General features: G+C 60.8%; 44 protein-coding genes (2 of these 44 cut by a window edge). 13 read left to right on the top strand and 31 right to left on the bottom strand.

The genetic code is table 11. The features are described 5' to 3' along the window. Positions 1-1,150, bottom strand: partial view of an NADP-dependent malic enzyme gene (locus AC1DON_RS04365; RefSeq protein WP_476933532.1) — the 5' portion only. 1,133 nt of this gene lie to the left of the window's left edge; only the first 1,150 of its 2,283 coding nucleotides appear in the window; it begins with the start codon at positions 1,148-1,150; its stop codon lies off the left edge, out of view. 352 nt (positions 1,151-1,502) lie between these two features. On the opposite strand from AC1DON_RS04365, the gene mutS reads away from it, so the two are divergent. Together mutS and AC1DON_RS04375 are read left to right on the top strand one after the other, a co-directional pair. Further along, positions 1,503-4,145 carry a DNA mismatch repair protein MutS gene (gene mutS, locus AC1DON_RS04370; protein WP_476933921.1) on the top strand — a complete coding sequence of 881 codons (2,643 nt, stop codon included), beginning with the start codon at positions 1,503-1,505 and terminating at the stop codon, positions 4,143-4,145. Between the two features lie 47 nt (positions 4,146-4,192). Next, positions 4,193-7,057, top strand: a complete 2,865-nt coding sequence (locus AC1DON_RS04375) for a [protein-PII] uridylyltransferase (protein WP_476933533.1) — start codon at positions 4,193-4,195, stop codon at positions 7,055-7,057. Here the strand turns inward: AC1DON_RS04375 and AC1DON_RS04380 are convergent, their stop codons facing one another. Genes AC1DON_RS04380 through AC1DON_RS04390 form a run of 3 tightly spaced genes read right to left on the bottom strand, consistent with a single transcriptional unit; the run spans position 7,058 to position 11,399 of the window. Continuing rightward, positions 7,058-8,983 carry a sodium:solute symporter family protein gene (locus AC1DON_RS04380; protein WP_476933534.1) on the bottom strand — a complete coding sequence of 642 codons (1,926 nt, stop codon included), beginning with the start codon at positions 8,981-8,983 and terminating at the stop codon, positions 7,058-7,060. It abuts the gene before it with no gap. Between the two features lie 41 nt (positions 8,984-9,024). Continuing rightward, positions 9,025-10,218, bottom strand: a complete 1,194-nt coding sequence (locus AC1DON_RS04385; RefSeq protein WP_476933535.1) for an AGE family epimerase/isomerase — start codon at positions 10,216-10,218, stop codon at positions 9,025-9,027. Further along, on the bottom strand, positions 10,218-11,399 hold the full coding sequence (locus AC1DON_RS04390) for a glycoside hydrolase family 130 protein (protein ID WP_476933536.1): 1,182 nt from the start codon (positions 11,397-11,399) through the stop codon (positions 10,218-10,220). The genes AC1DON_RS04385 and AC1DON_RS04390 overlap by 1 nt, the downstream gene beginning before the upstream one ends. 401 nt (positions 11,400-11,800) lie before the next feature. Between AC1DON_RS04390 and AC1DON_RS04395 the strand changes: the two genes are divergently transcribed. Further along, positions 11,801-13,483: a methyl-accepting chemotaxis protein gene (locus tag AC1DON_RS04395; RefSeq protein ID WP_476933537.1), complete on the top strand. Its 1,683-nt coding sequence runs from the start codon at positions 11,801-11,803 to the stop codon at positions 13,481-13,483. Positions 13,484-13,652: 169 nt separating this feature from the next. Here the strand turns inward: AC1DON_RS04395 and AC1DON_RS04400 are convergent, their stop codons facing one another. Together AC1DON_RS04400 and AC1DON_RS04405 are read right to left on the bottom strand one after the other, a co-directional pair. Then, a complete protein-coding gene (locus AC1DON_RS04400; RefSeq protein ID WP_476933538.1) occupies positions 13,653-14,558 on the bottom strand; it encodes a glucokinase in 906 nt (301 codons plus the stop codon). Positions 14,559-14,769: 211 nt separating this feature from the next. Continuing rightward, on the bottom strand, positions 14,770-15,717 hold the full coding sequence (locus tag AC1DON_RS04405; protein WP_476933539.1) for a glucokinase: 948 nt from the start codon (positions 15,715-15,717) through the stop codon (positions 14,770-14,772). A 124-nt stretch (positions 15,718-15,841) separates the two neighbouring features. Here AC1DON_RS04405 and AC1DON_RS04410 point away from each other — a divergent pair, with 124 nt between their 5' ends. The 7 genes from AC1DON_RS04410 (at position 15,842) to AC1DON_RS04440 (ending at position 22,374) form a co-directional block, all read left to right on the top strand. Further along, complete coding sequence (locus AC1DON_RS04410) at positions 15,842-16,492, top strand: phosphoribosylanthranilate isomerase (protein ID WP_476933540.1); 651 nt, start codon at positions 15,842-15,844, stop codon at positions 16,490-16,492. A 46-nt stretch (positions 16,493-16,538) separates the two neighbouring features. Further along, on the top strand, positions 16,539-17,771 hold the full coding sequence (gene trpB, locus AC1DON_RS04415; RefSeq protein ID WP_476933541.1) for a tryptophan synthase subunit beta: 1,233 nt from the start codon (positions 16,539-16,541) through the stop codon (positions 17,769-17,771). Then, positions 17,772-18,587 (top strand): tryptophan synthase subunit alpha, encoded by an 816-nt coding sequence (gene trpA, locus AC1DON_RS04420; protein WP_476933542.1) that lies wholly within the window; start codon positions 17,772-17,774, stop codon positions 18,585-18,587. A 36-nt stretch (positions 18,588-18,623) separates the two neighbouring features. Further along, on the top strand, positions 18,624-19,556 hold the full coding sequence (locus AC1DON_RS04425) for an acetyl-CoA carboxylase carboxyltransferase subunit beta (protein WP_476933543.1): 933 nt from the start codon (positions 18,624-18,626) through the stop codon (positions 19,554-19,556). A 63-nt stretch (positions 19,557-19,619) separates the two neighbouring features. Further along, complete coding sequence (locus AC1DON_RS04430; RefSeq protein ID WP_476933544.1) at positions 19,620-20,069, top strand: hypothetical protein; 450 nt, start codon at positions 19,620-19,622, stop codon at positions 20,067-20,069. A 22-nt stretch (positions 20,070-20,091) separates the two neighbouring features. Further along, positions 20,092-21,036, top strand: a complete 945-nt coding sequence (locus tag AC1DON_RS04435) for a TraB/GumN family protein (protein WP_476933545.1) — start codon at positions 20,092-20,094, stop codon at positions 21,034-21,036. A gap of 36 nt (positions 21,037-21,072) precedes the next feature. After that, entirely contained in the window at positions 21,073-22,374 is a 1,302-nt protein-coding gene (locus AC1DON_RS04440) for a bifunctional folylpolyglutamate synthase/dihydrofolate synthase (RefSeq protein WP_476933546.1), read from the top strand. Positions 22,375-22,479: 105 nt separating this feature from the next. On the opposite strand, the gene trxA is transcribed toward AC1DON_RS04440, so the two are convergent. The 7 genes from trxA to AC1DON_RS04475 form a co-directional block, all read right to left on the bottom strand. Beyond that, positions 22,480-22,806, bottom strand: coding sequence for a thioredoxin (gene trxA / locus AC1DON_RS04445; RefSeq protein ID WP_192620519.1), 327 nt, complete (start codon positions 22,804-22,806; stop codon positions 22,480-22,482). Between the two features lie 71 nt (positions 22,807-22,877). Next, entirely contained in the window at positions 22,878-26,375 is a 3,498-nt protein-coding gene (addA, locus tag AC1DON_RS04450) for a double-strand break repair helicase AddA (protein ID WP_476933547.1), read from the bottom strand. Then, positions 26,372-29,392, bottom strand: coding sequence for a double-strand break repair protein AddB (gene addB / locus AC1DON_RS04455; RefSeq protein WP_476933548.1), 3,021 nt, complete (start codon positions 29,390-29,392; stop codon positions 26,372-26,374). Before addB ends, addA begins: the two co-directional genes overlap by 4 nt. After that, the gene (gene murU, locus AC1DON_RS04460) at positions 29,389-30,105 is read right to left on the bottom strand and encodes an N-acetylmuramate alpha-1-phosphate uridylyltransferase MurU (protein WP_476933549.1); all 717 of its coding nucleotides are present in this window, start codon (positions 30,103-30,105) and stop codon (positions 29,389-29,391) included. The genes addB and murU overlap by 4 nt, the downstream gene beginning before the upstream one ends. Then, on the bottom strand, positions 30,102-31,184 hold the full coding sequence (gene amgK / locus AC1DON_RS04465) for an N-acetylmuramate/N-acetylglucosamine kinase AmgK (protein WP_476933550.1): 1,083 nt from the start codon (positions 31,182-31,184) through the stop codon (positions 30,102-30,104). Before amgK ends, murU begins: the two co-directional genes overlap by 4 nt. Before the next feature lie 5 nt (positions 31,185-31,189). Beyond that, positions 31,190-31,696, bottom strand: a complete 507-nt coding sequence (gene tsaE / locus AC1DON_RS04470) for a tRNA (adenosine(37)-N6)-threonylcarbamoyltransferase complex ATPase subunit type 1 TsaE (protein WP_476933551.1) — start codon at positions 31,694-31,696, stop codon at positions 31,190-31,192. A 205-nt stretch (positions 31,697-31,901) separates the two neighbouring features. After that, positions 31,902-32,726, bottom strand: a complete 825-nt coding sequence (locus tag AC1DON_RS04475) for a 1-acyl-sn-glycerol-3-phosphate acyltransferase (protein WP_476933552.1) — start codon at positions 32,724-32,726, stop codon at positions 31,902-31,904. Positions 32,727-33,165: 439 nt separating this feature from the next. Between AC1DON_RS04475 and AC1DON_RS04480 the strand changes: the two genes are divergently transcribed. Beyond that, positions 33,166-34,098: a hypothetical protein gene (locus tag AC1DON_RS04480; protein WP_476933553.1), complete on the top strand. Its 933-nt coding sequence runs from the start codon at positions 33,166-33,168 to the stop codon at positions 34,096-34,098. An 80-nt stretch (positions 34,099-34,178) separates the two neighbouring features. On the opposite strand, the gene rplS is transcribed toward AC1DON_RS04480, so the two are convergent. The 3 genes from rplS to AC1DON_RS04495 are packed head-to-tail and all read right to left on the bottom strand — an operon-like array spanning position 34,179 to position 37,766. Next, positions 34,179-34,622 carry a 50S ribosomal protein L19 gene (rplS, locus tag AC1DON_RS04485; RefSeq protein WP_476933554.1) on the bottom strand — a complete coding sequence of 148 codons (444 nt, stop codon included), beginning with the start codon at positions 34,620-34,622 and terminating at the stop codon, positions 34,179-34,181. 48 nt (positions 34,623-34,670) lie between these two features. Continuing rightward, on the bottom strand, positions 34,671-35,387 hold the full coding sequence (trmD, locus tag AC1DON_RS04490; RefSeq protein ID WP_476933555.1) for a tRNA (guanosine(37)-N1)-methyltransferase TrmD: 717 nt from the start codon (positions 35,385-35,387) through the stop codon (positions 34,671-34,673). 39 nt (positions 35,388-35,426) lie between these two features. Next, positions 35,427-37,766, bottom strand: coding sequence for a TonB-dependent receptor (locus tag AC1DON_RS04495; protein WP_476933556.1), 2,340 nt, complete (start codon positions 37,764-37,766; stop codon positions 35,427-35,429). 297 nt (positions 37,767-38,063) lie between these two features. Between AC1DON_RS04495 and AC1DON_RS04500 the strand changes: the two genes are divergently transcribed. Then, entirely contained in the window at positions 38,064-39,536 is a 1,473-nt protein-coding gene (locus AC1DON_RS04500) for an ankyrin repeat domain-containing protein (protein WP_476933557.1), read from the top strand. A gap of 179 nt (positions 39,537-39,715) precedes the next feature. Here AC1DON_RS04500 and AC1DON_RS04505 read toward each other — a convergent pair whose 3' ends face one another. The 6 genes from AC1DON_RS04505 to rbfA all read right to left on the bottom strand — a co-directional run bounded on the left by AC1DON_RS04505 (position 39,716) and on the right by rbfA (position 45,629). Next, positions 39,716-40,390, bottom strand: coding sequence for a pentapeptide repeat-containing protein (locus AC1DON_RS04505; protein WP_476933922.1), 675 nt, complete (start codon positions 40,388-40,390; stop codon positions 39,716-39,718). 2 nt (positions 40,391-40,392) lie between these two features. Continuing rightward, on the bottom strand, positions 40,393-41,091 hold the full coding sequence (locus tag AC1DON_RS04510; RefSeq protein ID WP_476933558.1) for an immunity protein Imm33 domain-containing protein: 699 nt from the start codon (positions 41,089-41,091) through the stop codon (positions 40,393-40,395). A gap of 147 nt (positions 41,092-41,238) precedes the next feature. Continuing rightward, positions 41,239-43,497 carry a polyribonucleotide nucleotidyltransferase gene (pnp, locus tag AC1DON_RS04515; RefSeq protein WP_476933559.1) on the bottom strand — a complete coding sequence of 753 codons (2,259 nt, stop codon included), beginning with the start codon at positions 43,495-43,497 and terminating at the stop codon, positions 41,239-41,241. 254 nt (positions 43,498-43,751) lie between these two features. Next, the gene (gene rpsO / locus AC1DON_RS04520) at positions 43,752-44,021 is read right to left on the bottom strand and encodes a 30S ribosomal protein S15 (protein ID WP_476933560.1); all 270 of its coding nucleotides are present in this window, start codon (positions 44,019-44,021) and stop codon (positions 43,752-43,754) included. A gap of 23 nt (positions 44,022-44,044) precedes the next feature. After that, positions 44,045-44,995, bottom strand: a complete 951-nt coding sequence (gene truB / locus AC1DON_RS04525) for a tRNA pseudouridine(55) synthase TruB (RefSeq protein ID WP_476933561.1) — start codon at positions 44,993-44,995, stop codon at positions 44,045-44,047. A gap of 145 nt (positions 44,996-45,140) precedes the next feature. After that, positions 45,141-45,629: a 30S ribosome-binding factor RbfA gene (rbfA, locus tag AC1DON_RS04530; RefSeq protein ID WP_476933562.1), complete on the bottom strand. Its 489-nt coding sequence runs from the start codon at positions 45,627-45,629 to the stop codon at positions 45,141-45,143. Positions 45,630-45,761: 132 nt separating this feature from the next. On the opposite strand from rbfA, the gene AC1DON_RS04535 reads away from it, so the two are divergent. Further along, positions 45,762-46,961: a DUF418 domain-containing protein gene (locus AC1DON_RS04535; RefSeq protein WP_476933563.1), complete on the top strand. Its 1,200-nt coding sequence runs from the start codon at positions 45,762-45,764 to the stop codon at positions 46,959-46,961. A 134-nt stretch (positions 46,962-47,095) separates the two neighbouring features. On the opposite strand, the gene purU is transcribed toward AC1DON_RS04535, so the two are convergent. The 9 genes from purU to lnt form a co-directional block, all read right to left on the bottom strand. Continuing rightward, positions 47,096-47,974, bottom strand: a complete 879-nt coding sequence (gene purU, locus AC1DON_RS04540; RefSeq protein WP_476933564.1) for a formyltetrahydrofolate deformylase — start codon at positions 47,972-47,974, stop codon at positions 47,096-47,098. Between the two features lie 128 nt (positions 47,975-48,102). Beyond that, positions 48,103-51,273, bottom strand: a complete 3,171-nt coding sequence (infB, locus tag AC1DON_RS04545) for a translation initiation factor IF-2 (protein WP_476933565.1) — start codon at positions 51,271-51,273, stop codon at positions 48,103-48,105. Between the two features lie 168 nt (positions 51,274-51,441). Further along, positions 51,442-52,098, bottom strand: a complete 657-nt coding sequence (locus tag AC1DON_RS04550; RefSeq protein ID WP_476933923.1) for an RNA-binding protein — start codon at positions 52,096-52,098, stop codon at positions 51,442-51,444. A 61-nt stretch (positions 52,099-52,159) separates the two neighbouring features. Further along, on the bottom strand, positions 52,160-53,812 hold the full coding sequence (gene nusA / locus AC1DON_RS04555) for a transcription termination factor NusA (protein WP_476933566.1): 1,653 nt from the start codon (positions 53,810-53,812) through the stop codon (positions 52,160-52,162). Then, positions 53,809-54,453 (bottom strand): ribosome maturation factor RimP, encoded by a 645-nt coding sequence (gene rimP / locus AC1DON_RS04560; protein ID WP_476933567.1) that lies wholly within the window; start codon positions 54,451-54,453, stop codon positions 53,809-53,811. Before rimP ends, nusA begins: the two co-directional genes overlap by 4 nt. A 131-nt stretch (positions 54,454-54,584) precedes the next feature. Continuing rightward, positions 54,585-55,280, bottom strand: coding sequence for a succinate dehydrogenase/fumarate reductase transmembrane subunit (locus AC1DON_RS04565; RefSeq protein ID WP_476933568.1), 696 nt, complete (start codon positions 55,278-55,280; stop codon positions 54,585-54,587). A 154-nt stretch (positions 55,281-55,434) separates the two neighbouring features. Then, positions 55,435-56,130 (bottom strand): tRNA (guanosine(46)-N7)-methyltransferase TrmB, encoded by a 696-nt coding sequence (gene trmB / locus AC1DON_RS04570; protein ID WP_476933569.1) that lies wholly within the window; start codon positions 56,128-56,130, stop codon positions 55,435-55,437. 122 nt (positions 56,131-56,252) lie between these two features. After that, positions 56,253-56,603 carry a helix-turn-helix domain-containing protein gene (locus AC1DON_RS04575; RefSeq protein ID WP_476933570.1) on the bottom strand — a complete coding sequence of 117 codons (351 nt, stop codon included), beginning with the start codon at positions 56,601-56,603 and terminating at the stop codon, positions 56,253-56,255. Between the two features lie 182 nt (positions 56,604-56,785). Next, positions 56,786-57,671: the 3' portion of an apolipoprotein N-acyltransferase gene (gene lnt, locus AC1DON_RS04580; protein WP_476933571.1), read on the bottom strand. 914 nt of this gene lie beyond the right edge of the window; 886 of the gene's 1,800 nt are visible here — the last part of the coding sequence; the start codon falls outside the window, past its right edge — the gene reads right to left on this strand; its stop codon occupies positions 56,786-56,788.

Below are 57,671 nucleotides of genomic sequence, written 5' to 3' on the forward strand. Positions count from 1 at the left end.
GGATGATATAGTCCTTGCCGAACTTCAGGCGGCGGCCCTGATAGGCGGCAGCGACCTCATCCGGCACGTCTTCACGCGCCAGCATGGCCAGGGCCTGGGCGGCGGCGATCTTCATCTCGTGGTTCACGCGACGGGCACGGACGTCCAAGGCGCCGCGGAAGATGTAGGGGAAGCCGAGGACATTGTTGACCTGGTTCGGATAGTCCGAACGGCCGGTAGCGACGATGGCGTCAGTGCGCACCTTGGCAACGTCTTCGGGAGTGATTTCCGGATCGGGATTGGCCATGGCGAAGATGATCGGATTGGGCGCCATGGTGGCGACCATGTCCGGCGTCAGCACGCCGCGCGCTGAAAGCCCCAGGAACACGTCCGCGCCGACCATGGCTTCGGACAGGGTCCGCTTGGCGGTCCGCGTGGCGTGGACCGACTTCCACTGGTCCATGTCGATCGTGCGGCCTTCGTAGACGACGCCATGGATATCGACGACCGTGGTGTTTTCCTTGCGGACACCCAGCGCTTTCACGAGCGACAGCGACGACAGGCCGGCAGCGCCCGCGCCACAGAGTACGACCTTGACGTCCTCGATCCGCTTGCCGGTGATTTCCAGCGCATTGATCAGGCCGGCCGCCGAGATGATCGCCGTTCCGTGCTGGTCGTCGTGGAAGACCGGGATATCGGCCATGTCCTGGAGCGCCGCTTCGATGATGAAGCACTCAGGAGATTTGATGTCTTCGAGATTGATACCGCCGAAGGCCGCGGTGATGTTCTTGACGACCGTAATGAATTCGTCAGGGTCTTGCGTCGCCACTTCGATATCGAAGCTGTCGATATCGGCAAAGCGCTTGAACAGCACGCTCTTGCCTTCCATGACGGGTTTCGACGCCAGGGCGCCGAGATTACCCAGCCCAAGGATGGCGGTGCCGTTGGAAATGACCGCGACCATATTGCCCTTGGCCGTATAGTCATAGGCAGCATCGGGATTTTCGGCGATGCGCAGGACCGGCACGGCCACGCCTGGCGAATAGGCCAGGGCCAGGTCGCGCTGGGTCGCCATCGGCTTGGTTGGCGCCAAAGCAATCTTGCCGGGAACGGGAAACTGGTGGAGGTGAAGCGCTTCGTCGTCGCTGAAGGTCTGTTTTTCGCTGGCCATTTCTTTTTTCTGCGTCGTTTTTTATTTATGTTAGCGCTCACATTGCCCAAACGCAATGCATTGCGGGCATTATTCACGTATGCTCCTATACACTACCCCGGCGCGCCGCGATAGTATACTATTTGTCAATTGTCTGACAAATAGACATATCAGCCTTCTGTCAAGAAATCCACTGTCGTTGTGCACACTTTTTATGCGCAGGGCTTCTTTGCGGAATCGTTAAGACCCGTTAATTTATTCGCCCTCTCGCGCTGCTTTTTTATAGCGCATAACTGGATAAGCGCTCGTGAACGCAGCCACCGATTTGCCCACTGAAGGGACCGCGCTGGACCTGGAAGGCGCGACGCCCGTGATGGCGCAGTACCTTCAGACCAAGGCGCAGTATCCCGATGCGATCCTCATGTTCCGCATGGGCGATTTCTATGAGCTGTTCTTCGAGGACGCAGTCACCGCCTCCCAGGCCTTGTCGCTGGCGCTCACAAAACGCGGCCGCTACAAGGACGAGGATATTCCGCTGGCCGGCGTGCCGGTCCACGCCATCGACGCCTATATTGCCAAGCTGATCCGGCTGGGCCACCGCGTCGCCATCTGCGAACAGCTGGAAGACCCCGCCGAGGCCAAGAAGCGCGGCTCAAAATCGGTCGTCAAGCGCGGGGTCGTACGCGTCATCACACCGGGCACCATCACCGAAGACTCATTGCTTGAGGCGCGCGGCGCCAACCGGCTGGTCGCGCTGTCGAGCCGTGGCGGGGTCATGGCTTTGGCCAGCGTCGAACTGTCGACGGGTGATGTCGAATGCCTGGAGATCGCGCCTGAATCCCTGAGCGCGCATCTGTCGGCATTGCGTCCGTCCGAAAGCCTGGTCGCTGACCGCATCCTGCAGGACGAAATCCTCTATGCGCTGCTGAAATCGTGCGGGGGCGTCATCCAGCCGCAGCCGGGCTCACTCAGCGATCCGGCGGCCGGCGAGCAGCGCCTGCTCAAGCTCTATGGCGTCTCCACGCTCGACGGTTTCGGCGCCTTCAGCCCGGCCGAGATTTCGGCGCTGGGTATGATCGCCGCCTATATCGACCTGACCCAGGCGGGCAAGCGGCCGGTCCTGAAGCCGCCCGTGCGCGTGCTGCAAACCCACTACCTGTCGATCGATGCCGCGACGCGCAATTCGCTGGAAATCGACAGGACGCAGACCGGCCGGCGCGAAGGCAGCCTGATCCAGGCCATCGACTGCACGGTCACCTCAGGCGGCGGCCGGCTTCTGCTGTCGCGGCTGGCGCGACCGCTTTATCATCCCGACGCCATCAATGCCCGGCTGGATACGGTCGAATGGCTGCTCCCGAAACGCGACGTCCGCGACCAGCTGCGGCACCTGATGCGGAGTCTGAGCGACCAGGCGCGCGCCCTGTCACGTCTCAGCCTGAACCGCGGTGGCCCGCGCGACCTGTGCATCATCCATCAGGCGCTGACGATCGGCGAATCCCTGGCGCATGTGTTGAATGATGCCACGCAGAACCCGGTGATCGATCCAGCCGTCCCCGCCGAAATCGAAGGATTTATCTCGGCGCTGGTCCCGTCGCAGGGCACAAGCGCCATGCGCGACCGGCTGGAACGCGCCCTCGTCGAAGAACCACCCCTGTCGTTGCGCGACGGCGGTTTTATCCGCGAAGGCTTCCATACGGGCCTTGATGAGGCGCGCGGTTTGCGCGACGACAGCCGCCAAATCATCCTGGCGCTCGAAAGCCGGCTGGCCGCCGAGACCGGCATCGCCATCCGCATCAAATACAACAATGTGCTCGGCTATTTCATCGAGCTGAGCACCCGGCTGGCCGAACAGCTTCAGGCGCAGGATACGCAAAAGCAGTTCATCCACCGCCAGAGCCTGGCCAACCAGATCCGCTTCGTCACTTCGGAACTGGTCGATCTCGACGCGCGCATCCAACGGGCTGCTTCACAGGCGCTCGGGCTGGAAATGGAAATCTTCGAAGAGCTTCGCGAGCTGGTCCGCCAGCAAGCCACCGAAGTCCAGGCCGCGCACGACGCCATCTGCGCGCTTGATGTCGCGGTCGCCAATGCCGTCTGGGGCGAGGACTTCGAAGCTGTCCGCCCGCGTGTCGATCAGTCATCGCGGCTGGAGATTTCACGCGGCCGTCATCCGGTCGTTTGCGCCGTGCTGAAAAGCCAGGGCAAGCCGTTTACGCCCAACGATGTCGATCTCGATGCTACGGGTGCAGCAGCCTCACGCTTAAGCCTCGTCACCGGTCCGAACATGGCCGGTAAGTCGACCTATCTGCGCCAGAATGCGCTTTTGATCATCATGGCCCAGGCCGGGCTGTTCGTGCCGGCCAAGGCGATGCATCTGGGCGTCGTCGATCGCCTGTTTTCGCGCGTCGGCGCCGGCGATGACCTGGCGCAGGGCCGCTCGACCTTCATGATGGAAATGGTCGAGACCGCCGCCATCCTGACGCAAGCGACGGCGCAGTCCTTCGTCATTCTCGATGAGATCGGCCGCGGCACAGCGACCTATGACGGCCTGGCCATCGCCTGGTCGTGCACCGAGCACCTGCACGACGCCATCCAGTGCCGGACACTGTTCGCCACACACTATCACGAGCTGTCGACGCTGGATAAGCGCCTGAAGTTCGTCAGCAATATCAGCCTGACGGCCCGCGAGCACAATGGTGAGCTGATCTTCCTGCACGAAGCGCGCCCGGGAGCTGCCGACCGCTCCTATGGCGTGCAGGTCGCACGCCTGGCCGGCATGCCGGGCCACGTCGTCAATCGCGCCCGCGACATCCTGCAACGGCTGGAAGAAGACAACCAGACCAAGCTCAGGCTCGACGATCTGCCGCTGTTTTCGTTCGAACGCACAGCTGCCGAACCGGTCAAATCGGCGCCATCAAAGCTGGAAGCCCTTGTCAAAGGCATCAATCCAGACGATCTAAGCCCCAAGGAAGCCTTGGAAGTCATCTATAATTTACAGAAGATGCTTAAGGGTTAGCAGTTACGTACGACATGCGCGCCATTATTAAAGGCTGAGAGTGATTTATGGATGACGCGTCGGACGTACTGACAGCTACACAAAGCCCTGTACCGGCTTATCGCATCGATGGTGCCCACCTACGTAAGGCACTGACCGAGACCTATGAGGATTCGAGCGGCGACAGCGCCGACCTGCGCCGCCGCGCCGTAAAGATCCTCAAGGAAGCGCTTCAACTGTCGCGCGCCAGCATCCTTAGCCATATCGACCACAAGGGCGGCCATGCCACCGCACGTACCCTGGCGCGTGCGACCGACGAGATCGTCAGCGCCCTGTGGGATTTTACCCTGACCCACGTCTACCGGGCCCGCAATCCGACCGAAGGCGAGCGCCTGTCGCTGCTGGCCGTTGGCGGCTACGGCCGCGGCGAGCTGGCGCCGCATTCCGATCTCGATCTTTTGTTTCTGCGCGCCTGGAAGGAAACCTCGCACTCGGAATCGGTCATCGAGTTCATCCTCTACACCCTGTGGGACTTAGGCCTGAAGGTCGGTCATTCGTCGCGCACCGTCGATGAGACCATCAAGTACGCGCGTGGCGACCACACCATCATGACCGCGCTTTTGGAACACCGCCAGATCGCCGGCGACAAGGAACTGGTCGCCCTGCTGGACCTGAAGCTGGCGACAGAGGGCATGAAGACGAACATGTTCGACTTCGTCGCCGCCAAGCTGGAAGAGCGCGACACCCGCCACCTGAAAGCCGGCACCACGCGCTTCGTCGTCGAGCCGAATGTCAAGGAAGGCAAGGGAGGGCTGCGCGACCTGCACACCCTGTTCTGGATCGCCAAATACCGCGCCTCGGCCGAGCCAAAACCCGGCGCCCAGATTATCGATGAGGCGGCGCCCAAGAAGTCCAAGGACTCGTGGGGCGTACTCGACCGCATCCTGACGGACCGCGAACGCCAGATCTTCATGCGCGCCTTTGACTTCCTGTGGAAGGTCCGCATCCTGATCCACGTGACCGCCGGCCGGGGTGAAGAGCGCCTGAGCTTCGACCTGCAACCCGAAATCGCCCGCCGCATGGGCTTTATCGACCGTCAGGGCGAACCCAATGTCGAGCGCTTCATGCGCCGCTACTTTATTGTCTCCAAGGAAGTCGGTGCGCTGACGCGCACATTCTGCACCCAGCTGGAGGCCCAGGACGCCAAGCCTTTGACGCGGCTGTCCAACATGATCCAGTCGGGCCTGATGAACCTGACCAAGGCCGACCACCCGGGCTTTGTCGTCACCTCAGGCCGCCTGTCGGTCAATTCACCCGACATCTTCCAGAAGTCACCGGTCGCCATGTTCCTGCTGTTCAAGATGGCCGACCGGCTGGAGCTTGACCTGCACCCGGACGCCTTTACGGCAATTGCCCGCAACCTGACCCTGGTGACGCCAGGCCTGCGCCGCGATAAAAAGGCGGCCCGGCTCTTCCTCGACCTGCTGGTGCACGGCCGCAATCCGTATCGCACGCTCAGCATGATGTCCGAGACCGGGCTTCTGGGCCGCTATATCCCGGAATTCGGCCGCATCGTCGCCCAGACCCAGTTCAACATGTATCACGCCTATACGGTCGATGAGCACACCCTGCGCGCCATAGATGTCATTCACGGCGTCGATACCGGCCGTTACAAGGCCGAACACCCGCTGGCCACCGCCATCATGCCGCAACTGGTCGACAAGGAGAGCCTGTACCTCGCCATGCTGATGCACGACACCGGCAAGGGCGGCGAGGACGGACAGGAAATCGGCGGCGAGCGCGCGGCGCGCAAGGCGTGCGAACGGCTTGGGATGGAACCGTGGAAGATCGACCAGATCGCATGGCTGGTGCGCCACCACCTGGTTCTGTCAGACTATGCCCAGAAGCGCGACGTCTCCGATCCCGAAACCGTCGCCAGCTTTGCCCGCATCGTCGAAACGCCCGAGCGCCTGCGCCTGTTGCTGATCCTGACGGTCGCCGATATTCGCGCCGTCGGCCCCGGCGTGTGGAACGCCTGGAAAGGCCAGCTGATGCGCGACCTGTTCGCCGCAACCGAGAGCGCCTTCCGCGGCGGGCGTGGATCGGATGCTGTCGCGAGCGTCCGCGAAGGCCTGAACGAACGCGCCGAAGCGCGCCGCGACGAACTCAGCCAGGACAATGACGACATGGCGGCGTGGCTGGCGACCATGGATGAGAACTACCTGTTCTCCTTCACGCCGGAAGACATCCGCAGCCACGGCGAGCTGGTCCTGTCGTCTTTCAATGCCGAAGCCGCCGTCCGGGCGCGCATCGACGAAAGCCGCAACGCCACCGCCTTTTCGATTGCGGCCACCGACCGGACGGGCCTGTTCGCCGACCTGTCGCGCACCTTTGCCAATCTGGGCGCCAATGTCGTCGGTGCGCAGGTCTTCACCTCCTCCGAAGGCAATGCACTGGACGTCTTCTATGTTCAGGATACGCAAGGCCTGCCGTTCGCCCATGACGACCCGCAACGTCTGAAGCAGGCGGAAAAGCAGCTGGAGCAGGCAGCCCTCGGGCAGCTGCCGCCGGTCGTCCAATACAAGTCCGCCATGGCCGCACGCACGGCCGCCTTTGCCATCGCCCCGACGGTTGCGTTCGACGATACAGCAAATGCCAGCGCGACCATTCTGGAGGTGTCCGGCCGCGACCGTCCGGGTCTCCTGGCCGACCTGGTCGAGGCCCTGGCGCGTCTGCATATGGACATCGCCTCGGCGCACATCGACTGTTACGGCGAACGCGCCGTCGACGCCTTCTATGTCACCGACCACTTCAAGAAGACGCAGCTAACCGCTGGCCAAAAGCAGGCGGTGCGCAAGGCGTTGCTGACCGTGCTGGACCAGCCGGGCGCGAAGGACAACATCACCCGCGCCCGCGCCAGCCTGGCCCGGTAATTAGCCCTTAGCGGGCTGGTCGTCGGGTGTATCGCGCAGGTGATCCCACCAGCTGAACTTGAGCACGAGGGTACAGGCGACGGCGAGGCCTGCGGTCAGCCAGAACTTTTCCATCTCGTGGATGATCAGGAAGATGGCCGAGGCGGTAAGCGCCGTCTGCCAGATGACGCCGATCAGCACATTGACCATGTCGATGGCGAAGTTGCGGTTGGGTTGGGCATCTGGTTCGTCCTCGCGCAGGGCCTTGAGCACCGGACCCCAGAACCCCCACGGCCGCGTCTTTTTGTAGAAGTCCTTCAGCGTCGTCATATCGGTCGGCTTGGTGACCAGCGAGCCGACGACTGCCACGGCGAGACAGGCGGCGAACAACCACGGGAAGGCGGCCAGACCGTCGATGCCCGCACCCGTCACCGGGTCCTTGTAAATCGCCATAGCCATGGCCGCGACGACACCCAGCGCCATCGAGGCAGCGTAGCCCGTGCCGTTGAGGCGCCACCAGTACCACTTGACGACATTGGCGACCGTATAGCCGCCATAGAGGCCCGTCGTGATCCAGGTGATGACTTCGTTGATCGAGTTGAGCTGCCAGCCGATAAAGGCGGCGATGACGGCGAACAGAAACGACGTCAGGTAGCTCAGTCGTACCAGGGTCTTCTGATCGGCGTCGGGCCGGAAATACTTGCGATAGATGTCGTTGACGACGTAGGCGGGCGCCGCGTTGAGCGAGGCCGAATAGGTCGCCATGAAGGCCGAGAGAAGCCCCGCAAGCGTAATGCCGAGCAGGCCCGGCGGCATGAATTTATGCACGACCCACGGCAGGATGGCGTCGAAGTCGCCTGAAAAAGGCTTGCCTGCGGCGACAGCGTCGGCCTGAAGCTGTGTCCAGTAGGGCCCGATAAAGACGAGCGCCAGGACTGCCATGCCGGCGATCATCAGGTAGCGCGGGAACAGCAGAACCAGGTTGACGAAGCCCGACACCTTGGCGGCTTCGGTCGGCGACTTGGCGGATAACAATCTTTGCATGTCGTAGTTGGGCGCAGGGCCCGCCATGGCCTTGAAGAAACCCTGGAAGATCATCAGACCCATGAAGATGGCAAAGTAGGAATGGCCTTCATTCTGAATGGTCTGCATAGCGGAGGTCGCCACCACCTTGTTCTCGGGCTTGGCGGCATCTGCCACCCCCTGCCAGTCGAGGCCCAGCGTCCAGCCAAAGCCGATCTCGTTCCAGCCGGCCGGCACTGCGGCCCGGATCATCTCCGGCGTCACCATGGTCATCGCCATCCAGGCGATGGCGATGCAGACGACCAGCTTGATGAAGAATTGCAGGATTTCGGTCATGACGACCGAATACATGCCGCCCTTGACGGAATAGACGGTCGTCAGGGCCACGACGATCAGGCCGTAGATCTTATCGTTGATATGCGGGTCAGCCGAAAACTGCCACGGGCTGAACTCGGCCGCCAGCTTGCCGATGCCCAAAAAGCCAAAGGCGAGCATGCCGACGACCATGATCAGGGCAAAAATGACGTTGATCAGGTGTGATGCGCGGGCGCCCAGGCCATCACCAAAGCGGAAGGTGATCCATTCGGCGCCGGTCAGCTTGCCGGAACGTCGCAGCCAGATGGCGAGAAACACCATAAGGAAGATCTGGTTGAACACCGGCCACAGCCATGGAATGAAGACCGACTTCAGGCCGTAGACGACAAGCAGGCCCACCATCCACATGGTGCCGCCGACGTCGAACATGCCCGACGCATTGGACAGACCCAGCACCCACCACGGCAGCTTGTTGCCCGCCAGGAAGTAGTTGTTGAGGTTGCCCGAGGACAGCTTGGCCACCCAGAAGCCGAGGGCGATGGTCACCAGGATATAGCCGGCGACTATGGCCAGGTCGATCGGCGCTAATCCTATGGCAGGCTGCGTCATGTGCGTTTCCCCTCGCCTGCTCTTTTGTCAGGCGTTTGTATTTAGCTCGCCCTGCTGAGGCGTTCGTCAAGTTCGATCATCGCCCGGCCATTGTGGTACGGACATTTCCATTGCCCTGCCTTGACCTGGGGTGGACGGCCCGCATCTTTTGCGTACCAGGTCCATTCGTCACGGCCACCGGCGCCGAACTGCGTCTTCAGCACGCGCCACAGCTTTTCGGTCGCATCGAGATAGGCACGATTTCGCGTCAGTTCCCACGCGTTGACAAAGCCGATCATGGCTTCAGCCTGACCCCACCATTCGCCGGCGGGATCGAGGCGCCCGTTGAAATCCTGCTCGTAGGCGATACTGCCGTTCAGCATGACGCCATGCTTTAACGTGGCTTCGGCCAGGCCGATGACCAGCGGCTTGACCCGCGCCGTCAGCGCAGGTTCGCCAAGGACACAGGCAGCTTCCCACATCAGCCAGCTGGCTTCGATATCGTGGCCGTAGCTGACGGCGTGGGTCCTGTCGGTCCAGTCCATCTCGTAGAACAGGCGCAGGTGATGGGTTTCCGCGTCGACAAAGCGGTCGGCGAAGATACCGAGCGCGCGATAAAGCGCTGAATGGCTAAGATCGTCGGGCGCAACGCGATGCAGGTGCGTATAGGCCTCGACGATATGAAGGTGGGTGTTCATCGTCTTGGGCGCATCAACGTCCTTGTCGGACAGGCGCTGGTCGTCAAGCCGCAGCCAGACGGCGCTTAAGGCTTCAATATAACCGCCGTGAACGGGCTCCCAGAAGCGTTCCTCGATTTCACGCTGGAGGCTGCGCGCGATGCCAAGTGCCGCCGGATCATTGGTCACACGATAATATTCGGCGAAGGCATAGACGCCAAAAGCCTGGGCATAGCCCTGCTTCTTGGCATCGATGACCTGGCCCTTATGATCGAGCAGCCAGTAGAGACCTCCATGGTCAGGATCGAGGAAATGCTTGCGAATATAGGCGGCTGTGCGATGCGCCAGTTCCAGCGCTTCAGACGAGTCGAGATAGCTGGCCATGGCGCTGAAGAACCACAGCAGGCGCGTATAGAGAATTACGGCACGCGGCGCGTCCTTGACCAGCTTGCCGTCGGCGTTGACCTCACCCCAGAAGCCCTCCCCGTCGTCGGGCATGTTGGCCTGCCACCAGTTCAGGATGGCGCGCGCCTCCTGACGAGCCTCCTGCTGCAGGGTGACGGCCAGTGTGTCAGCCATCAGCCGGAACCTTTCGCAAACGCTTCATTGCTGGCGATGAGGTCGATGCGCTGCTGGACGCAGGCCGCAGAGGTCAGCGGGTCGGCAGGCGTGTTGCGGCAATAGTCGATCAACTGCGCGACCGTCGATGTCGCGACGTGCAGGCGGGTGTCGGACGAGGCGTAGTAGATGAACATCTTGCCGTTATTCTCGATCCAGCCATTGGTGAAGGTGACGTTGGACACATCGCCGACGCGCTCTTCACCCTCGGGCGCGATGAAATGGCCGCCGGGCGCATAGGTGACCACCCACGGCTTATCCAGATCGGTCATGAACATGTAGAGCACGTAGCGCAGGCCGGCGGCCGTATTGCGCACGCCATGAGCAAGGTGCAGCCAGCCGTCTGCCGTTTTGATCGGCGCCGGACCCTGTCCGTTCTTCAGCTCCTTGATGGTGTGATAGGCCTTGTTGTCGACAATGATCTCGCTGTCGATCACAGGGTTGGTCATGTTATCGCACAGCCCCCAGCCGATGCCGCCACCCGAACCGACGCTGATGAAACCATCCTGCGGGCGGGTATAGAGGGCATACTTGCCATCGACAAATTCGGGGTGCAGCACAACATTGCGCTGCTGGCCCGAATTTGTCTTCAGGTCCGGCAGACGCTTCCAGGTGACGAGATCTTTCGTGCGAACGATGCCGCACTGGGCGACCGCCGCCGACAGGTCGTTGGGCTGGGTCAGATCCTTGCGCTCGGTGCAGAACAGGCCGTAGATCCAGCCATCGACATGCTGCGTGAGGCGCATATCGTAGACATTGGTGTCGGGCTCATCTGTTTGCGGCAGGACGACGGGGCGCGGCCAGAAGCGGAAATTGTCCACGCCATTGGGGCTTTGCGCGATCGCGAAGAAGGACTTGCGGTCATTGCCTTCGACGCGAACGACCACGATGTAGTTACCATTCCAAAGCATGGCACCGGCATTGAAGGTCGCGTTAATGCCCAACCGCTCCATCATGAACGGGTTGGTCGCGGGATTGAGGTCATAGCGCCATTCCAGCGGCACGTGCGCTGCTGTTACCACCGCGTGGGCGTAGCGCCGGTATATGCCGTTGTCATGCGCCAGAGGCGCGTTCGGCCTGGACAGCAAAGCTTCCTGTGCCGCTTTCAGCCCGGCCAATCGGCTTGCTGCATCATAACCCATACACTTGTTTTCCTGAGAAACGGACACTTAAAACAATTTGATTTAATTAATTGATCTTTTGTACGACGAGCCAGAGTTTTGTCAAGAAGATCATTGCCGCTTGCCCTCTGGGAATCGCCCCTTTCCAGAATGCGAAATTGCCCGAAATTCGGCGTCACCTCAAGTCGTAGAAAATAGTTATTTATATCAGCCGTTGAACGCAAAGGCTTACAAGCAAAACATTTTCGAGTTTGCAGTCTCTCCGGCGCGCCCGTCACCTTGGCTGCGGAGCCCGTAAGATTCAGGTTTTCAGTCTATTCGACCTTCGGTCACGGGATACCGGAAAATATCCGGCTATTAAGTCTACCTTAACACCGACATGCAAACGGTTGCGAAGTAATGAAATAATCATGAGAGATGTTATGCGTACCTTCCTCACCGATCTGAAAGTGCTGAAAAAAATCAGCCTCGCCTTTCTCGTCCTGATTGGCTCCAGTCTCGTTGTCAGCGGCGTCTGCTGGAGGTCCCTGTCCGAACTGGAAACCACTTCGAAGTGGACCACCCATACTTTCAAGGTGATCTCGTCCCTCAACCAGATCGTCGAAGCCATGGTCAATCAGGAAACCGGTGTCCGCGGCTACCTGGTGTCCGCGGACCGTGACTTCCTGGCGCCGAAAACGGCTGGCAAGAAGCAGCTTGATGAAGCGATCACCACCGTCCGGACGCTGACGGCCGATAACACCACCCAGCAGGCGCGCATTGCCGAAGTTGAGGAACTGGCCGCGACATGGGACAGCACTGTCGCCGCCAAGGAAATCGAACTGATGTCCGACCCGGCAACGCATGAGGCCGCACGCCAGCTGGAAGCCTCAGGCGCCGGTAAGTCGTCGATGGATGCCATTCGCGCCAAGGTCGGCGTGATGATCAAAGCCGAAAGCACCCTGCTTGAAACCCGCATGAAGGAGGCACAGGCCGCAACTGCCGTTGCCCGCATTACAACCATTGCCGGCGGTCTCATCATTCTCGCCCTCGCCTTTGCCGCGCTGACCGGACTGCACAGGGTTCTGGTCATGCCGCTCAATGCGCTGACGCGCGCCATGCAGGCAGTCGCCGAAGGCAAGGAAGACACGGAAATCCCGTGCCAGGAACGCCGGGACGAACTGGGCGACATGGCCCGCGCCTTCAACGCCAATGCCGTGCGCATCGCCGGCCTGGCACAAGAACAGCGCGACAATGAAAACCGCCTGGCCATCGAACGCCGCAACGCCATGCTGACCATAGCCGACAATTTCGAAAAGTCGGTCGGTGGCGTCGTGTCGCTCGTCTCGTCGGCGGCTACCGAAATGCAGGCGACGGCCAGCCAGCTGACCTCAACGGCGCAGGAAACCTCGGTACAGGCACAGTCCGTATCGGCCGCCGCCGAGGAAGCCGGCACCAATGTCACGTCGGTCGCTGGCTCCGCCGAAGAGCTGGGCGCGTCAATCAGCGAAATCGGCCGTCAGGTCGAACGATCGGCGGAAAAGTCCAAGCTGGCCGTGCGGCAGGCGCAGGCGACCTCGACCGTCGTGAAGGAACTCAGTGAAGCTGCAACCCGTATCAACGACATCGTCGCCATGATCTCTGGCATCGCTTCGCAGACCAACCTGCTGGCGCTCAACGCCACCATTGAGTCGGCACGCGCCGGTGAGGCTGGCAAGGGCTTTGCCGTCGTCGCCTCGGAAGTGAAGACCCTCGCCTCGCAAACCTCACGCGCGACGGACGAAATTTCGGTCCAGATCGCCAATATCCAGACTACGACGGCGCGTGCGGTCGATGCCATCGGCGCCATCACCAGCTCGATCGTCGAAATCGACGAAGTGTCGAATGCCATTGCCGCCGCTGTTGATCAGCAGGCCGCCGCGACGAATGAAATCGTCCAAGCGGTCACCCAGGCATCCAACGGCACCACAGAGGTGACGTCGAACATCACCGGCGTCGCGCGTTCTGCCGAAGAAACCGGCGCCGGCGCGGCGCAGGTCTTGTCGGCCTCGGCCGAACTGGCCGGTCAGGCCGCCATGCTGTCGAACGAAGTGCAGAATTTCCTGTCGACTGTCCGCGCGGCGTAGCGCTAGGGCGAAAGGTGTGAAGCGGTTTTCGCCTTAAATATCGTGACAAAATAAGGCGTTATTGGAATGATGCTTCCGTTTAGAACCATTCCGATCCAGACCCTTGCCAACTCACAAAAAAGCCTCCCGGCCTGCGATAGGTCCGGGAGGCTTTTTTGTATTTGCCGAATTAGTCGAACAGGGTTGCCAGGCCGACGATTTCGAGATCGCGCGCCTGGGTCTGGTAGACCGGAATGTCTGCAACATAGGGACTAAGCCGGCCCTTGTCCGCATAGCGCTTGCAGAAGACGGCCGGGTCGAAAAGATCACCCAGCAGATCCATCAGGTCTCCGGTCAGATAGATGCCGCCGCGCGCCCCCAGCATCAGGGCGACATCCGACGCCATGGCTGCCAGCCAGCCGCTGCACATGGCGATGGCTTCCAGCGCGACCGGATCGCCGATATTCGCCAGGGCGATAACCTCTTCCGGCGTATTGGCCTGGCTTTCCCCGCCATCGACCGTATTCAGCGCCTGGAACAGTTCGACCAGCCCCGTCAGGGAGATGACGAATTCGCGCGCCACATGACCATGCTTCGCCTTGAGCGCGTTATAAACCTGCCATTCGCGCTCGCTGGTGACAGGCAGGTCGGAGTGACCTCCTTCGCAGGGGATGGCCGCCCAGTTGCCGGCGCCATCCGGCGCCAGTGCCGCCAGGCCCAGGCCGTGGTGCGGGCCAAGCACGGCCATAACCTGTTCTTCGAGCGGCTCATCGCCGCACAATTTCAGGCTTTCGTCCTTGCGCAGGCGCGGTATGGCCAGGGCGCGGGCGACAAAATTATTGACCAGATTGACACGCTGGATCGACAGCAGGTGGCGAATGTCGTCACGGCCAAGCGTCAGCAGGCCCTTTTCCGGCAACTGGATTACGCCATGCCGCTCCCACCCACGCGAAGACAGGGCCGCGCCGATCAATTTGGGGCGGTCGTGCGCAGCCAGGAAGTCCAGCACAGCCTCATCGAAATCCTTCTTGCCCGAGCAGGAGTAGAGTGTGGCATCGCTTGGGCGGCGCCCCGGCGTGCCAAGGGCCAGCTTCATGTACGAGCCGAAGGAAAAGTCACAAAGAAGGATATGATCCGTCATCAACGTCCCGGAAAGTTCGGATGATTAGACAAACAATTTGGTAAATTAAGGATAGGGGAAAGAAAAGCGCTAGTATGCTTTGTCGCGCTTTTTATGTAGAAATCGCAAGGCACTTTTGACCGCGCCCCACCTTGTTTCAAAAAACGCCTTCTTTCCGGGGGTCGGATTAGTCAAACAGGGTCGCCAGGCCGATCACTTCCATGTCCGGCGCCAGAGTCCGGAAGACCGGAATGTCACGGACATATTCGCTTAAGCGGCCCTTTTCCTGATAGCGCGCAATGAAGGCATCCACGTCGAAAAGATCGCCGATCAAGTCGAAATAGTCGCCCGTCAGATAGATACCACCGCGAGAACCGGTAATCAGCGCCACATCCGACGCCATGACCGCCAGCCAGCCCATCGACAGGTTGATGACCTGAAGCGCGCGCTCATCACCCGTCACGGCGCCGGCAATGACCTCTTCGGGTCCAGGGGCAGCGGAATCATCACCATCCAGCGCCGCCAATGCACACCAGACATCGACAAGGCCCGGTATCGAAATGACGCGTTCGCGCGACACATGGCCGTACTTGGCCGCCAGCCACTTATAGACATCGAACTCCAACTGGCTGTCGATCGTCAGGTCCGAGTGGCCGCCTTCGCACGGCATGGCGGTATAGCCACCCATGCCGTCCGGCGCCAGGCTGGCCTGGCCAAGGCCGCTATGGGAATTGATCAGGGTAATGACCTGCTCGGCCATCTCCTCGCCGCCACAGAGCTTCACGCGCTCGTCGCCCCCCAAGCGCGGAATAGCCAGCGCCTTGGCGACGCAGTCATTGACGAGGTTGAGGCGCTGAACGCCCAGGAATTCGCGCATGTCGGCGCGCCCGACTTGGAACTTGTGGTTGGGCATGGCCATGACGCCGTGCTGCTCCCAGCCGCCGGCGGAAATAGCCGCACCTTTAAGCATCGGCCTTCCCTGCGCATCCAGGAAATCGCTGATAGCGGTCTTGAAGTCATCGAGACTGTCGCAGGTATAATGCGTCGACTCGTCCGGCCGGCCGCCTCTCGGCGCCAGAGCGAGCTTCATGTAGAGGCCATTGCTGATGTCACTCAGCAGCACTTGGTCAGCCATTGCCATGCCTTGGTAAACGTTTCCGGATTTTTTAGTTTTGATTTACTTAACTACGAAAGGTTAATTTTGGGTACTTGATATTTGCCGGCCGAGAGCCCAATGACCACGGACAGAAAGGTTTGCCATGTCCGTTTCCGCCAAGATCTGCGGTATTTCCACCCTTTCCGCTGCCCAGACGGCGATGGCGGAAGGCGCCAGCTTCCTCGGTTTCATTCACTTTGCCAAGAGCCCGCGCCATGTTGAATTGACAGCGATGGCAGAGCTGATGCAAGCGATCCGGGCAGAGGGAGCGACACAAAAGCTGGTCAGTGTGGTCGTTGATCCGGACGATGCCCTGATCGAAATCCTGCGCGATGCCGTCAAACCCGACCTCATTCAGCTGCACGGCAAGGAGACGCCTGGGCGCGTCGCCGAGATCCGCGTGGTCATGGGCATTCCGGTCATCAAGGCACTCAGCGTCAGCGAGGCCGCCGACCTGACGGCCGCCCAGGCCTTCGACGGCGTGGCCGACTATCTGATGTTCGATGCCAAGCCGCCGAAGGATGCGCTTTTGCCCGGCGGCCTCGGCTTAAGCTTCGATTGGACCTTGTTGACCAATTATGCGGGCGAAAAGCCGTGGTTTCTGGCCGGCGGCCTGACGTCAGACAATGTTGCAGAAGCTGTTACGATCAGTGGCGCCAAATACGTGGACGTATCCTCGGGGGTTGAATCTGCACCGGGTGTGAAGAACGCAAGTCTGATTTCGGGCTTCCTTCGTACTGTAAAAGCGCTATAACGCGGGCTCTTTCGCGCTAACCCCGCTTTTATAAGGACTTTGTTCAGTGAACGACGCCGTTCTCCGCTCCAACGCCTATAGCCAGCCTGACACAAAAGGCCGCTTTGGTGAATTCGGTGGTCTCTATGTGCCTGAGACCCTGATGCCCCTGGTGCTGGAACTGAACGAAGCCTGGCAAACCGCGCGCAACGATCCGGCTTTCTGGGCAGAGTATCATTCGCTGCTGAAGTTTTTCGTTGGCCGCCCGTCGCCGCTCTATTTCGCCGAGCGGCTGACCGAGCATTTCGGCGGGGCCAAGATCTATTTCAAACGCGAAGAACTGAACCACACCGGCGCGCACAAGATCAACAACTGCATCGGCCAGGTTTTGATGGCCAAGCGCATGGGCCGCACCCGCATCATCGCCGAGACCGGCGCGGGTCAGCACGGCGTCGCCTCCGCAACTGTCTGCGCCCGCTTCGACCTGCCGTGCATCGTCTATATGGGTGCGCTGGATGTCGAGCGTCAGGCGCCCAACGTCTTCCGCATGAAGCTGCTCGGTACCAAAGTCGAACCGGTCACGAACGGCAATGGCACGCTGAAAGACGCCATGAACGAGGCCCTGCGCGACTGGGTCACCAACGTCCATGACACCTACTACATGATCGGCACGGCCGCAGGCATGCACCCCTATCCGGAAATGGTCCGCGAGTTCCAGACGATTATCGGCAAGGAAACGCGCCAGCAGATCCTGGAACTGGAAGGCCGCCTGCCCGACGCCGTTATCGCCTGCGTCGGCGGTGGGTCGAATGCCATCGGCATGTTCCACCCCTTCATCGATGATGAGAGCGTCAAGATCGTCGGCGTCGAAGCTGCCGGTCATGGCCTCGAGGTCTATAATGGCCACGCCGCCTCGCTGAACGGCGGCCGTCCAGGCGTCCTGCACGGCAACCGTACCTACCTGCTGCAGGACGATGACGGCCAGATCCTGGAAGGCCACTCGATCTCTGCCGGCCTCGACTATCCGGGCATCGGGCCTGAGCACGCCTATCTGTTCGATATCGGCCGCGCCAAGTACGTCACCGCCACCGACCAGGACGCGCTTGAAGCCTTTGCCCTGACCTGCAAGCTGGAAGGCATTATTCCGGCGCTGGAATCGTCGCACGCCATCGCACGCGTCGGCGACCTGGCCAAGGAAGTCGGCAAGGGCGGTATCGTCGTGCTCAACCTGTCGGGCCGCGGCGACAAGGACATCTTTACCGTCGCCAAGGCGATGGGCGAAACCATGGGGGGACTGTAAATGCCGGTTTCGCGCATAGACCAACGCTTTGCCGATCTGAAGGCGCAGAACAAGGGCGCCTTTGTCGCCTACATCATGGCCGGTGATCCCGACCTTGAAACCTCTTTCGAACTGCTGAAGGGCCTGCCGGCTGCCGGCGCCGACCTGATCGAGCTGGGCTTCCCCTTCTCCGATCCGATGGCGGAGGGCCCGACCATTCAGCGCGCCGCCGAACGGTCTTTGAAGAACGGCACCAAGATCAAGGACGTTTTTGAACTGGTTCGCCGCTTCCGTGAGATCGACCAGGACACGCCGATCATCCTCATGGGCTACATGAACCCGGTCGAGTCGCGCGGCTACGTCAACTGGGCGGCCAGCATGCGCGAAGTGGGCGCCGATGGCCTGATCGTCGTCGACTGCCCGCCGGAAGAAGCCGACGGCCTGACCGACGCGCTGGATGCCGAAGACCTGGCGCTGATCCGCCTGGCGACGCCGACCACCGACGACAACCGCCTGCAAACACTGGTGCGGCGCACGCGCGGGTTTATCTATTATGTGTCCGTCGCCGGCGTCACCGGCGTCAAAGAAGCCGACGCCAACGCCATAGCAGGTCCTGTATCACGCGTTCGTGAAGCCAGTGGCCTGCCGGTGGCAGTGGGCTTCGGAATCCGAACGCCTGAAAGGGCTGCCGAGGTTGCGCGCGTCGCCGACGCCGCTGTTGTAGGTTCCGCGCTGGTTGAAGAAATCAAGAATTCTTTACCCCAGTTAACGGACATTAAGACAAAAGTACTGGAAAAGGCCGCAAATTTGGCTCACGCTGTTCACACGGCGCGATGAAGCTCAGTTTTGCAGTCGCAGGAGTAGCAAAGACATATGGCAATGGCTGATTCTACCAAGGGTCCGAAGCTTCCGCCCGCCGCCAAACCCGCCGATCGCCGTGAGCGTGGCGGATGGCTGGCCAAGATCGCGCCCGGCGTCTCCAAGCTGGTCAACCGCCGTGGCGAAACCCCCGAAAACCTCTGGGTCAAGGATCCTGACACCGGCGATATGATCTATCGCTCGGATCTGGAAGCTGCCCTGTGGGTGACGCCGTCCGGCCGCCACATGCGTATCGGCCCGGCTGCGCGTATGAAATTCACCTTCGATGACGGTCAGTTCGAAAGCCTGCCGACGCCGGACGTGGTCGAAGACCCGCTGCACTTTTCCGACGGCAAGGCCTATAGCGAGCGCCTGAAGCAGGCGCGCGCAGCAACCGGCGAGAAAGACGTCATGGCCATTGGCTATGGCAAGATCCAGGGTGTCGATTGCATCGTGCTGGTCCAGGACTTCGCCTTTATGGGCGGGTCGCTGGGCATGGCTGCCGGTGAAGGCTTTATCGCCGCCGCCAAGGCCGCAATTGCCCGCAAGTGCCCGATGATCGCCTATACGGCTGCCGGCGGCGCCCGCATGCAGGAAGGCGCTCTGTCGCTGATGCAGATGGCGCGCACGACCCTGGCCATCAATGAACTGAAGGCGGCACAGCTGCCCTATATCGTCGTACTGACCGATCCGACGACCGGCGGTGTGACGGCGTCCTATGCCATGCTGGGCGATATCCATCTGGCTGAGCCGGGTGCGCTGATCGGCTTTGCCGGGCCGCGCGTTATCGAGACGACGATCCGCGAAAAGCTGCCGGAAGGCTTCCAGCGTTCGGAATACCTGGTCGAAAAGGGTATGGTCGATCGCGTGGTACCGCGTTCGGAGCTGCCGGAAGTGCTGGGCGCCTTGGTGTCGATGCTTATGAGCGGGCGTCGTAAGGCTGCGTGAGACCAGGGTCCGAAGGACCCTGGACCCATACCTTTTCTTCGCGTGGCTTGGGGGAGCCTAGAGATGAACAAATTTCGGAAATCCGCTATAGCGTCTATTGTCGGAGCCATTTCGGGAACTTTTATTCATTCCTGGCTGCTTGAACTATTTATGCCGGACCTATGGCAAATCTGGTTGGCCACCGAAAGAAATTTTACGGATCAGCCCGCTCTGACCTCTCCGGCTCCCCGGGAACTTCTCATTATCCCGGTGACAATGATTTTTACCTTACTCGCCATTCCCGCTCAGGCTTTGCTGCAAAGGCTTCGGCTCAATGGATATCTGCCCAATGTTGGGTTTTTTATTCTGGCAGGTCTGGTGGGCGGCTACCTTATGGCAGGCAGTTTTAACGTGACTATTCTCCAGTCATTCCTTTTCTTCGAGCCAATCGCATTCTTTAGTGGTTCCATAGCCTGGCTGATCCGCCGGCCCGACAAGGACGCAAAACCTCAATTTGAGCATATTCTTGCGTAAGCTGGTGTTATTGAGGACCACCATGCGTAACCTGCTTTCCGCCCTGCTTATCGCCGCCCTGCTTATTCCCCTGCCCACGTTGGCGCAGGAACAGACTTCGGCTGAGGAGGAGTGGGACCCGAACGCCGTCGTCATTACCAAGCGCTATCCCGGCCCGGCCCTGTGGCGCGTCAAACGCGGCGACTCGGAAGTCTATATTTTGGGCGGACTGCCCGTCATGGTCCGGCGCTATGACTGGGATCGCACGCGCATGGGCAAGATCCTCGATCGCGCCAATGTGCTCTTGACCGGCCCCGAAGCCAAGGCCGGCCCGATCGCCTTTACGCGCTGGCAGATGGCCAAGGGTAACGGACCGTTCAAGACGCTGTATGATGTCCTGCCCGGAAAGATGGGCGGCAAGTTCTGGCGGATCGCTGAGAAAAACGGGCTCGATCCCAAAGACTACAAGGATTATTCGCCCGTCTACGCCGTGATGAAACTGCGCGAAGATGTCTACGAAAAGCACGGCCTCAGCACCAACGACCCGGAAAAGATGCTGATCTTCATGGCGCGCGACCGCAAGACGCCCATGCGGCCGATCGCCAAATATTCCGCGTCCAACCTGATCAGCAAGCTAGGCGATATGGACAAGGCGGCGCGGGAAACTTGCGTAGCGTCGACGCTTAACGAGATCGATTTTGCCACTGGCCACGCAAAAACAGCCATGACCGCCTGGGCCAATGCCGACCTTCTGACGGCGCGGGCCAATTCACCCAATTCGGCGACATTGGCTTGTCTTGAAGGCGCATCGTCCACCCGCGCCATGTTGGACCGCGCCACCGACGATACCGTATCAGCCATCGATGCCGCTCTCTCCAAACCGGGCAAAAGCGTTATCGCTGTGCCGTTGAGCGTATTACTTCGGCCCGATGGCGCACTGGAACGCCTCAAGGCCAAGGGCGATGACATTTCCGAACCCGAGATGTGATAGACAGGCCGCCGCGAACCGGCCTAAACCAACCCCATGACCGACCGCCTCCTGCCCTTCGACGCGCCGCTGGAACGGCTGAAAGCGCTGCACCCCAAGCTGATCGACCTCAACCTCGATCGGATGCTCCGGGTATGCGCGGCGCTGGGCGATCCGCAGGACAAGCTGCCACCGGTCGTCCATGTCGCGGGCACAAACGGCAAGGGCTCTACCCTGGCTTACTTACGCGCCATGGCCGAGGCGCAAGGCTTGAGGGTCCACGTCTATACCTCGCCGCATCTCGTACGCTTTGCTGAACGCATCCGGCTGGCAGGAACATTGATCACTGACGACTACCTGACTGATGTGCTCAACCGCGTCGAAATCGCCAATGCCGGTGAGCCCCTGACCTTCTTCGAATCCACCACCGCAGCCGCGTTTTTGGCCTTTTCGGAGACACCAGCTGATCTGCTGTTGCTCGAAACCGGCCTTGGCGGGATGCTTGACGCGACCAACATCGTCCACCATCCGAAGCTGACGATCATCACGCCGATCGATTACGACCATCAGGGTTTTCTCGGCGACGAGCTGAACCAGATCGCCCGCCAGAAGGCCGGAATCTTCAAGCGCGGCACCCCTGCCCTGTCGGCGCGCCAGCTGGATGAAGCCTCTGCCGCACTGGAACGGCAGGCGCTGAAACTGGGCGTCACGTTGACAACGATGGGTGAGGGTTTCGACGCATGGTCCGAACACGGACGATTGGTCTTCCAGGACGAGGACGCACTCTACGACCTGTCGCTGCCACGTCTGGCCGGCGCCCATCAGATCAGCAATGCCGGTGTGGCCATCAAGGCCGCGCTGATGCTGGGACTGACGCCCGAAGCGATCGATAAGGGGCTGCAAACCGTTAGCTGGCCAGGGCGGCTGCAACCGATCAAGGCCGGGCCCTTGTTCGATGCCCTGGCCCACCCTGCCTCGGAGCTATGGCTCGATGGCGGCCACAACCCCCATGCGGCGCGGGCGGTACGCGAATTTATCGGTGGTCTTCAGGCGCGCGATCCGAAGCCGTTGCAGGTTATCTGCGGCCTGATCAACACCAAGGATGCCGGGGAGTTCTTCGCATCGTTCGAGGGCATCACAGCCAAATTTGCCTGCGTCGGCTTCTCGTCGGATGCCGTCATCCCACCTGAAGACCTGGCCGCCGCCGCGCAAGCAAAAGGGCTTGAAGCGGTTGTCGCCTCAAGCCCTCTGGATGTCATTCATTCGCTGAATTCAGAAGCACATCGCGTCCTGATCTGCGGTTCGCTCTATCTGGCCGGCGATGTCCTGGCGATGTCTCCGGAAACCTGGCCGACCTGAACCTACTCAGGCCAGCATCGGCTCAATTTCGATGAGATGCCAGGAGGCTAGCGCCGCAGGTACCTTAGTACCTGCAAGCGACGCCGACGCCGCAGATCGCGAAATTTAGGCGATGCTGTTCTCGCCCAGCCATTCGAGAAGTTTCGCCTTTGGCATGGCGCCGACCTTCATCGAGGTCATCTGGCCGTTCTTGAACAGGATCATGGTCGGGATGCCGCGGACGCCGAAACGCGACGGCGTCATCGGCGAGTCTTCGATGTTCAGCTTGGCGATCTTGACCTTTTCGCCCAGGCCTTCGGCGACTTCTTCCAGGATCGGCGCGATCTGCTTACACGGACCGCACCATTCCGCCCAGAAATCGACCAACACAGGTGTGTCAGACTTCAGCACGTCGGCTTCAAACGATTCGTCGGTAATCTTGTGGGTGCCCATGATGGCTTTCCTTTCGCAGCGGGTGCTGCACTCTCAACATGAGAGATATGTAATTGTCGCCGTGTCAAAAATCAACGTGACAGAATTTCGGCAAGCCTGAGATTTACTAAGGTCTCACTTAAGGGGGTCAACTTGGGGCCATCGGTCCACAACAATGCTGCCTCGACCTGGCGATCTGGATAGATCTTCCGCAGCAGCGCGACATAGCCCGCCATCTGGCGTTGATAGGCCACGGCTGAGTCTTCGGCACGATCGGGCGCCGGGCGATTGGACTTGTAGTCGATGACCTGGACACGGTTGGGCGTAATGACCAGACGGTCGATCCGGCCCGACAACATGATGGCCGCGCCGGTGTCCGTTTCACCGATCTGGCCGGCCAGGGCGACTTCGGCGCGCGAGGCAGGCCCGAAGGCTTCGGCAAAGCGGTCGTCATTCAAGACCGTCATGACGGCCTGGCGCATCTCGGCCCTCTGATCGTCGTTGAGATCGGTCTGGCGGTTAAGGAACCGCCGCGCCACAGCCTCACGCGAATCCGGTGACACCTCCGGCAGCATTTCGAACAGCTTATGGATCAGGTTGCCACGGCGATAGCGACCGATGCCATTGGTGGTTTCCAGCGGCGAGGGCGCCGGCTCATCGGCTTCGCGGTCCTCATCGCCCATCTGCGAGATCGCTTGCCAGCGCTCAGATTCGATATCAGCTTGGGCCACCAGCGCCGTTACCCAGTCCGGAAGCTTGACCTGCGCCGCAACGATGCGTGCTTCGGCCGGCACCAATGGCGCGCGTTCACCAAAGACCTGGACCACCGCCGTCTCGACCTGTTCGACATCATCGAACGGCGCGACCAGCGTCATCTCTTCGTCCTGCGTCGCCATGCTGCCGAAGGCTTCCCGCGCCAGATCGTACCAGCCCGGGAAGTTGCCGACCGCCTGGGCGCGCTTGCCGGCGAAAGCACAGACGGTCAAACGGTCGCGCGCGCGGGTCAGGGCGACGTAGAAGAGACGTAAGCTTTCCTGATCGTCCTTGAGTGCCGCGGCATTGCGGATATCGGTGATCGCCTGGACGTCACCCTTGCGGCCACCAATGCACAGATACAGATGGCCCTCAGGGTCGGTCAGCAGCAGGTCTTCACGCCGCGACGACTTGTGCTGGGGTGCGATCGGCAGGATGACCCACGGCGCCTCGAGCCCCTTGGAGCCATGGACCGTCATGACGCGGACGCTGCGGCCGCCTTCTTCCTGTTCGCGCTTGATTTCAGACGCGTTGAATTCAAACAGGTTCAGGCATTCCGACAGGCTGTTCGATCCTGCGCCTTCGGCCTTCAGCGCCAATTGGAGGGTTTCTTCCAGCACGTCTTCGCATTCGTCGCCCAGCCGCGTCAGGAAACGCTGCTTCATGCTGCGGCCGGCGCCATCGCGGCGGTTCAGCACGCGCGACAGAAAGTCAAACGCCGGCAACCGGTTCGAAGCCGTGAGCGCCCACAGAAGCAGGATGCGGGCATCGGCGATCGGTCCCTCTTCGCCGCGCGCGTCGATCAGCGCACCCCACAACGAGGTCCGGCGGCCATAGGAGAGCTGGAACAGCTCATCCTCGCTGACGTCACACAACGGGCTGCGCAGCACGCAGGCCAGCGCCAGGTCGTCCTTGGGCTGGAGGCAGAAGCGCATCAGGGCGCGCAGGTCCTGAAAGGCGATGTGTTCGCCGAGCTTCAACCGGTCGGCGCCAGATACCGCTACCCCTGCGACCTTCAGCTCCCGGATGATGTGTTCGAACAGGACGTCGCGTTTGCGCACCAGGATTAGGATATCGCCGGCGTGCAGGGCGCGGCGTGTGCGCTTAGCGCGATCCCAGACACTGCGGCCCGAAACGATCTCTTCGGCGATATGGCTCGCCAGTTGCCGCGCCAGCCGCTTGGCAGGATGCGCCTGGCCGGGATCATCAACCGCGCGCGCTTCATAAAGCTCGTCGGCGTCGCGTTCCGCCGCATCGATCGGCTGGACCTGCGGCCACAGCTCGACACAGGCCGGTGCTTCGGAGCGGCGCGCTTCGTGCTTAACCGGATCGCCGGTGAAGTTAAGCGCTTTTCTATAACGTTCATCATCGAACACTGTATCGACGAACCCTAGAATCTGCGGCAAGGAACGCCAGCTTTGTTTTAGTCCTGGCTCAACGAACTCTCCACCTACCGCCTTGACTACCTGCCGGTAACGGAAACGCTGGGTTAGGAATTGTGACGGATCGGCACCCTGGAAGCCGTAGATAGATTGCTTTTCATCACCGACGGCGAAGATGGTGCGCGTCTGCGAGGTGCGGCCATGACCCGAAAAAAACTCATCCGTCAGCGCGCCAACGATCTTCCACTGGTCTTCGGACGTATCCTGCGCCTCATCGACTAGAATATGTTCAAGGCCCTCATCGAGCTTGAACAGCACCCAGGCAGCCATACCTTTATGAAGAAGTAGATCGCGGGTGTTGTTGATCAGATCCTGGAAATCGAGCCCGCCGACGTCCGCCTTTCTGTCCTGATAGAAAAGATTGAAAATCTGGAATATATAAAGTGCGTCGAACGTATTAGCGGCGATTTCGACCGCCTTTAATCGGTCGGCTAGTTCCAAAACCTCGGTGAACAAGCGGTCGAGCAGGATGGCATCGCTGGCAGAGGTTTCCTTGGTGTAGGGGTTCTTGCGTGGCTCACCGGCCTTGGTGAAGAAAACGGCTTTCAGCCGGTCGAAATCAAACCCCCGGCCGTCGCTATAGGCCATATGCAGGTCGAGAAGCGCTTGGCCTGCCTCAGTATTGGTCTTGCTGCTGCCGAGACTAAGCGACTGCGCCAGGTCCTTGATAATCTCCCATTCCAGCTTGTCGGCATAGATCTGCAAACAGTCATGCGAGGTGCACGGCGCATCAATGCCGAGACTCCGGAAAATTTCCGCCTGCCAATCCTCATGGCCCTCTTGCAGCGTATCAAACGCGTCCCGGATATCGTCGTGCTGCGAAATAAACTGGGCGATCAACTTTTGAAAGCCCGAAGGCTTTAGCTTGTAAATTAGCCGGGTGCGGGCTTCGATAATCGACGCCTGCATAGGCAAGATCAGCAAATCGGATTCGGCGGTTTCCTTGATATCTGCAGCCTGAAAATCGTCGATAACCGAAAAGGCCGGCGACAATCCGGCCTCGAGCGGAAACCGGCGCAGCAGCTTTTCGCAGAAGGCGTGGATGGTCTGGATCTTCAGTCCGCCCGGCGTTTCCAGGGCCTTGGCAAACAGGGCACGGGCATTGGCCAGGTCGCGCGGATTTTCATCGATCGCCGCCAGGTCGTCGGCCAGCTTGTCGTCTTCGGCCACCGCCCAATGACCCAGCCGCTCGAACAGACGCGCCTGCATTTCGGCGGCTGCGGCCTTGGTGTAGGTGACGCACAGGATACGATCAGGCAATGCGCCGCGCAGCAGCAGACGCGCCACGCGGTTGACGAGCGTAGAGGTCTTGCCCGACCCGGCATTGGCGGTCAGGAAGCACGACGCCTTGGGATCGGCGGCTTCGTTCTGCGGATTGCGGCTCATATCGTTCATGACGCCTCGCCTTCATCGTTGGCGTCACCGGCATCGTCTTCGCCCAATACGTGCCACTCATAAAGCCGCGCCAATTGGTCGTAATCACCACCGCGCGTCTTCAGGAACTGCGGCGCGATCCATGACCGGTAACCCATATCCGGGTCCATATAGATCTCAAGGCGGCGTTTGAGGCTGGTCAGAGCCGCTTCGGCCAAGTCGGCATTGGGCACGCCTTTTTCATAAATGCCGCGCGGCGTCACCTGGTCGGAGGCGACGCGGACATACATCATGTCGCCGACCTCCTTGCCCGAAATGCCGGCAAAGCCGCCGTGGCGCAGGATGGCGGCGGTCAGGGTCAGCTGGGGGTAAAAGCCGGCCAGCACCTGTTTGAGCGAAGCCGGATAGCCGGTTTTGAAGTCGACGATATCGACGGCGTCGTCGCGCACTTCCAGCCGGTCAGCGCGGGCTTTGAGCGTAAACGGCCGGCCGCGGACATTGAACTCAATCTGGCCCGCGCCTTCGATCAGCAGCTTGGGTTTAGCCGCGCGGCGTTCGGCTTCGAACTCGACATATTTGCGCGCCATGGTCGGCAGCAGCGGCTTTTGCAGCTCCAGCTGCGCCGGCGAATAGTGGGTGTTGGCAAGCTCGGTTTCCAGCAGGCCGGTCAGGCGGCGCACGCCCTCTTCACCGAGCGGCGTATCGTTTTCGACAAACTGTTCCAGGCTGGCGTGGATCGCCGTGCCGCGTTGCCGCGCTTCGACAGGTTCGTTCGGCCGGTCCATGGTGCGCAGGCCCAATACCCGCTTGGCGTATATGGCGTAGGGGTCGCGGACAAAGACCTCGACCTCGGTGACCGACAGGCTGTCCGGCCGCGCGTTCAGCGGCGGCTTCGGATCGGGTTGACGGGCAGGCCTGAGCGACGCCGGCTTGTCCTTCAGGCCGCAATCGAGCGCGCGCGACCAGTCCTGAACCTCAGGCCGCGTCGGGATAGTAACGCCCGCACCTTCACACAGGGTTTTCAGGCGCCACAGCCAGCGCGACTGGACCTGCGGCTCGCTTTCACGGCGGCGGCGCGTGATCAGATAGGCTTCGGGGGAGGCGGCGGCCTGCAAAAAGTCGTGCGCCGACAAACCGATACGCCGTTCAGGCGTCGGCAGGCCCAGCTTCTTGCGCATCGGCCGCGACAGGAAGGGGTCGATGTCCGGCGCCTGCGGCCACACGCCTTCTTCGAGACCTGCAAGGATGATGCGGTCAGCCTTGATGATCCGCGCTTCGATGGCGCCCAGGATCTGCAGGCGCGGGTGGGTATTGCCGCCGGTGCGAACCTTGGCGTCGCGCAGGATATGCGTGAGGATATCGGCGAATTCGCGCGGGCTGGCGATGGCGTAACCCGCGCCTTCGTGCATCAGTTCGGCGATCAGCGATGAGGCCAGCGACCCCGCCGCGCCAGCCCACAGGGCGTCGGCATCGCGCGCCAGGCTTTGGGCGACGATGGAAAACAGGGTCAGCGAAGCGCCGAAATTGCTGAACGGCTGATCGAGGATCGGCGTGATGGCTTCGCGATAGTCCGTAAACAGAGCAATGGCGTTGGGATGCAGCTTGCCCCCTGCTGCTCTGAGGCGCGCTTCGATGGTGTCGAGACCGTTCGGCCGCGCCCCGCGCAGGCCGTATTTTTCGAGATCGCTCAACCCCTGCTCGTCGGCAAAGCGGCAAAGCGGATTGCGCCACAGGCTAAGCAGCAACACCGGATCGTGCGGTTCGAGGACCAAGCCAACCAGATCGTGCAAGAAACGGCCGGTCAGGCTGCTGAATAGCGGTTCACCGCCCGAGGCGTCAGCGACCAACCCCCAGCGCGACAGCCGCGCCGACACGCGCCGCGACAGGCTGAGATCTGGCGTCACCAGCGCCACCGTCTTGTCCGGTGTCTCCAGGGCTTCACGCATCAACAGCGCAATGACGCTGGCGGCGTCCTCGTCGCGCGCCGTGTCGATCTCATAGAGGCCTTCCAGCCCCTCCTCGACCGTGCGCGCGCCTTCCTGCTTCAGGATGGCGATCTGGGCCCGCCAGTCTTTGGTCGCTTCGGCCGGACGCAGGGCTTCGTTGAGCAGACGGCGGCGCGACTGGGCCCGCCGGTCAGCATCGAGCGAGGCCGGCCAGATATGGACGTCGGCGCGCGGCACACGATGGCGATCGATCAGCCGTTTCAGCGTTGATTGCGGATGCGACTCCTCGATCTGCTTCCAGGCATCTTCGGCCAGCGACAGGTCGAGCCCCGGCAGCACCACCGCCCCCATGCGCGCATTGGCGACGACATTGGCCATGTCGGCGGTCGATGGCGCCGAGCCGGTCGTGCCGGCGAGGATCAGCGGCGTCTCGGGCGGATTGTCACGCCACTGGTCGACCAATCGGCGGATCAGGGCGACCTGACGCTGCGAAGGGTCCATGGCGCCCAGGACCTGCAAGCGGCGCGGCCATTCGCGCACGGCGATTTCCAGAAACCGTGCCGAAACCTGCCAGTGCTCGGCCCAGCTATCGAGGCTATACTGGTCTTCGCCTTCATTGTGGATCAGGCGATCGAGCTTGTCTTCGGCATCGACCTCTTCAAGCGCCAGCGAGTCGAAGAAGCGCGCCAGGCTGTCGGCCAGTTCCAGCGCCAGCCGGCCGGAGATATTCGGGATACCGGTATATTTTTCGACGATCAGCCGCGCCAGCTCAAAGCGCCTGCGCACCGGCGACAGGGCAGGCGGCAGGTCGAGCCCGAGTGCGTCGAGATCGAACGGCGGTTCGCCTTCGTCAAGATCGCCGATGGCGCGGACCTGAGGCAGCAGTAACGGCTGGCCGCGCGCCTGATGCGAAAAGGCGCGCGCCATGGCTCGCGCGCCGCGTCGTGTTGGCATAAGGATGGTCGCCTGCTCCAACCGGCCATCGAGGCCCTGGCACAGACCCAGTGCAAGGTCATCGAGGAAACAGCGGCCAGACGGAATGGTGAACCAACGCGGCCCGGCGCGACCGAAGATGTCGCTGTTCGGATTCATGCCACTTTCAGGCGGGCATCGGCCTCGTCACGCGCCTGTGGGTCGCCAACGTGCATCCAGTCGCCGTCCATGGCCGTGCCCTTCAGGCGGCCCTGCGGCGCCAGATTGCGCCACAGCTTCGACAGCGAAAACGCCTGCTCGGCCACGTCGTCGACAATGCCCGGCCAGGTGATGTGCACGCCCATATAGACGTACGGCGCGGACGGCGCGTCGTTGCGGAAGGTCAGGCGATTGGCATCGTCGGTGAAGAAATCGCCGGCGCCGTCAAAGCCCATCGAGCGGTTCATATCGGCCAGCAGCAGGGCCGCGTCCATACCGCCTTCGTTCCACAGCGCGGCCAATTGCTTCAAGGCCTGACCATCGCTGTGTTCCAGCCAGACGCTGTCGGTATTGGCGATCCAGACGGGGCCGTCACCCAGTAGCGGCCGGGCGTGCTTCAGGCCGCCGCCGGTTTCCAGCAGGGCACCGCGCTCGTCCGAAATGACGATGTCGAGATCGTTGCGCGTCTTTAAGTGCGCTTCCAGCTTATCGGCGAAATAGTGGACATTGACGACGAACCGCTTCGCGCCGGCCTCTGAGAGCCGATCAAGCATATGGTCGATCAGCGTCCGGCCGCCGACCTCGACCAACGCCTTTGGCCGGTCGTCGGTCAGAGGCCGCATACGCGTGCCCAGGCCTGCGGCAAGGACGAAAGCGGTTTCGGGAACGCTCATGCGTCTTTCAGCCTGTCGGAGAAGCCGTAGCGCAGGAACCACTCCTTGAGGCCTTCCATGCCGGGGGCTTCGAGGTTGCGGCCGAGATGGCGCCACATACGCGGCATGAAAGCCTCATAACGCGGCTTATGATCGCGGACGATCAGGCGGGCAAAGATGCCGAGGATACGGGCTTCGTTGAGCGTCGCCAGCGCCGTATAGCCCTGCATGAAGGCAGGGATGTCGGTATCTGGACGCAGTGAGAAATAATGGTTGAGCACGGCCTTTTCGATTTCCGGCGAGACGTCGCGGCGGGCATCCTGAAGCAGTGAGTGCAGGTCCCACGACGGGTGGCCGCGCAAGGCGTCCTGAAAATCGATCATGCCGACGCGCTCAACGCCCTGACGATCCGGCAGCCACAGCAGGTTTTCGGCGTGATAGTCGCGGTGGATAAACACCGTGGCACCGGCTTCGGAGCGCTCGCGGATCGGCGCCCAAATGGCTTCCCAGTCTTCCAGCGCCTTGTCGTTCAGCGAATGGCGGGTATCAAAGCGCGGATACCATTCCACGAACAGATCGGCGCCGGTCTTCAGCGCAAGGTCGTCATAGGTCAGAAGCGGCCAGCCGCCTTCAAGCACAGCCGGCGGGGTCAGTTCGTGCAGGCGCGCCAAGGCTTCGATGGCCGAGAGATACAGCGGCGTTTCATCCTGACCGGTGGCGATCAGTCGGGCAAACAGGTCGTCGCCAAGATCCTCACTGATCAACAGGCCGTTGGGCGCATCGACCTCAAAAATCTCTGGCGCCGACAGACCCTGGGCACGCAGATAGTTAGCAGCGGCGACAAAGGCTTCGATACGGCCGGCGGCCAGACGCGCCATGGCGTTGTAACCCGACGCCTGACGCTCCGCATAATCCTGCGACGGCAAACACGGCTGGCTTTCCAACGCTGGCGCCTGGTCCATCAACATGAAAGACTGATCGCCTTTTTTCAGGCGCTCATAACGGCGGGTCGACGCGTCGCCGGGCAGCGGGTGGCGCTCGGCATCGCCAAAGCCCGAGGCGGTTAAAAATCGGCGCTTGGTCGCCTCTCTGGTATCCATTACGCTTATTCTTCCCGGTAACGCCCGGAGGGGGTCAGTCTGGCGACGCGGCCAGCGACCGGTCCTACCGGAAAATTGGTCTTATCGGGCAGTTCTAGGCTGATATCCAGCCGGTCGTCAAAGCCCAAATGTCCGAGGCGATCCGGCCATTCAATCACAAGCACGGCATGGGGCAGCGCATCGTCCAGCCCCAGTTCGTAGGCTTCTTCCGGTGCGGTCAGGCGGTAGAGGTCGAGGTGGAGGATTTCGAAGGCGGGTGCGTCATAGGACTGGATCAGGGTGAAGGTCGGCGATGGCACGTCCTGATCGGGATGTGTCAGGGCGCGGATCAATCCACGCGCCAGGGATGACTTGCCCATGCCGAGGTCACCGTGGAGGTAGAGGACATCGGACGGCCGCAGTTGGGCGGCAATCAGCGCGCCGAGTTGGGTCGTGGCAATTTCGTCCGGCAGCCACAGGGTTTGCGGCCTGGCGAGATCAAGAGCGGAAAAGTCGGAGGGCGTTTGAACCATTAAGAGGCCCCCACCACCATCTGCTCCGCAGATGGTCCCCCTCCCCAGTAAACTGGGGACGAGTAAATATGTGCTGCGTTACCCTTATTCCTCCCCAGCATACTGGGGAGGGGGTGAGCAAGAGCGAATTGCGCTCGCCGCGCAAGGGCCCGGAGGGGCGTGGTGGTTGTGGTGGCCCTTACATTGTCAGATACGACTTTCATGGTCAGGCCGTATAGCGCCGATCTGGATGAAGACTCAATTCCCGTTCGACATAGGCCTTCAGTCGCTCGGTCTCGATGCCGTCGCACGCAATAACCGACCCAACAGTCAGATCGAACCTTTGCCCTGCCTTGTTCAGAAACTCATGGAACAGGGTGATGTCGCGCAGTTCCTGCGAAAACCGGTTGAACAGGTGGAACCAAAAGGAGTTCGGCCCCTTGAGATACATCGGCACGATCGGCGCCGCATACTTCTGTGCCATCGACACCGCGGTCGGCGCCCAGGCGGGATCGGCCAGTTCGCCTTCAGCGTTGCGGCGCGCCAACCGCCCTGCCGGAAACAGCACCACACAGCGCTCAGCTTCAAACGCAGCCTTGGCAGCCTGCAGCGTCACCCGCGTCTTTTCACGCGTGCGCTTGGCTTCGACCCATTCGACCGGAATCAGGCTTTCGGCAAAGCGCGGATTAACCCGCAACGCATCCGCATTGGCAAAGAAAATAGCGTCCGGTCGGCGCTGCATAACGGCGTCATAAACCGCGATACCATCGGCTATGCCGGTCGGATGGTTGCAGACCACAACACAGCGGCCGTTTGCCGGCAAATGCTCCAGACCGGTCGCCGTCACCTTGAGATTGAGCAGTCTGGAGATATAGCGCAGGGCTTCGTCACCGCTCACCGCATTAACGGCATCAGCCATGCTAACCGCGCGGCGGTAGTCCAGAATGGCGTAGAGAAGCGGCTTTACGATGGGCCATAGGGGTGAACCCACCAGCTTCGGCGCACGCTCATAAATCAGTTCATCAACGATATGCAGTTGCCGCCCAGCCATATGTCAGATTTTTGCTTCATCGCGATATTTCGCTAAAAACCGCTGCACACTTTTTAGCATATCGCTTTAGTGCTGACGCGTTCAGGGCTTTTTTGCAAGGATTTTCAATGCTAAGTAGCGGGTATGAGTGAGCCCGATCCTCAGACCCAAAACGAAGACCGCCGTCGTCCAAAAGCTATCCTGCCCTACGCCGCCCTATGGGTGACCTGCGTGGTGTGTGTGATTTTTGCATGTATGGCCATGTTAAATCAGGCTTGACGCAGCAGGCATTGCGGACCTGTACGTGAAATTCCGTGATTTTTCCGCGCATTTGCGTTAACCATTATCAGGTGGCTGTCAGGACCGTGTGTGAACGGCACCTGGGAGAGGCTTTGCGTGCGTAGTCATCGCGTCTTATAGTCAAAGCGTTCAGAGCCAAAACGAGGGATGGGGTAGTTTCATGAGCAGGAAAGTCCTGTTGTGGGCCATGGCGCTGGTGGTCATTATTCCGGCGCTGATCGGTACCGGTTACTGGATATGGTGGGACCAGTTCCAGCGCTACGCCCCCACGACCATCACGCGCAACCAGGCGGAAATCCAGGTCTTGCTCGACAAGGCCGGCTATGTGTCACCGGGCAACGGCCCTCAGGCTATTTACGTCATTACCAACCGGTCTTGCGAAGCCTGCCGCGCCTTCCAGGAACAGGAGTTCCCCAAGTATGACGCCGCCGGCGTCGATACGCGTGTCATCGTCTTTGCGCCCGCCGACGACCAGGGCCTGAAGCGCTCAACCGTCGCCGAGCGCTCAACCATCGCCGAACTGTGGCTGACACGCAGCTGGCCGATCTACCAGGCCTGGTCGATGTCGAGCGACGCCAACTGGAAGGCCACGGGTCTGCCGGTCGCCGACAATGACTTCGCGCGTTCGGCCGTCGTCGATGCCACGCGCAACTATGTTTCACAGATGTCGACCCTGCTGTCGGCCAACAATGTCCGTGTCTCTTACCCGCTGGTCATCTGGCGCGATCAGAACAACATGCTGAAGGTCTGTGCCTGCGGCAATGAGAAGGCCTACCATTTCATCCGCGAAGACCTGAGCGTGCCGAACACGATTTCCGGCCGCGAAGGCGCGATGTTCAACATCCCCGAAAACGTCCTGTCCGCCTTTAGCGCATCGTCTTCCAGCGCCTCTAAGGCCGCGCCTGCGCCGGTCGTTCCGAAGGCAATGCCAGCCCCCGCCCCTGCGCCGGTCGTAAAGAAGCCGGCACCGGTGGCTCCGGTCGCCGCCTCAGCAGCAGCCAAACCTGCGGCAGCCGCCGTCCAGGTCAAGAAAACCGAAACCACAACGACCACCCGCACGGCCTATCCCACCGACTTCGGCCCGGACAGCTAAGTTTCGATTTCGCGTTCAGGTAAACAAAAACCCCGCCGGAGCGATCCAGCGGGGTTTCTTATTTTCATTATTCCGAAGTCTTACGACTCGGCGTCAGCGTTACCCGAAGAGGCGGCATTGGCCATGGCGGCGCGCAGTTCGTCGCCCTTCGAGCCGCGCGTCGAGTTCATCGAACGCTCGACGATACGGGCCGACTTACCACGACGGTCACGCAGGTAGTACAGCTTGGCGCGACGGACGACACCGCGACGCTTGACTTCGATCGACTCGATCATCGGCGAGACGAGCGGGAACTTGCGTTCAACGCCTTCACCGAAGCTGATCTTGCGGACCGTGAATGTTTCGTTGATGCCCGAACCGGCGCGGGCGATGCAGACGCCTTCAAAGGCCTGGACGCGCTCGCGCTCGCCTTCCTTGATCTTGACGTTGACGCGCAGGGTGTCGCCGGGTTGGAATGCCGGAAGCGTCTTGCCAGCTTTCAGCTTGGCGACTTCTTCGGCTTCGATCTGCTGGAGCAGGTTCATGTTAAACTCCTTCAATTGTCGTCGTGTCGTTAAACACGCAGTTGAGGCTTAAGTGCCTTTTGCCTGTGATTTGGAAAGATAGGCTGCCCAGAGATCCGGACGCCGCTCCTTCGTGGTTGCCTCTCTTTGCTCCTGCTTCCACTTGGCCATCTTCTTGTGATCGCCACTTAAAAGCACTTCGGGGATGTCGAGGCCTTCGAACGAACGGGGCCGCGTATATTGCGGCTGTTCGAGAAGTCCATCCTCGAAGCTTTCATTATCGAGACTGGCCGCTGCGCCGAGAACCCCCGGAATAAGCCGCAACGTCGCCTCGATCGTCACCATCGCCGCCGCTTCTCCGCCCGCAAGGACGGCGTCGCCGACGCTGATTTCCTCGAACCCGCGCGCGTCAAGCACACGCTGATCCACCCCTTCGAACCGCCCGCACAGGACGATCAGTCCCGGTGCCTTGGCCCATTCCTTGACTTTCGCCTGGGTCAGGGGCCGACCCCGGGCGGACATATACACCTTTGGGCGACCAGAAACCTCAATCGAATCAAGCGCTTTGGCGATAACATCCGCCTTCAGCACCTGACCCGGCCCGCCGCCTGCGGGGGTGTCGTCAAGGAAGCCGCGCTTATCACTCGAAAAGTTGCGAATGTCCAGTGTTTCCAAGGCCCAGCGGTCAGATTCTTTCCACGACGTGCCGATCAGCGAAACGCCGAGCGGACCGGGAAAAGCCTCGGGGAACATGGTAAGGACGGTGACGGCGTAGGGAGTGGTCATGATGGCGCGCGCCTTAGCATACTCCCCCCTAAATACAAACTAGCGCTTCAGCCGCAGGGTCAAGCCGTAGGTCCGGGGCTGGCCCATAAAGGCATCGAACGTCCCGGCCTGGAAAGGCGCCGAGAAGACGACCTGGTAGTAGTCGACATCGGTCAGATTACGACCCCACAGGTCCAGCGCCCAACGGCCGTCTGGCGCGCCGAACGACACCTGGCCGTCATAGAGGGTATAGGCCTTCTGGATCTTGATCGGGTTGAGGTCGGAACCGGTATTGTAGTCGCTGTTGTACTTGCCGTTCAGCGTGGCGCTCCAGGCCAGGCCCGCGACCTCACCCGTATAGTCGATGCCATAGGCCGCAGACCATTCCGGCGCGAACGACGCCGTGCCGTTGGCGACCAGCGCCAGGCCCGGAACGGCCTCGGGGCCGAACTTCGCCTCATCGTAGACCACGCCGCCGCGCAAGGACAGCGGCCCGACATGGTACTGGCTTTCGAGTTCGACGCCCTTGGAGCGCAGGTGCGGCACAGAGTTGACGACGAAGTTGGTGCCGAGGAAGGTGTTGAGCTGGAAATTACGGAAATGCGTGTCGAACGCAGAGACATCGAAGACCAGGCGATTGCCAAGGAAGCGGCTCTTCAGGCCGATCTCATAGGACTGCGAGGTTTCGGCCTTGAATGATGTATCGGGATCGACGCTGAGGTCGGCCTTCTGTTCGCGGTCGAGGTTGAAGCCCGCGCCCTTCCAGCCTTGTGACAGCGAGGCGTAGGCCATGACCGCCGGCGTTGCCTGCCATTTGACGCGCAACGAACCGGTGCCGGCGTCTTCGCCATTGATCTGGGCCAGGCGGTAGGAGGTGAAAGCCGGATTGGCCCAGGGCTGGCAGATCGTGCCTTTCGAGGCCGTCGCCAGTTGGCAGGCTATGCCACCGTCCGTCGTTGAGTAGCTGCTGCTCAAACGCTTGGTCTGGCGGTTGAGACGCGCGCCGGCCTGGACCGATAGGGTATCGCTCAGGTCCCATTCGGCGTGACCGAACATTGCGAAGTTGCGCTCGGTCTGCTGATGGACATCGCGGGCGCCCTGGCCTTGCACGAAGGATTGGCCGACGGGACGGCCGGTCAGGGTCGAGACGCGGTTGGCATCGGCGCCGGCCGACAACAGCAGGCCGATATAGGACTCGTAGTCCGCGCCATAAAGGGTCTGGTCGTGACGGGTCAGCTCTTCCTGATCGAGGAAGATGCCCAGCATCCAGTCGACCTTGCCGTTCGTGCCGTTCAAACGGACTTCCTGCGACACGGTGTCGAAGCGGTTGCCGAAGCTGCCGTCCGGATCGCGATAATAGATGTCGGCCGATGAGAAATCAGCGTCATAGCCGTTGGTGTGGTCCCAATGGCGGACGGCCGTGACCGAGGTCAGCTGGATATTATCGGTGACCTTCAGATCGACCTGGGCCGACAGGCCCGCATCGGTGATTTCCTGATCGGTCGGGCGGTTCGACCAGGCGCGGCGGGCGTGAACGTCCACCGTCGAAGCCGTGCCTTCGTCGGTTGCCAGGCTGTCGACATAGGCGCGCGTGCCGCCAATGGCCACGGCGGTCCCGGCGCAGCAGACTTCGTCGCGCTTGGTGTAGTCGGCGATCAGGCGGACGCGCATCGAACCGTTAGGCACATAGAGCAGTTGACCACGCGCCGACCAGTAGTTCTGGTCGCCGTCATCGGTGCGCGTGCGCGGACCTTCGCCGACCGAGACCTTATACTGGCCGTCGCGCTGGCGCTTGACCAGGCTCAACGACCCGGCCCAGTGTTCACTCAAGGCGCCGGTAGCATAGGCGGAAACGCCGAGCGCATTCATATTGCCGGCGGTCAGGGCCAGCGAATGCGACCGGGTGAAGGACGGCAGCTGCGACACGACCTGGATGACGCCGGCGGAGGCGCCCTTGCCGTACACATCCGACTGCGGGCCCTTGAGGATTTCGATACGATCTATGGGACCAAGATCGCTCATGGCCGTGGCGGTGCGCACGCGGGTGACACCGTCGATGACGACGCCGACCGACGATTCCAGGCCGGGATTATCACCGACCGTGCCAACACCACGCAGGCGGGCCGTCGTCTGGGCTTCGTTGGCCGTCGAGGTGATTAGCAGGGACGGCGTCAGCGTCTGCAGGTCCTTCAGGTCGTGGGCATAGACCTTCTCCATCGCTTCACCGGTCACCACCGCCACCGAAAGCGGGGTGCGGCTGAGGCGTTCGGGCTTCTTCTGCGCCGTCACGATGACTTCACCGGAAGGCTCCTGGGCCAGGGAGTCCTGAGCGAAGACCGGCGTAACACCGAACAGGCTACACAGGGCCGAAGCGGCCAACAGACGCGATGACAATGACATGAAGCTTTCCCGGTAACGACCCCATTGGCGGGCCTTATGCCCCGGCGCGATAATCGCTTTAACCATTCTGCGCAAGGCCTTATAACGCTGTAAGCGAATAAAGTTGACGTTAGGTAAGCTTGTCTGGGTAAGCACAAACCGCCCTATCCATCTGTCCCTCGATCTGTTAGATTGGCGACGCGCATAAGGGCGCAGCCGGTCCGCGGGCAGGGATTTTCCCACCTTTCCATTACGTTCTTCACGAACAGCTTCCGGCCCCTTCAGCGGACAACAGGGCTTACGGATAAGGCGTTCGTCATGACCATGATCCCAAAACAGCTATCAAAGACCGCTGATCTCAATCTCGAATTCTACAAGAAGCAGGCCAAAGCCTTGCTGAAACGCGCCCGTTCCGGTGATGCGGAGGCCAATGCACGGCTGCGCAAATACGCCGACGGCGATACGGCGCTGCATGTCGCGCAGCTGGCCATCGCACGCGAACAGGGCTTTGCCTCGTGGCCACGTTTCCAGGCCTTCATCATCGAGTCCAGCCTCGACTTCAAGGCGCTGACCGACCGGTTTATCGAGGCCGCTCTGTCGGATGAAGCGCGGGCGGCCGCCATGCTGGCTGACTATCCGGAACTCGCCGAGGCCGGGCTTTATGCGGCGCTGGTCCTGGGTGACTGGGCGCGGGTTGCATCCGCCCTTGAGGTCGATCCGGAACTGGCTACCGCAGCGTCAGGGCCGAAGGCGTGCGAACCGCTGCTCTATGTCTGTTTTTCACGGTTTGGCCGCAAGGGTGCCGAGCGAGAACAGACCGTCGCCCTGACGGCCCGGCTACTACTGACACGCGACGCCGATCCGGACGCGTCGTTTGCCGCGGACCATGGCCCGCTGTCATGTCTTTATGGCGCCAGCAGCGTGCTGAACAATGCCGAGCTGACGCGCATCCTGCTCGAAGCCGGCGCCGATCCGAACGACGGTGAGTCGCTCTATCACGCCACCGAACACCGCGATCTCGAATGCCTTAGGGTGCTGCTGGAATTTGGCGCCAGGGTCGATGGCAGCAATGCGATAAAGCACATGCTCGACCGCGAGGACCCTGAAGGCTTGCGTCTGCTGCTCGAAGCCGGCGGTACGCCGAATGAGACCAATGCCGAAGGTGATACGGCCCTGCATTGGGCGGTTCGGCGCAACCGGTCGCCCAAAATTGTATCCTTGCTGATCGATCACGGCGCCGATCTTGATGCCGCCCGCGAAGATGGCCGTACGGCCTACGCCATGGCGATCGTCAGCGGCCAAGCGGCAGTGGCGCAAAACCTGGCGGCGCGTGGTGCCGACACGCGTCTGAGCGCCATCGATAGTGTCATCGCCGGCGGTAGCGGCGACGTACCGATAGAGAGCGCCAACTCTCCTTCCAATGCGCGGCTGCTCACCCAACTGGCTGAAGCCGGCAATCTCAAGGCCGTCAAGGCCATGCTGGATGCCGGCGTGCCGGTCGAAAGCGTGGGCGACGGCGGCATTACAGCTTTGCACTATGCGTGCTGGCGTGGTGATGCCGACATGATCAAGCTGCTGATTTCCGAAGGCGCACCGCTCGAGCTCGCCGACACGATGTATGGCGCCACACCAGCCGGTTTCCTGCATCATGGCTCGACCAACTACGGGCGTGGCGATTATGCGCGCGGTGCGCGACTACTGATCCAGGCGGGATGCTCGATGGCCGGCTGCACGACACCGAGCGGCAATGCAGCGCTGGATGCGGTTTTGAAGCAGAACGGGTTGATTTAGAGTCCCGTCTCCCTGCTTGCGGGGAGAGGGTAGGCGCCGGGCGGCGAGCCTGAGGGGCCAGCGGACGAAGCAGAGAATGCTGAAATAGTTTTTGCCCCTCATCCGGTCCTTCGGACCACCCATCGCTGGCGAAAGCTATACTTTCGCTGGCGCTATACCCCGCAAGCTGGGAGAAGGAATTAGCGCACCTTAAGTCCCAGCTCGGCCAGCAGCTCAGCCGCTTGAGCTCGGGAAATCGTCGCGCCTTTGAATCGTTTGGCATCGTCCAGCCGTACCCCGCCGATATCCGTGCCACGCAGGTCGGCACCTTCGAACCGGGCATTGTTCAACATGGCATCGCGCAATGAGCAATCTTCAAACAGCGCATTACGGAAGTCACAGCGCTGAAGATCGGCATTATGGAAATCAATAGATTTCAGATGGTGCTTGTTGAACGACATATCGTTGAGCCGCGCATCATCCAGCCGGCATTCCTCAAAACTGATATCGAGTGTTTTGGCTGTGTTGAAATTCGCACCGGTCAGCTTGCAGCGTTTGAACTCTGACTGCGCCAAGGTCGCGCCACGAAACAGCGCATTATTGAAGTCGCAGCCGGTAAACTTGGCTTCGTTCATTACCGCGCTGGTGAAATCGGCAAATGCGCCCTTGCACTTGTTGAACTGTGTGTTTTCCATCTTGGCGGAAGCGAACTTGGTTTTCTTCAGGATGCAGTCTTCGAACACCCAGCCGTTGAGGACAAGGTTCGACAGATCAACCTCTTCCAGCTCACAGCCGGTCAAGGTGACGGGCTCGGCCTTCTCCGCCAGTTGCTGAATGGCGGGGCGATCGAGGATTTTGTCTTCAATCATCGTCATTGTCACTCGATGCCACAAGCTTCATATGCGCCCGTTTGAAAGTTCCGCATAAATGACGAACCGATCGGCGCGTCAATGAGGTGTAGCCAGCTGTCGTCCGCATTCAATACCACTCCGAGAGCGACGTACTCGGGCCTGCGAGAATTACGTTCTTCATCGCTGATACCGCGATAGTCACCACGTATGCGCCAACCGCTGTCGGGGTATTTGTCATCTTCTTGTCTCTGTTTAGGCTCTTCGCGATAGATGAAGTAGATCGGAACCTTATCTTCCATGACGCAGCTATCCACTAGGCAACGATCCCAATAGGATCGCGCTTCAGGCTCTTCATGGTTCGGATGGTTTTCAAATATGACAGAAATGATGTGATGCGGCTGAAACTGGACGGTCGCGTTAACCTTCAATTGGGGAAGGTCTACAGGATCATTATTCAGCGTACCGATGAGGCCATCTGATGTCACCTCTTTAACGATGACCCACATGCGTTCACCTCCGCAATCCAGACTTTCTGGCTGGCTCCGGAAAATCAGCTTTACAAGATCGTCCGCCCGCACGCTGTCTATTTCACGCTGGGACGGCAGGAAAAAGGTATAGGGCGCCTCTTTCTGAACGATGCGCGGATCGTCAAGTGTGTAGGTACCAAACCACCGTCGGTACAGGTTATAAAAGGGCTTCCTGATCTCAGTCCACATAGCTACCATTCTAGCTCTGTCGCGTATCGGGGTGAAGGGGTCCGCGACCCCTTCATCTTCTTTTAGAAATAAAAAGGGCGACCCCCTAAGGGATCGCCCTTTTTATTTCTTTAAGGCGAGGGGTCACAGACCCCTCGACCCCAATACACGTCAGCGTTAGTCGCGACGACGACGGCGCGGACGCGAACGGTCACCGCGGTCACCACGATCGCCGCCATCGGCCGTTTCCAGCTCGCCTTCATCGCTGTCTTCACCAGCAGCGGCGCGGGCAGCCTGGCGCTCGGCGCGTTCGGCTTCCAGCTTTTCGGTCAGGTCCTCACCGGTTTCCTGATCGACCACCTTCATCGACAGCTTGGTCTTGCCACGATCGTCGAGGCCGAGGAACTTCACCTTCACTTCGTCGCCTTCGCTCAGGACGTCGGAGACCTTGGCGATCTTTTCCGGCTTGATCTGCGAGATGTGGACCAGACCATCCTTGGCGCCGAAGAAGTTCACGAAGGCGCCGAAATCGACGATCTTCACAACCTTGCCACGGTAGATAGCGCCGACTTCGGCTTCCGACGCGATGGACTTGATCCAGTCGCGCGCGGCGTCGATCTTGCCCTGATCCGAAGCGGCGATCTTGATCGTGCCATCGTCCTGGATGTCGACCTTGGCGCCGGTCTTTTCCACGATTTCGCGGATGACCTTGCCGCCCGAACCGATGACTTCACGGATCTTGTCGGTCGCGATCTTGATCGTTTCGATCTTCGGAGCGAACTCGCCAAGCTCTTCACGAGCACCGGAGATCGCCTTGTTCATCTCTTCCAGGATGTGCAGACGGCCGTCCTTGGCCTGACGCAGCGCCTTGGTCATGATCTCCTCGGTGATGCCCGGGACCTTGATGTCCATCTGCAGCGAGGTGATGCCTTCCGAAGTCCCGGCAACCTTGAAGTCCATGTCGCCGAGGTGATCTTCGTCACCCAGGATGTCCGACAGAACCGCATAGCCGTCCTTCTCGAGGATCAGGCCCATGGCGATACCCGAAACCGGACGCTTCAGCGGCACGCCGGCATCCATCAGGGCCAGCGAACCACCGCAGACGGTCGCCATCGAGGACGAGCCGTTCGACTCGGTGATCTCGGAGACCAGGCGGATGGTGTAGGGGAAGTCTTCCGTTGCCGGCAGCATCGGACGCAGGGCGCGCCAGGCCAGCTTGCCGTGGCCGATTTCGCGGCGGCCGGGCGAACCCATGCGGCCGGTTTCACCGACGGAGTACGGAGGGAAGTTGTAGTGCAGGAGGAACTTTTCCTTGTACGTGCCTTCCAGCGCGTCAATGAACTGTTCGTCTTCGCCGGTGCCGAGCGTGGCAACGACCAGGCCTTGGGTTTCACCGCGGGTGAACAGGGCCGAACCGTGGGTACGCGGCAGGATGCCGACTTCCGACACGATGGCGCGGACCTTGTCAACCGGACGGCCGTCAACGCGCTTGCCATGGTCGATGATGTCGCGACGCAGGACTTCGGCTTCGCATTCCTTGAAAGCGGCAGAGAACTTGCTGGCGTCAACGCCATCAGGCTTTTCTTCGGTCTTCACCAGGGCAACGGCGGCCTTGGCCTTGGCGGCGCCAACGGCGGCATGACGCTCATGCTTGCCCTTGATGTCATAGGCCGAACGGATGTCGTCGGCGACGAGACCCTTGATGTTGGCGACGATGCTGGAGAAGTCTTCGGCTTCGAACTCGAAGGGCTCCTTGGCGGCGTGTTCGGCCATTTCGATGATGGCGTCGATCACTGGCTGCATGCCGGCATGCGCGAACATCAGCGCGCCGAGCATCTTGTCTTCTGACAGTTCCTTGGCTTCGGATTCGACCATCATCAGGGCGTCTTGCGTGCCGGCGACGACGAGGTCCAGTTCCGATTCCTTCATGTCATCAACCGACGGGTTGAGGACGTATTCACCGTTGATGAGACCAACGCGGGCGCCACCGATGGGGCCCATGAACGGCACACCCGACAGCGTCAGGGCAGCCGAAGCGGCGACCATGGCGACGATGTCCGGGTCATTTTCCATGTCGTGCGACAGGACGGTCGTGACGACCTGGACTTCGTTCTTGAAGCCCTTGACGAACAGCGGACGGATCGGACGGTCGATCAGGCGTGAAACCAGAGTTTCCTTCTCCGAAGGACGGCCTTCGCGCTTGAAGTAGCCACCCGGGATCTTGCCGGCTGCGAAGGTCTTTTCCTGATAGTTCACGGTCAGCGGGAAGAAGTCCTGACCGGGCTTGGGCGCGCGGGCATAGACGACGGTCGCCAGCACGGTGGTTTCACCGTAGGTGGCGAGCACGGCGGCGTCGGCCTGACGGGCGATACGGCCCGTTTCCAGGGTCAGCTTGCGGCCTGCCCAGTCGATGGATTTTCTTTTGATGTCAAACATTGCGTTTCTTTCGTTCAGACCTGCTTGGCCCCATGCCGTACAGGTCAGCTGTCATCGGGACAGCGATGAGAGGGCCCATTTGTGATTCACGCCTCGGGCCCGGGTAATCAGCGAAGCATCCGGTGCTTCGCGGGGTGTGTAAACCTCGCCATTCGCGAGGGTCGTCCTGCTGTTTGCCGCACAGCTGCGGTAGGCTTAGGCTTAGACATAGAACAAGGGCTTGAGGTGTTGGCCCCAAGCCCCTGGTTTCAAACTTAGCGGCGGATGCCGAGCGTTTGGATGATGGTCTGATAGCGGTCGGTATGACGGCCCTTCAGATAATCGAGAAGGCGACGACGCTGCGAAACCATTTTCAGGAGGCCGCGGCGGCTGTGGTTGTCCTTCTTGTGTTCCTTGAAGTGCTCGGTCAGGTTGGCAATGCGCTCGCTAAGGATAGCGATCTGCACTTCCGGGCCGCCGGTGTCGCCTTCGGAACGGGCGTGGGTCTTGATGACTTCTGTCTTGCGATCAGGAGTAATCGACATCGGGTATCTCCTATAGTTCAGGATTAAAGGTTCAGGATACGCGTCGGGAAAAGCTTCCCGCCGCGCAGTTCACAAAGTGCGATGACCTGACCGTTTGCCACTGCCTGTACCGTGTCGGAGAAGGCTTCAAAACCAGCCTCGCGGCGGGCTTCGAGAGCCTCGGTGACAGTCGCTAACTGACGGGGCAAAAGGGCAAGGTCGCGGCCTTGCTTAAGCTTCTGGGCCTCGTCTTGCGTCACAGGCAGGGCCGGGATGTCGTCCAGCGCTGTCTCTACGCCAAGCAAAGCGTCAAAAGCGGTGCCTCTATGCACTAAATCGGTCAGCTTTTCCAGTGTTATTGCGTTCTTTGTTGCAAATGCGCCTACCGCCTCGCGTCGGAGCATCGAGACATGGCCACAAACACCAAGATCCGCGCACAGGTCGCGGGCGACGGAACGGACATAGGTACCCTTGCCGCAGTGGAGCGTAAGCGTCGCGGTTTCCGTGTCAAACGCGTCGAGCGTCAGGTCGAAGACTTCGATTTCGCGGGCTTTCAGTTCGACCTCGATGCCCTGGCGCGCCAGGTCATAGGCGCGCTTGCCATCGACCTTGATGGCGGAAAAAGCCGGCGGCACCTGTTCGATGACGCCGATATAGGCGGGGATAGCCGCCTCCAACGCTTCGCGTGTCGGGCGCGCGTTGGACTCCGCCGTCACGGCACCTTCGGCATCATAGGAGTCCGTCGTTTTGCCAAAGGCGATGGTGAAGCTGTAGACCTTGTCGGCCTCCACCAGGTACGGCACGGTCTTGGTCGCTTCGCCGAGCGCAATCGGCAGGATGCCCGTCGCCAGCGGATCGAGCGTGCCGGCATGGCCCGCCTTCTGGGCCTGGAACAGCCAGCGGATCTTCGACACGGCGGCAGTCGAGGTCATCTCATAGGGTTTGTCGAGACAGACCCAGCCGTGGACCGGGTCGCCTTTTTTCTTTCGGGCCATTGGGGTGTCCGTTGTTGGAAAGAACGAAGCCCCACCACCATCTTCGCTTCGCGACAGGGAGGAGATACAAAGCACGATCACTCCTCCCCAGTTTACTGGGGAGGGGGACCGCGCCGTGAAACGGCGGGGTGGTGGGGTCTCTTACTTAATCTTCGTCTTCTTCGTTATGGCGCAGATCGCGCGCAATATCCGGACGCATGAACAGGGCGTCGATGCGCGCGGCCTCATTGAAGCTTTCGTCGTGCAGGAAGCGCAGGTCCGGTGTGAACTTCATGTCGATCCGTCGGCCGAGAATGCCGCGGAAAAACTTCGAGTGCGCATTCAAGGCGGCAATCGCCGGCCCAATCTGTTCCGGCTTGATGCTGACCCCGCCCAGGCCCGCACCCAGCGGCTCGACGAACACCGTCGCATGGCGAAGGTCCGGCGAACAACGCACTTCCGTCACCGTGATCGAGATATTTTGCAAAGCTTCGTCGTGGACTTCTTCTTCGCGCAGGATTTCCACCAAGGCATGGCGCACCAGTTCGCCGGCGCGCAGCTGGCGCTGGGTGGGGCCAAGTTCACCCGATGTGCGGCCATGCATCTTGTCCCCGGCGCGCTTCTGGGACTTGTCGTTGTAAGAGTTACGTTTCATCCCGCCCATATAGGCTTTTTCGGCAAATTTTCTATCGCAAAATGCCAAGCACAGGGTATGCATAGGAAAATACAACAAGCAGCACTGCGGTCTTGCGCAAGATAGCTGCAACATATTTGGGAGGGGGCTGTCATGGCTGCTCAAAAAATCGACTTCGTGCCGCGCATGGAAGGGCTGGATGCTCTGCGTGGCTTTGCGCTTTTCGGACTGTTCATCGTCCATATGCCGGAACTGTTCGAACTCTACTGGGCGCACCCCGCGACCGACCCGGTTCAGCTTCTGTGGCACGACACGGTTTTCACGCTCTTTGGCGGCAAGGCGTTTGCGCTGCTGGCCATGTGCTTCGGCGTGTCATTCTTCATCATCATGGATCGCTCGGCGCAGAAGGGTAAGGATTTCACCGGCCGCTTCATCTGGCGGCTGGCGGTGCTGGGGGTTATCGGCCTGATCCACGGCCTGTGGTATCGCGGCGATATCCTGGAAGTGCTGGCTGTTATGGGCCTGTTGCTCGTCCCCTTCTATCGCGTGAAGTCCAACACCCTGATCCTTACGCTGGGCGTCATCTTCCTGCTTCAGCCGATCATGATTTTCCAGACCATCAGCGCGCTCGGCGGTGCGGCCTGGGCCAACCAGCCGTTCAGCTTCTGGAGCGCTCAGACACCCGAAGCCTATCTGACCGGCAAGAGCCTTGCTGAGACCATCCACATGAACTGGGTCGACGGACATCCGTTCAAATGGGCCTTCATGTATGAATCCGGCCGCCTCAGCCAGATCCTCGGCCTGTCGCTGATCGGCATGGTGCTGGGCCGCATAAGCTTCTTCGGCGCGCCGGAAAAATTCGGCAAGACGCGCATCGTCGGCCTTGTTCTCTCCCTCGTCGCTGCCCTGGCGCTTTGGCACACCAAGGACATGCTGACCAACCTGATGCCGACTTCGGAGAAGGTTTTTATGCCGCGGTCATTGTGGGGATCGATGGTGTCGAGCTGGTTCGACCTCAGCGTCATGTTCAGCCTCTTCTTCGGCTTCACCGCGCTCTATTACAGCTTTGCCGGCAAGGCTTTGAACGTGCTGGCACCAGCTGGGCGGATGACGCTCAGCCTCTATCTGCTACAATCGCTGATCTTCGTGCCGGTCTTCTATAGCTTTGGCTTGGGGCTGCACACGACCATGACGCAGGTCGAAGCCGTGTTGATTGGTCTAGGGGCTTTCGCCGTCCAGGTCGTCCTGGCCAACCTGTGGTTTAAGGGCTTTGTCTACGGCCCCGTTGAATGGCTGTGGCGCGCCGCGACTTATCTCACGCTGAATGTGCCGTTTGCGAAGAAAAAGGCCTGATACGCCCGGCGGCTAATCCCGTCAGGTTGCGGCGAAAATCGTGCCCGTCGAGACCCGGAGCGGAGCGTACTTCTGTACGTGAGCACCGGAAGCGCAGACGGGTGCGGTTTGCAGCCCGACCTCACGGGACTAGGTTAATTGAAGACGATCGTCTTGCTGCCATTGATCATCACGCGGCGTTCGGCGTGCCACGTCACCGCGCGGGCCAGTACGCGGGCTTCGATATCCTGGCCAATCGCCACCAGCTGTTCCGGCGTGTGGCCGTGGTGGACGCGCTGGACGTCCTGCTCGATGATCGGGCCTTCGTCGAGGTCCGACGTGACATAGTGCGCCGTCGCGCCGATGATCTTCACGCCACGCTGATGCGCCTGATGGTACGGCTTGGCGCCCTTGAAGCTTGGCAAGAAGGAGTGGTGGATGTTGATGCAACGGCCTTCCAGCTTGCGCGCCAGATCGTCCGACAGGATCTGCATGTAGCGCGCCAGCACGACCAGGTCGGCCTGATACTGGTCGATCAGCCCCAGGAACTGCGCCTCCTGCTCGGCCTTGTTGTCCTTGCCGACCGGCAGATGGACATACGGCACGCCGTTCCATTCGACGAAGGAGCGCATGTCTTCGTGGTTCGACATGACGCAGGCGATATCGACCGGCAGCAGGCCCGAACGCCAGCGGTGCAGCAGTTCGTACAGGCAGTGGCCAAACTTCGAGACCGCGATCAGCACCTTGGGCTTGCGCGACAGGTTGAAGATGTCCCAGTCCATGGCAAAGCGATGGGCGATCGGCTTGAAGCCATCACGCAGGGTCGCCATCGGCGGCATTTTCGGACCGGCCTGACGGAAGACGACACGAACATAGAAGATGTCGCCTTGCGCATCGTTGAACTGGTTCGATTCCACGATCGAGATGTCGTTGTCGTTCAGGTAACCGGACACGGCTGCGACAATGCCGCGTGTATCCGGGCACTTGATGATCAGGACGTAGTGCGAAGGGTCGAATTGGGTCGAGTCGAGCATAGGACGGCTAGCCTGCAAACAGTGGGCCGCTGCCTATAGCAGTAAATTCTGAAAATTCACGAAGGTTTTAGCTGAAAAGAAAATGGCCCGCCGGTGAGGGCGGGCCACAAACTTTGCTTTCAAAGGGATCAGAGCGTGCGTTTGATCTCTTCGACCGTAAAGCATTCGATGAAGTCGCCGGCCTTGAGGTCCTGGAAGCCATTGAATGCCATACCGCATTCCTGGCCCACGACCACCGAGTTGACCTCGTCCTTGAAGCGCTTGAGCGTCGACAGAACACCCATTTCCTGAATGACGACGTTGTCGCGCAGAATACGGACGCGGGCGCCCTTTTCGACGCGGCCTTCGGTGACACGGCAGCCGGCAACCTTACCGACCTTGGTGATATCGAAGACTTCCAGCACTTCCGCGTTGCCAAGGAAGGTTTCGCGCTGGATCGGCGCCAGCATGCCCGAGAGCACGCCCTTGATGTCGTCGATCAGGTCATAGATGATCGCATAGTAGCGGATTTCCACACCTTCACGCTCGGCCAGGTCGCGCGCCTGCTTGGAGGCACGGACATTGAAGCCGATGATCGGCGAGTTCGAACCCTTGGCCAGCTGCACGTCGGACTCGGTGATCGCGCCGGCGCCCGAATGGATGATCCGCGCACGGACTTCCTCGTTGCCGACCTTTTCCAGCGAGCCGATGATGGCTTCGGCCGAGCCCTGCACGTCCGCCTTGATGATGAGCTGAAGCTCCTTGACCTTCTTGGCGGCAAGCTTCGACATCATATCGGTCAGAGACACGGCGCCAACCGGTGCCAGGGTCTTTTCGCGGCGGACGCGTTCGCGGTAATCGGTAATTTCGCGGGCGCGGGCTTCGTTTTCGACCACGGCGAAGGCATCGCCGGGGCTTGGTGCCTCGTCGAGACCGAGGATTTCCACGGGCTCCGAAGGACCAGCTTCCGGCAGTTGTTCGTTGCGCTCATTGATAAGCGCGCGGACGCGGCCGAAGCTGGAGCCAGCAACGACGATGTCGCCACGCTTCAGGGTACCTCGCTTGACGAGGACAGTCGCCACCGGACCACGGCCCTTGTCGAGCTTGGCTTCGATGACCACGCCTTCGGCGGTACGATCGGGGTTGGCGCGCAGGTCGAGGACTTCCGCTTGCAGCAGAATAGCTTCGATCAGGCTGTCCAGGCCCTGGCCGGTCTTGGCCGAGACTTCGATGACCTGGGTTTCACCACCCAGCGATTCCACAACGATTTCATGCTGCAGAAGTTCATTGATGATGTTCTGCGGCTTTGCGCCCGGCTTATCCATCTTGTTGACAGCAACGATGATCGGCGTGTTGGCAGCGCGGGCATGGTTGATGGCTTCTATGGTCTGCGGCATGACGCCGTCGTCCGCGGCCACGACCAGAACGACCAGGTCGGTCACATTGGCACCACGAGCACGCATGGCCGAGAAGGCGGCGTGGCCCGGGGTATCGAGGAAGGTGACCTTTTCACCCGACGGCAGACGGACCTGATAGGCGCCGATGTGCTGGGTGATGCCGCCGGCTTCGCCACCGGCAGTGTCGGTCTTGCGCAGGGCGTCGAGCAGCGAAGTCTTGCCGTGGTCGACGTGACCCATGACGGCCACGACCGGCGGACGCGGCACGGTGTCGCCTTCGTGGTCTTCGGCCGAGATGAAGCCTTCTTCGACGTCAGCTTCCGACACGCGCTTGACCGTGTGACCGAATTCCGAAGCCACAAGTTCGGCGGTGTCGGTATCGATCACGTCGTTGATCTTCAGCATCATGCCCTGCTTCATCAGCATCTTGATGATATCGACGGCGCGGACAGCCATACGGTTGGACAGTTCCTGAACCGTGATGATGTCGGGGATGATGACTTCGCGGGCAACGCGGGCCTGTTCGACCTGTGAACCCTTGCGCTTTTCACGTTCACGTTCACGCGCCCGGCGAACCGAGGCCAGCGAACGCATACGATCGGCGCTGCCTTCATCGTTGCCAACAACGGCTTGCAGGGTCAGGCGGCCTTCGCGGCGCTTGGGTTCGCCACGCGTCTGGGACACGGCCTTGACCGGTGTACCGGACTTACCACGCGAACCCAGCGGGCTGCGACGCTCGTCTTCATCACGCGTCGTCTTGGCCGGACCTGTGGTCGTACCGCGGCTTGAACGGATACGGTCGACTTCAGGGGTCGCCGGCGCATTGGCAGACACACCACCGCCACCCATACGGGGCGGACGGGGCGAGTTGGCGCTGTAACGCACGGTTTCGCCGCGATCTCCGCCTTCACGGGGCGGACGCGGGGGCGCATTGGGATCGCGCGGCGTGAACGGCCGGTTCGGATCGCGCGGCGGACGCGGAGGCGCGTTAGGGTCGCGCGGCGTGAACGGACGGTTCGGATCACGCGGCGGACGGCTGTCCGTGCGTTGTCCGTCGCGGGGCGGATAGGGCGGGCGGGCGTCAGTACGCTGTCCGTCACGCTGTCCGTCTCTGGGCGGATAAGGTGGGCGACCGTCGGTACGTTGACCATCGCGGGGCGGCTGACCTTCGCGCGGGCGGAAATCAGAACGTTGACCGTCGCGCGGGGGCTGTCCGTCGCGTTGTCCGTCTCTGGGCGGATAAGGCGGGCGACTGTCCGTACGTTGCCCATCGCGCTGACCTTCACGCGGTGCGCGCTGGTCGTAACGCGGTGCGCGTTCATTGCGAAACTGCGGCGCGGCGTCGCGCTGCGGGGCAGCTTCACGGACCGGAGGTGCGGCAGCGGGTGCCGGTTGGGGCGCCGATGCCTGTACAGGTGCGGGCGCGGGGGCGACTTCGGCGACCGGCTTGGGCGCTTCGGCCGCAGGTTCGGGGCGGGCAGCGGCTTGCGCCGCCGCAGCCTGGGCGGCTGCGCGCGTTGCGGCGGCCTGGGCGTCCGCATCACGACGCTGCTGTTCAGCCAGGGCGGCCTGAATGGCGCGCTGACGGGCGTCCTGCTCTTCCTGACGCAGACCGCCAGATCCCGAAGACCTCTGCTGCTGCGGCGCAGATGACTGCGGACGCGGTGCGCTGGGGGCCGACGGCGCGGGGCGCGCCAGATTGGTCTCGTGCGACGGACGGGCGGGTGCTCCACCCGGGGCACCTGCCGGCGGCGTGCCGATACGGCGCTTGGTTTCGACCACCACCGTTTTCGACCGGCCGTGGCTGAAGCTCTGCTTCACTGTGCCCGTCGAAACATTGCCGCCCACGCGGGGCTTCAGCGTGAGAGGGGTGCGGCCCTCACGGTTCTGGTCGTTGGTCTTGTCGTCTTTAGTGTCGCTCATGCGGTTGCTTTACTTAACCCTTGCGAAGTCCGCCAGATGCGAACTTTCCGTTTTGACAAATAATTCGTAGATTTTTCACTGGCCGGTCTTCGCCGGACCTTGAAAATGCCTTTGGTTCCTAGAAATGCCGCTGGGGCGCCTAGAAATGCCGCTGGCTGATGGACGCCGTCACCCGTCCGGTCCGCCGGGCCCGTCCCACGCAGCGGGAACCAGAGGCTCAAATCCGGACAACCGTTTCATCTCCGAGGACCAGCGTTCCACGCGCCGTCCCGGCAGGAGCGCAATGTGTATGGCATTTTCCAGCCCCAAAGCCAAACTCAAATCGGAGTTGTCGAAACAACCGCAGATTTTTGCGTTGCCTTGTGCCGCCCGGTTCGCTGCCAGGATGCGATTGCGGCCATCGGCCGAGCCATCTGTGGCCTCGATAAGCCAGGCGAGTTTTTTCGCCTTCACATTACTGAGAATTTTTTCATAACCACTGATCAGAAGGCCTTCGCGACGCGCCAGCCCCAGCAGATCCAGGCAGCGGCGGCGCAGAAGGCCATGCACCTGATCGACCAGGCCGGGATCGGCCTTGACCTGACGCCTTGCTGCTTTCGAGAATATGTTCTTGCGGATCGCGATTTCAAGACCCGGCCGGTCCGACCGGATCCAGATTCCCCGTCCGGGCAATTTATGCGCCACGTCGGGCACGAGAATGCCGTCCGGCGAGACAACGAAACGGATCATACTGTCCGTATCGGCGCTTTCACCAGACGCGACGTCGCGCCGCTGGACCGGAAACCGGCCCGACGGCGTTTCGCACAGGATGCCTGTCTCCGCTATCTCTTCTTCGGTAAGAACCGGAGAAGCGGAGACGACGTCAGTTTCGGTTAGTGGCGCGGCCTCATTGTTCTGCTGTGGCGACATCGGCGCCCTCCTCAGCAAAATCGCCCTCGGCCGCTTCGTCTTCGTCGGCAGCCAGTTCTTCAGAAACAGGGGCTTCGATCCAACCCAGCGCGATGCGCGCGTTGAGGATCAGGTTTTCAGCGTCCTGTATCGACAGGTTGAAGCTTTCGAGCGCGCCCGGAACACGGACGCGTTCGCCGTCGCGTTGTTCGAAGCCGCCACGGACTTCGTCGGTGGCCAGGTCAGCGACGTCCTCGACCGACTTGACGCCGGCTTCGCCTAGGGCAACCGCCCAGGGAAGAGTCACGCCCGGCAGGCTAAGCACGTCGTCATCGACACCCAGTTCGCGGCGCTTGGCGTCCTGTTCGGCGGCTTCCTTTTCCAGGAAGTCGCGCGCACGGGCCTGGAGTTCCTGAGCGGTATCTTCGTCGAAGCCTTCGATGGCGGCGATTTCGTTCTCGTCGACATAGGCCAGGTCTTCCACCGACGTGAAGCCTTCGGTGACCAGCAGCTGGGCGATGACTTCATCGACATCGAGCGCTTCCTGGAACAGGGCGGTGCGTTCGGCGAATTCCTTCTGACGACGCTCGGAGTCCTGCGACTCGGTGATGATGTCGACCTGCCAGCCGGTCAGTTGCGAAGCCAGGCGAACATTCTGGCCGCGGCGGCCGATGGCCAGCGACAGTTGCTCGTCCGGAACCACGACTTCGACGCGATCTTCTTCTTCGTCCAGCACGACCTTGGAAACTTCGGCCGGGGCCAGGGCGTTGACGATGAAGGTGGCTTCATCGGGCGACCACTGGATGATGTCGATCTTTTCGCCCTGCATTTCGGCGACGACCGCCTGGACGCGCGAACCGCGCATACCGACGCAGGCGCCGACCGGATCGATCGAGCTGTCGTTGGACAGCACGGCCATCTTGGCGCGCGAGCCCGGGTCACGGGCAACCGACTTGATTTCGATGACCCCGTCGTAGATTTCCGGGACTTCCTGCGCGAACAGCTTGGCCATGAAGCCGCCGTGGGCGCGGCTCAGCATGATCTGCGGGCCCTTGGTTTCGCGGCGGACGTCGTAGATGTAGGCGCGGATGCGGTCATTGACCTGGAAGGCTTCGCGCGGGATCGACTGATCGCGGCGCATGATGCCTTCGCCACGGCCGAGGTCGACGATGACATTGCCATATTCGACGCGGCGCACCGTGCCGTTGACGATTTCGCCGACGCGGTCCTTGAACTCGTCGTACTGGCGCTCACGCTCGGCTTCGCGCACCTTGTGCGTTACAACCTGGCGGGCCATCTGGGTCTGGACGCGGCCCAGCTCGAACGGCGGAAGGGTCTCGACATATTCCTTGCCGACGAAGGCTTCCTTGTCGCCACGCAGCGATTCCGACAGCGAACGCTGGGCGTATTCGTTCTCGACCTCTTCGTCGTTCACGACGGTGACGTGACGCGTGATGGTCATTTCACCCGAACGGGGGTCGATGTGGACGCGGATGTCGTGGTCGGCGCCGTAACGGTTGCGCGCGGCCTTCTGGATCGCTTCCTCGATGGAGGCGATGACCACAGTCTTGTCGATCGACTTTTCGCGCGCGACGGCCTCTGCGATCTGCAACAGTTCCTGGCGGTTGGCGCTAATCCCGGTGAAGCTCATCGGTCGGTGTCCTCTTCTTGGTCGTCGTCGTTTGCAGCGTCGTCATCTTCGAAATCTTCATCGTCTTCGAAATCGTCGTCGCCGAAATCCTCTTCGTCCTCGTCTTCGTCCGCATCCGTTTGTGCCGCGCGCTTTTCAGCGCCCTTCTTCAGCAGTTCGTCGGTCAGGACCAGCTTGGCATCAATGATCCACGCAAACGGGATCATCGCTGTATCTTCGTCGTCATCGAGATTGATGGCGACATGATCGTCTTCAATGCCCGCCAGGACGCCGCGAAAACGCTTGCGGCCTTCCGCCAGGCGGTCGAGCTCAAGGCGAGCCTCGTAACCTTCATAGGTCTCGAAATCGACAAGGCGCGTCAGCGGCCGGTCGATGCCGGGCGACGAGACTTCGAGGATATATTCGCCCGAGATCGGGTCGCTCTCATCCATATAGGCCGAGATGGCGCGCGACAGGCGGGCACACTGATTGACATTGATATCGCCGTCGCTCTTGCGCTCAGCCATGATCTGAAGACGGCGCGCGCCACCTGGCTTGTTCGAGCCCATCAGGCGGATACGCACGATGTTCAGCCCCAGCGTCTCGGCGATGGGGTCGAAAATCTCGATCAGCTTGCGGTCTTCGGTTGTCTTGGCGCGCACGGTTCAGGTCTGTTCAGGTAACAAAAAAGCGGCGGTCCCTTCCGGGCCGCCGCCGAAGCCTTTCGGCAATCGGACGATGTTGAAGCCTATATAGGCGTATCGACATCAAATGCCAAGCCTATTCTGAAAACTCAATTCTGAGACGCCGCAGTGTCGGTCTCTGGTTGCGAGGCCTCTTGAGCCGCCGGCTGTGTATCATCGGGTGTCAGATCGTAAGCCTGCACGCCACTGAACGCCTCGGTATAGGGCTCGGCAATCGTTACCGGATAGAGCCGACCCGAATACATCATCAGGATCAGATAGGTGACGTAGGCACCCACACCCACTGCCACAATCAGACACGCACCCGCCAGACGAACGTTGCTCTTTTTGAAGATATCAAAGCAGATGCAGCCGATATGGGTGAAGATCGCCATGATGGCCAGACCATAATAGGGCAGGAAAAAATAGATCCACGGCTTGGTCAGTGTGATGGCGGCAAAGTCAAAATTGGTGTCGAGATTGAACACCAGCCGGCCCATGAAGACACCGCCAACGTGAAAGACGATGAAGAAGGCCATATAGACGCCCGAAACCGCCTGAAGCTGATGGATGAGGTCTTTCTTCCTCACCCAGATTTCGCGCGCCAGAGCGATACCGGTGATGATCTGGATGACGAAGGCCATCAAGAGGACCAACTCGACGATCGGATGGCGATAGACCAGACGCGCCGCTTCAAGAAACTGCTGATGCGCGCCCTGCCCTTGCAGGCCAACCAGGTGATTGGCGAAATGCAGGCAGATAAAGGCAAAGATAAATCCCGCCGAAACCTTGTGCAGACGCTCCATTACGCACTCCCCCCGGTAAGCCAGAGCGATACGTCGAAAAGTGCGCAGCAGTTTTGGCTACGCCGAACGTTGTTTCGACTAAAGTATCGCGACAGATCTAATGGTTAACATGTCTTAATTTGGCAGGCTTGGCTAGAGCGACCTTGGCGCCCTGTCAGCGCTGTCGGCGCGTAAAGTCAAGGAATACCGGCTTGCAGTCGCCAAGGCCCTTGGTCTCATAGCGGGTCGTCAGGTGGTCTTCGGGTGGGACGTTCCAGTCGGCCTGGCTCTGCGCCAGCCAAACGAAATCCGGACTGGCGAGGAATCGTTCCAGCGTCCAATCGGCATAATCCGCCCAGTCGGTAGCGAAACGCAGGCGGCCATTGTCTTTGAGCAGGCGCGCGAAGGCTGCAATGGTTTCCGGCTGGATGAGACGACGTTTGTTATGCCGCGCCTTGTGCCACGGATCGGGAAAGAGAATGAAGATGCGGTCCAGGCTGGCGTCAGGCAGCTTGTCCAGCAGCGGCCGCGCGTCGTCGCTCAGGATACGGACATTGTGCAGGCCCTGTTCATCGACATGACGCAGGGCCGAGCCGACACCGTTGAGAAACGGCTCGCAACCGATCAGCGTCACGCCAGGATTACGCGCCGCCTGGCCGGCCAGGTGTTCGCCGCCGCCGAAACCGATTTCCAGCCACAACCTGTCGGCCTTGACGATGTCCGGCAGGCTATCGTCAGTCACGGTGATGCGCGGCAGGAGCGTGTCGAACAGGCCGGCCTGGCGAGGCTTCAGGGTGCGCGCCTTGATGCGGCCAAACGAGCGCAGCGGCCGCCCCTGAACATTGGGAGCCTTGGGATTATCTTCAGTCATGCGGCGCTATTAGAACCCAATCGCCGAAGTGTGAAGCCATTTTTGTCCGGCGCACAAGATACCAGGCACAACAAATGGCCCCGCGCCACGGGGGATTCATCTCACCGGTCGTATATGGCTGATCAGGCTTCGTCGTCTTCCGCTAAGGCGCGAACCAGTTCCAGCACCCGTCGGCGCAGCTTGCCCGACTTGATGCGCGGGAAGGCTTCCGCCAGTTCGATACCTTCCGTGGTCATCAGGAAACCATGGACAAACTGCTCGGATTCCGATTCGGAAAAGCCTTCAACCGCTTCGGTCTGACCGTAGCCCTCGAAGAAATAGGCCACCGGGGCCTTCAGCGCGCGGCCTATTTCATAGAGCTTCGAAGCGCTGATACGGTTGGAACCACGCTCGTACTTCTGGACCTGCTGGAAGGTAAGATCGATTGTCTCAGCAAGACCTTCCTGACTCATGCCCAGGAATTTGCGCCGCATCCTGACGCGCGCACCAACATGTAAGTCTACAGGATTTGGGCTACGGTCCGTCTTTGAATTGTCGTCCAACTTTGCCTCTACTTTTTTTTCATTGTAGTTAATGCGCCAGCAACTCAACAGCGCACGTTCCGGAAACTTAACAGAACATGTTTATGAAATCGTTTGCGCAAGTACGCTCGCCTTTACCGACCAAAAAGCCCCCTGCTTCGGTCTTTTTTGGCCATGGATACAGAAGTAACAACTAGTGGGAAAAGATACAACAAAATTAAAATCACGAAACGCAAGGTTGAATATGGTGTTTGCTGTACTCTGTGGGGAATAATCGAGTCCATATATCCTCGCTCGCCTGTTGCGAGTTTATTTCCGTTAACTACCCTGCCAAGCGGATCAACCAGGACGGATATTCCCGTTGGAGTTGACCTTATCATTGGAAGGCCTTCTTCTATTGCGCGATAACTCGCCAGGTTAAGGTGTTGTCGCGGACCCGTCGTCGGACCAAACCACGCGTCGTTCGATATGTTCACAATCCAGTGCGGCCGCTGCACATCCGCCGCGCCAGCATAGGAGGTCATATCCAGACTGGGAAATATGCCTTCATAGCAGATGAGCGGCAGGAAACGCGGTATTGAACCGAACTGTACCGGTCTTGTACGCTCGCCGGGCGTAAAACTGTCGTCGAAATGCGTAAGTGCGCTGAAACCAAGTGCATTCAGTACCGGAGCGACAGGCGTGAACTCTCCGAACGGCACCAACTTATACTTGTTGTATACGCCGTCCACAACTAATTGGTGTCTGGATTGATGCATGACCAGCATGGAGTTGCGCCACAACCCGCGGTCGTCCGGCTGCACCTCCTGGCGCGTTACGCCCATGATCAGCGCTTGATTTTCGCGCAGCATGGTCGACAGCACAGGCGCGGTCCAAGAGTCCGAGGCAAACAGGTCGTTGGCGGTAGATGGCAACGCACCTTCCGGCCAGATAACGATGTCGGGGACGCGCCCTGTCGGCGCCGAGGGGGCAAGCTGAGTAGACTGCCGCGCGGCGGTCCATTTGACCACGCCGCCGCCG

The sequence above is a fragment of the Asticcacaulis sp. P4_H10 genome (assembly GCF_056400965.1).

Bases quoted from the DNA above. Each gene is read 5' to 3' on its own strand.
- mutS (WP_476933921.1), top strand. From the start codon at position 1,503: ATGGCGCAGTACCTTCAGACCAAGGCGCAGTATCCCGATGCGATCCTC.
- AC1DON_RS04375 (WP_476933533.1), top strand. From the start codon at position 4,193: ATGGATGACGCGTCGGACGTACTGACAGCTACACAAAGCCCTGTACCG.
- AC1DON_RS04380 (WP_476933534.1), bottom strand. From the start codon at position 8,983: ATGACGCAGCCTGCCATAGGATTAGCGCCGATCGACCTGGCCATAGTC.
- AC1DON_RS04385 (WP_476933535.1), bottom strand. From the start codon at position 10,218: ATGGCTGACACACTGGCCGTCACCCTGCAGCAGGAGGCTCGTCAGGAG.
- AC1DON_RS04390 (WP_476933536.1), bottom strand. From the start codon at position 11,399: ATGGGTTATGATGCAGCAAGCCGATTGGCCGGGCTGAAAGCGGCACAG.
- AC1DON_RS04395 (WP_476933537.1), top strand. From the start codon at position 11,801: ATGCGTACCTTCCTCACCGATCTGAAAGTGCTGAAAAAAATCAGCCTC.
- AC1DON_RS04400 (WP_476933538.1), bottom strand. From the start codon at position 14,558: ATGAAGCTGGCCCTTGGCACGCCGGGGCGCCGCCCAAGCGATGCCACA.
- AC1DON_RS04405 (WP_476933539.1), bottom strand. From the start codon at position 15,717: ATGGCTGACCAAGTGCTGCTGAGTGACATCAGCAATGGCCTCTACATG.
- AC1DON_RS04410 (WP_476933540.1), top strand. From the start codon at position 15,842: ATGTCCGTTTCCGCCAAGATCTGCGGTATTTCCACCCTTTCCGCTGCC.
- trpA (WP_476933542.1), top strand. From the start codon at position 17,772: ATGCCGGTTTCGCGCATAGACCAACGCTTTGCCGATCTGAAGGCGCAG.
- AC1DON_RS04425 (WP_476933543.1), top strand. From the start codon at position 18,624: ATGGCAATGGCTGATTCTACCAAGGGTCCGAAGCTTCCGCCCGCCGCC.
- AC1DON_RS04430 (WP_476933544.1), top strand. From the start codon at position 19,620: ATGAACAAATTTCGGAAATCCGCTATAGCGTCTATTGTCGGAGCCATT.
- AC1DON_RS04435 (WP_476933545.1), top strand. From the start codon at position 20,092: ATGCGTAACCTGCTTTCCGCCCTGCTTATCGCCGCCCTGCTTATTCCC.
- AC1DON_RS04440 (WP_476933546.1), top strand. From the start codon at position 21,073: ATGACCGACCGCCTCCTGCCCTTCGACGCGCCGCTGGAACGGCTGAAA.
- trxA (WP_192620519.1), bottom strand. From the start codon at position 22,806: ATGGGCACCCACAAGATTACCGACGAATCGTTTGAAGCCGACGTGCTG.
- addA (WP_476933547.1), bottom strand. From the start codon at position 26,375: ATGAACGATATGAGCCGCAATCCGCAGAACGAAGCCGCCGATCCCAAG.
- addB (WP_476933548.1), bottom strand. From the start codon at position 29,392: ATGAATCCGAACAGCGACATCTTCGGTCGCGCCGGGCCGCGTTGGTTC.
- murU (WP_476933549.1), bottom strand. From the start codon at position 30,105: ATGAGCGTTCCCGAAACCGCTTTCGTCCTTGCCGCAGGCCTGGGCACG.
- amgK (WP_476933550.1), bottom strand. From the start codon at position 31,184: ATGGATACCAGAGAGGCGACCAAGCGCCGATTTTTAACCGCCTCGGGC.
- tsaE (WP_476933551.1), bottom strand. From the start codon at position 31,696: ATGGTTCAAACGCCCTCCGACTTTTCCGCTCTTGATCTCGCCAGGCCG.
- AC1DON_RS04475 (WP_476933552.1), bottom strand. From the start codon at position 32,726: ATGGCTGGGCGGCAACTGCATATCGTTGATGAACTGATTTATGAGCGT.
- AC1DON_RS04480 (WP_476933553.1), top strand. From the start codon at position 33,166: ATGAGCAGGAAAGTCCTGTTGTGGGCCATGGCGCTGGTGGTCATTATT.
- rplS (WP_476933554.1), bottom strand. From the start codon at position 34,622: ATGAACCTGCTCCAGCAGATCGAAGCCGAAGAAGTCGCCAAGCTGAAA.
- trmD (WP_476933555.1), bottom strand. From the start codon at position 35,387: ATGACCACTCCCTACGCCGTCACCGTCCTTACCATGTTCCCCGAGGCT.
- AC1DON_RS04495 (WP_476933556.1), bottom strand. From the start codon at position 37,766: ATGTCATTGTCATCGCGTCTGTTGGCCGCTTCGGCCCTGTGTAGCCTG.
- AC1DON_RS04500 (WP_476933557.1), top strand. From the start codon at position 38,064: ATGACCATGATCCCAAAACAGCTATCAAAGACCGCTGATCTCAATCTC.
- AC1DON_RS04505 (WP_476933922.1), bottom strand. From the start codon at position 40,390: ATGACGATGATTGAAGACAAAATCCTCGATCGCCCCGCCATTCAGCAA.
- AC1DON_RS04510 (WP_476933558.1), bottom strand. From the start codon at position 41,091: ATGGTAGCTATGTGGACTGAGATCAGGAAGCCCTTTTATAACCTGTAC.
- pnp (WP_476933559.1), bottom strand. From the start codon at position 43,497: ATGTTTGACATCAAAAGAAAATCCATCGACTGGGCAGGCCGCAAGCTG.
- rpsO (WP_476933560.1), bottom strand. From the start codon at position 44,021: ATGTCGATTACTCCTGATCGCAAGACAGAAGTCATCAAGACCCACGCC.
- truB (WP_476933561.1), bottom strand. From the start codon at position 44,995: ATGGCCCGAAAGAAAAAAGGCGACCCGGTCCACGGCTGGGTCTGTCTC.
- rbfA (WP_476933562.1), bottom strand. From the start codon at position 45,629: ATGAAACGTAACTCTTACAACGACAAGTCCCAGAAGCGCGCCGGGGAC.
- AC1DON_RS04535 (WP_476933563.1), top strand. From the start codon at position 45,762: ATGGCTGCTCAAAAAATCGACTTCGTGCCGCGCATGGAAGGGCTGGAT.
- purU (WP_476933564.1), bottom strand. From the start codon at position 47,974: ATGCTCGACTCGACCCAATTCGACCCTTCGCACTACGTCCTGATCATC.
- infB (WP_476933565.1), bottom strand. From the start codon at position 51,273: ATGAGCGACACTAAAGACGACAAGACCAACGACCAGAACCGTGAGGGC.
- nusA (WP_476933566.1), bottom strand. From the start codon at position 53,812: ATGAGCTTCACCGGGATTAGCGCCAACCGCCAGGAACTGTTGCAGATC.
- AC1DON_RS04565 (WP_476933568.1), bottom strand. From the start codon at position 55,280: ATGGAGCGTCTGCACAAGGTTTCGGCGGGATTTATCTTTGCCTTTATC.
- trmB (WP_476933569.1), bottom strand. From the start codon at position 56,130: ATGACTGAAGATAATCCCAAGGCTCCCAATGTTCAGGGGCGGCCGCTG.
- AC1DON_RS04575 (WP_476933570.1), bottom strand. From the start codon at position 56,603: ATGCGGCGCAAATTCCTGGGCATGAGTCAGGAAGGTCTTGCTGAGACA.